Origin of the sequence: Saccharopolyspora endophytica, assembly GCF_018070075.1 — a bacterium.
In the GTDB taxonomy this organism is placed as follows: domain Bacteria; phylum Actinomycetota; class Actinomycetes; order Mycobacteriales; family Pseudonocardiaceae; genus Saccharopolyspora; species Saccharopolyspora endophytica.
Window position 1 is genome coordinate 1 of record NZ_JAGPXE010000021.1, and the last position, 54,266, is coordinate 54,266.

Annotated in this window: 62 protein-coding genes; 13 read left to right on the top strand and 49 right to left on the bottom strand. The window is 66.4% G+C overall.

The genetic code is table 11. The features are described from left to right. Positions 1-440 precede the first annotated feature (440 nt). Positions 441-629 carry a hypothetical protein gene (locus KBO27_RS31870; protein WP_210973571.1) on the bottom strand — a complete coding sequence of 63 codons (189 nt, stop codon included), beginning with the start codon at positions 627-629 and terminating at the stop codon, positions 441-443. A 262-nt stretch (positions 630-891) separates the two neighbouring features. On the opposite strand from KBO27_RS31870, the gene ku reads away from it, so the two are divergent. After that, positions 892-1,692, top strand: a complete 801-nt coding sequence (gene ku / locus KBO27_RS31875) for a non-homologous end joining protein Ku (RefSeq protein ID WP_210973572.1) — start codon at positions 892-894, stop codon at positions 1,690-1,692. Between the two features lie 143 nt (positions 1,693-1,835). Further along, complete coding sequence (locus KBO27_RS31880; protein ID WP_210973573.1) at positions 1,836-2,144, top strand: hypothetical protein; 309 nt, start codon at positions 1,836-1,838, stop codon at positions 2,142-2,144. 343 nt (positions 2,145-2,487) lie between these two features. Here KBO27_RS31880 and KBO27_RS31885 read toward each other — a convergent pair whose 3' ends face one another. The 6 genes from KBO27_RS31885 to KBO27_RS31910 form a co-directional block, all read right to left on the bottom strand. After that, positions 2,488-2,748 (bottom strand): hypothetical protein, encoded by a 261-nt coding sequence (locus tag KBO27_RS31885; protein WP_210973574.1) that lies wholly within the window; start codon positions 2,746-2,748, stop codon positions 2,488-2,490. 177 nt (positions 2,749-2,925) lie between these two features. Then, positions 2,926-3,108 carry a hypothetical protein gene (locus KBO27_RS31890; RefSeq protein WP_210973575.1) on the bottom strand — a complete coding sequence of 61 codons (183 nt, stop codon included), beginning with the start codon at positions 3,106-3,108 and terminating at the stop codon, positions 2,926-2,928. A 2-nt stretch (positions 3,109-3,110) separates the two neighbouring features. After that, positions 3,111-3,518 carry a hypothetical protein gene (locus KBO27_RS31895; RefSeq protein ID WP_210973576.1) on the bottom strand — a complete coding sequence of 136 codons (408 nt, stop codon included), beginning with the start codon at positions 3,516-3,518 and terminating at the stop codon, positions 3,111-3,113. Between the two features lie 94 nt (positions 3,519-3,612). Continuing rightward, positions 3,613-3,852, bottom strand: coding sequence for a hypothetical protein (locus KBO27_RS31900; RefSeq protein ID WP_210973577.1), 240 nt, complete (start codon positions 3,850-3,852; stop codon positions 3,613-3,615). Positions 3,853-4,053: 201 nt separating this feature from the next. Beyond that, complete coding sequence (locus KBO27_RS31905) at positions 4,054-4,359, bottom strand: hypothetical protein (RefSeq protein ID WP_210973578.1); 306 nt, start codon at positions 4,357-4,359, stop codon at positions 4,054-4,056. After that, the gene (locus KBO27_RS31910) at positions 4,356-4,562 is read right to left on the bottom strand and encodes a hypothetical protein (RefSeq protein WP_210973579.1); all 207 of its coding nucleotides are present in this window, start codon (positions 4,560-4,562) and stop codon (positions 4,356-4,358) included. Before KBO27_RS31910 ends, KBO27_RS31905 begins: the two co-directional genes overlap by 4 nt. 396 nt (positions 4,563-4,958) lie before the next feature. On the opposite strand from KBO27_RS31910, the gene KBO27_RS31915 reads away from it, so the two are divergent. Both KBO27_RS31915 and KBO27_RS31920 read left to right on the top strand, forming a co-directional pair. Continuing rightward, positions 4,959-5,780 carry a helix-turn-helix domain-containing protein gene (locus KBO27_RS31915; protein WP_210973580.1) on the top strand — a complete coding sequence of 274 codons (822 nt, stop codon included), beginning with the start codon at positions 4,959-4,961 and terminating at the stop codon, positions 5,778-5,780. Positions 5,781-5,800: 20 nt separating this feature from the next. After that, a complete protein-coding gene (locus tag KBO27_RS31920) occupies positions 5,801-5,998 on the top strand; it encodes a DUF397 domain-containing protein (protein ID WP_210973581.1) in 198 nt (65 codons plus the stop codon). A 136-nt stretch (positions 5,999-6,134) separates the two neighbouring features. Here the strand turns inward: KBO27_RS31920 and mobF are convergent, their stop codons facing one another. Further along, positions 6,135-11,183, bottom strand: coding sequence for a MobF family relaxase (gene mobF, locus KBO27_RS31925; protein ID WP_246538709.1), 5,049 nt, complete (start codon positions 11,181-11,183; stop codon positions 6,135-6,137). 384 nt (positions 11,184-11,567) lie between these two features. Further along, the gene (locus tag KBO27_RS31930) at positions 11,568-12,629 is read right to left on the bottom strand and encodes a hypothetical protein (protein ID WP_210973583.1); all 1,062 of its coding nucleotides are present in this window, start codon (positions 12,627-12,629) and stop codon (positions 11,568-11,570) included. Positions 12,630-13,510: 881 nt separating this feature from the next. On the opposite strand from KBO27_RS31930, the gene KBO27_RS31935 reads away from it, so the two are divergent. After that, positions 13,511-13,960 (top strand): hypothetical protein, encoded by a 450-nt coding sequence (locus KBO27_RS31935; protein ID WP_210973584.1) that lies wholly within the window; start codon positions 13,511-13,513, stop codon positions 13,958-13,960. A 731-nt stretch (positions 13,961-14,691) separates the two neighbouring features. On the opposite strand, the gene KBO27_RS31940 is transcribed toward KBO27_RS31935, so the two are convergent. The 29 genes from KBO27_RS31940 to KBO27_RS32080 form a co-directional block, all read right to left on the bottom strand. Beyond that, positions 14,692-15,126, bottom strand: a complete 435-nt coding sequence (locus tag KBO27_RS31940) for a hypothetical protein (protein WP_210973585.1) — start codon at positions 15,124-15,126, stop codon at positions 14,692-14,694. An 89-nt stretch (positions 15,127-15,215) separates the two neighbouring features. Next, positions 15,216-15,866 carry a hypothetical protein gene (locus KBO27_RS31945; protein WP_210973586.1) on the bottom strand — a complete coding sequence of 217 codons (651 nt, stop codon included), beginning with the start codon at positions 15,864-15,866 and terminating at the stop codon, positions 15,216-15,218. Positions 15,867-16,144: 278 nt separating this feature from the next. Continuing rightward, positions 16,145-16,690 carry a hypothetical protein gene (locus KBO27_RS31950; RefSeq protein ID WP_210973587.1) on the bottom strand — a complete coding sequence of 182 codons (546 nt, stop codon included), beginning with the start codon at positions 16,688-16,690 and terminating at the stop codon, positions 16,145-16,147. A gap of 93 nt (positions 16,691-16,783) precedes the next feature. Continuing rightward, positions 16,784-17,281 carry a hypothetical protein gene (locus KBO27_RS31955; RefSeq protein ID WP_210973588.1) on the bottom strand — a complete coding sequence of 166 codons (498 nt, stop codon included), beginning with the start codon at positions 17,279-17,281 and terminating at the stop codon, positions 16,784-16,786. Between the two features lie 109 nt (positions 17,282-17,390). Further along, on the bottom strand, positions 17,391-17,840 hold the full coding sequence (locus tag KBO27_RS31960; RefSeq protein ID WP_210973589.1) for a single-stranded DNA-binding protein: 450 nt from the start codon (positions 17,838-17,840) through the stop codon (positions 17,391-17,393). A gap of 291 nt (positions 17,841-18,131) precedes the next feature. After that, a complete protein-coding gene (locus KBO27_RS31965) occupies positions 18,132-18,377 on the bottom strand; it encodes a hypothetical protein (protein ID WP_210973590.1) in 246 nt (81 codons plus the stop codon). Continuing rightward, positions 18,374-18,748 (bottom strand): hypothetical protein, encoded by a 375-nt coding sequence (locus tag KBO27_RS31970; protein WP_210973591.1) that lies wholly within the window; start codon positions 18,746-18,748, stop codon positions 18,374-18,376. Before KBO27_RS31970 ends, KBO27_RS31965 begins: the two co-directional genes overlap by 4 nt. Positions 18,749-18,875: 127 nt before the next feature. Then, positions 18,876-19,928 (bottom strand): DUF4192 domain-containing protein, encoded by a 1,053-nt coding sequence (locus KBO27_RS31975; protein ID WP_210973592.1) that lies wholly within the window; start codon positions 19,926-19,928, stop codon positions 18,876-18,878. A gap of 132 nt (positions 19,929-20,060) precedes the next feature. Beyond that, positions 20,061-20,345, bottom strand: a complete 285-nt coding sequence (locus KBO27_RS31980) for a hypothetical protein (protein ID WP_210973593.1) — start codon at positions 20,343-20,345, stop codon at positions 20,061-20,063. Then, positions 20,342-20,803, bottom strand: coding sequence for a hypothetical protein (locus tag KBO27_RS31985; RefSeq protein ID WP_210973594.1), 462 nt, complete (start codon positions 20,801-20,803; stop codon positions 20,342-20,344). Before KBO27_RS31985 ends, KBO27_RS31980 begins: the two co-directional genes overlap by 4 nt. 313 nt (positions 20,804-21,116) lie before the next feature. Beyond that, positions 21,117-21,542: a hypothetical protein gene (locus tag KBO27_RS31990; RefSeq protein ID WP_210973595.1), complete on the bottom strand. Its 426-nt coding sequence runs from the start codon at positions 21,540-21,542 to the stop codon at positions 21,117-21,119. A 154-nt stretch (positions 21,543-21,696) separates the two neighbouring features. After that, entirely contained in the window at positions 21,697-21,915 is a 219-nt protein-coding gene (locus tag KBO27_RS31995; protein ID WP_210973596.1) for a hypothetical protein, read from the bottom strand. Positions 21,916-22,004: 89 nt separating this feature from the next. Next, a complete protein-coding gene (locus tag KBO27_RS32000) occupies positions 22,005-22,571 on the bottom strand; it encodes a hypothetical protein (RefSeq protein WP_210973597.1) in 567 nt (188 codons plus the stop codon). 180 nt (positions 22,572-22,751) lie between these two features. Further along, positions 22,752-23,768: a DUF4192 domain-containing protein gene (locus tag KBO27_RS32005; RefSeq protein WP_210973598.1), complete on the bottom strand. Its 1,017-nt coding sequence runs from the start codon at positions 23,766-23,768 to the stop codon at positions 22,752-22,754. A gap of 254 nt (positions 23,769-24,022) precedes the next feature. Then, positions 24,023-24,898 carry a bifunctional DNA primase/polymerase gene (locus KBO27_RS32010; protein WP_246538698.1) on the bottom strand — a complete coding sequence of 292 codons (876 nt, stop codon included), beginning with the start codon at positions 24,896-24,898 and terminating at the stop codon, positions 24,023-24,025. A gap of 124 nt (positions 24,899-25,022) precedes the next feature. Further along, positions 25,023-25,412: a hypothetical protein gene (locus tag KBO27_RS32015; RefSeq protein WP_210973599.1), complete on the bottom strand. Its 390-nt coding sequence runs from the start codon at positions 25,410-25,412 to the stop codon at positions 25,023-25,025. A 72-nt stretch (positions 25,413-25,484) separates the two neighbouring features. After that, on the bottom strand, positions 25,485-25,655 hold the full coding sequence (locus KBO27_RS32020; protein WP_210973600.1) for a hypothetical protein: 171 nt from the start codon (positions 25,653-25,655) through the stop codon (positions 25,485-25,487). A 96-nt stretch (positions 25,656-25,751) separates the two neighbouring features. Next, a complete protein-coding gene (locus KBO27_RS32025) occupies positions 25,752-25,943 on the bottom strand; it encodes a hypothetical protein (RefSeq protein ID WP_210973601.1) in 192 nt (63 codons plus the stop codon). Between the two features lie 103 nt (positions 25,944-26,046). Then, on the bottom strand, positions 26,047-27,327 hold the full coding sequence (locus tag KBO27_RS32030; RefSeq protein ID WP_210973602.1) for a ParB/RepB/Spo0J family partition protein: 1,281 nt from the start codon (positions 27,325-27,327) through the stop codon (positions 26,047-26,049). Positions 27,328-27,567: 240 nt separating this feature from the next. Further along, entirely contained in the window at positions 27,568-28,173 is a 606-nt protein-coding gene (locus KBO27_RS32035) for a hypothetical protein (protein ID WP_210973603.1), read from the bottom strand. Between the two features lie 156 nt (positions 28,174-28,329). Further along, positions 28,330-28,587, bottom strand: coding sequence for a DUF397 domain-containing protein (locus KBO27_RS32040; protein ID WP_307870734.1), 258 nt, complete (start codon positions 28,585-28,587; stop codon positions 28,330-28,332). Positions 28,588-28,897: 310 nt separating this feature from the next. Then, positions 28,898-29,218, bottom strand: coding sequence for an RNA polymerase-binding protein RbpA (locus KBO27_RS32045; RefSeq protein WP_210973605.1), 321 nt, complete (start codon positions 29,216-29,218; stop codon positions 28,898-28,900). A 78-nt stretch (positions 29,219-29,296) separates the two neighbouring features. Beyond that, positions 29,297-30,289 carry a tetratricopeptide repeat protein gene (locus tag KBO27_RS32050; protein WP_210973606.1) on the bottom strand — a complete coding sequence of 331 codons (993 nt, stop codon included), beginning with the start codon at positions 30,287-30,289 and terminating at the stop codon, positions 29,297-29,299. A gap of 138 nt (positions 30,290-30,427) precedes the next feature. Next, positions 30,428-31,648 (bottom strand): acyl-CoA dehydrogenase family protein, encoded by a 1,221-nt coding sequence (locus KBO27_RS32055; protein WP_210973607.1) that lies wholly within the window; start codon positions 31,646-31,648, stop codon positions 30,428-30,430. Between the two features lie 52 nt (positions 31,649-31,700). Next, on the bottom strand, positions 31,701-32,312 hold the full coding sequence (locus KBO27_RS32060) for a GAF domain-containing protein (protein WP_210973608.1): 612 nt from the start codon (positions 32,310-32,312) through the stop codon (positions 31,701-31,703). Beyond that, positions 32,309-32,920: a GTP-binding protein gene (locus KBO27_RS32065; RefSeq protein WP_210973609.1), complete on the bottom strand. Its 612-nt coding sequence runs from the start codon at positions 32,918-32,920 to the stop codon at positions 32,309-32,311. The genes KBO27_RS32060 and KBO27_RS32065 overlap by 4 nt, the downstream gene beginning before the upstream one ends. After that, positions 32,901-33,242 (bottom strand): DUF742 domain-containing protein, encoded by a 342-nt coding sequence (locus KBO27_RS32070; RefSeq protein WP_210973610.1) that lies wholly within the window; start codon positions 33,240-33,242, stop codon positions 32,901-32,903. Before KBO27_RS32070 ends, KBO27_RS32065 begins: the two co-directional genes overlap by 20 nt. 2 nt (positions 33,243-33,244) lie before the next feature. Beyond that, positions 33,245-33,679, bottom strand: coding sequence for a hypothetical protein (locus tag KBO27_RS32075; protein ID WP_210973611.1), 435 nt, complete (start codon positions 33,677-33,679; stop codon positions 33,245-33,247). Further along, positions 33,657-35,087 (bottom strand): ATP-binding protein, encoded by a 1,431-nt coding sequence (locus KBO27_RS32080; RefSeq protein ID WP_210973612.1) that lies wholly within the window; start codon positions 35,085-35,087, stop codon positions 33,657-33,659. The genes KBO27_RS32075 and KBO27_RS32080 overlap by 23 nt, the downstream gene beginning before the upstream one ends. A gap of 328 nt (positions 35,088-35,415) precedes the next feature. Here KBO27_RS32080 and KBO27_RS32085 point away from each other — a divergent pair, with 328 nt between their 5' ends. The 4 genes from KBO27_RS32085 to KBO27_RS32100 all read left to right on the top strand — a co-directional run bounded on the left by KBO27_RS32085 (position 35,416) and on the right by KBO27_RS32100 (position 40,659). Further along, positions 35,416-36,594: a helix-turn-helix domain-containing protein gene (locus KBO27_RS32085; RefSeq protein WP_210973613.1), complete on the top strand. Its 1,179-nt coding sequence runs from the start codon at positions 35,416-35,418 to the stop codon at positions 36,592-36,594. Between the two features lie 20 nt (positions 36,595-36,614). Next, on the top strand, positions 36,615-37,493 hold the full coding sequence (gene ribD / locus KBO27_RS32090) for a bifunctional diaminohydroxyphosphoribosylaminopyrimidine deaminase/5-amino-6-(5-phosphoribosylamino)uracil reductase RibD (protein WP_246538700.1): 879 nt from the start codon (positions 36,615-36,617) through the stop codon (positions 37,491-37,493). Between the two features lie 269 nt (positions 37,494-37,762). Beyond that, positions 37,763-38,410: a hypothetical protein gene (locus KBO27_RS32095; protein WP_210973615.1), complete on the top strand. Its 648-nt coding sequence runs from the start codon at positions 37,763-37,765 to the stop codon at positions 38,408-38,410. Between the two features lie 188 nt (positions 38,411-38,598). Continuing rightward, positions 38,599-40,659, top strand: coding sequence for an ABC transporter ATP-binding protein (locus tag KBO27_RS32100; RefSeq protein ID WP_307870735.1), 2,061 nt, complete (start codon positions 38,599-38,601; stop codon positions 40,657-40,659). Positions 40,660-40,746: 87 nt separating this feature from the next. Here KBO27_RS32100 and KBO27_RS32105 read toward each other — a convergent pair whose 3' ends face one another. After that, positions 40,747-41,643, bottom strand: coding sequence for a hypothetical protein (locus KBO27_RS32105; RefSeq protein ID WP_210973616.1), 897 nt, complete (start codon positions 41,641-41,643; stop codon positions 40,747-40,749). 642 nt (positions 41,644-42,285) lie between these two features. On the opposite strand from KBO27_RS32105, the gene KBO27_RS32110 reads away from it, so the two are divergent. Together KBO27_RS32110 and KBO27_RS32115 are read left to right on the top strand one after the other, a co-directional pair. Further along, positions 42,286-42,831 (top strand): hypothetical protein, encoded by a 546-nt coding sequence (locus KBO27_RS32110; RefSeq protein WP_210973617.1) that lies wholly within the window; start codon positions 42,286-42,288, stop codon positions 42,829-42,831. 156 nt (positions 42,832-42,987) lie between these two features. Next, positions 42,988-43,419, top strand: a complete 432-nt coding sequence (locus KBO27_RS32115) for a hypothetical protein (RefSeq protein ID WP_210973618.1) — start codon at positions 42,988-42,990, stop codon at positions 43,417-43,419. Positions 43,420-43,462: 43 nt separating this feature from the next. Here KBO27_RS32115 and KBO27_RS32120 read toward each other — a convergent pair whose 3' ends face one another. Beyond that, positions 43,463-43,975 carry an NUDIX domain-containing protein gene (locus tag KBO27_RS32120; RefSeq protein WP_210973619.1) on the bottom strand — a complete coding sequence of 171 codons (513 nt, stop codon included), beginning with the start codon at positions 43,973-43,975 and terminating at the stop codon, positions 43,463-43,465. Between the two features lie 102 nt (positions 43,976-44,077). On the opposite strand from KBO27_RS32120, the gene KBO27_RS32125 reads away from it, so the two are divergent. After that, on the top strand, positions 44,078-44,566 hold the full coding sequence (locus KBO27_RS32125) for an NUDIX hydrolase (RefSeq protein ID WP_307870736.1): 489 nt from the start codon (positions 44,078-44,080) through the stop codon (positions 44,564-44,566). Here the strand turns inward: KBO27_RS32125 and KBO27_RS32130 are convergent. From KBO27_RS32130 to KBO27_RS32170, 9 genes are all read right to left on the bottom strand, one after another. Further along, positions 44,563-45,333: a TylF/MycF/NovP-related O-methyltransferase gene (locus KBO27_RS32130; protein WP_210973620.1), complete on the bottom strand. Its 771-nt coding sequence runs from the start codon at positions 45,331-45,333 to the stop codon at positions 44,563-44,565. The genes KBO27_RS32125 and KBO27_RS32130 overlap by 4 nt on opposite strands. Further along, positions 45,330-45,935, bottom strand: coding sequence for a histidine phosphatase family protein (locus KBO27_RS32135; RefSeq protein WP_210973621.1), 606 nt, complete (start codon positions 45,933-45,935; stop codon positions 45,330-45,332). The genes KBO27_RS32130 and KBO27_RS32135 overlap by 4 nt, the downstream gene beginning before the upstream one ends. Next, positions 45,932-46,678, bottom strand: a complete 747-nt coding sequence (locus KBO27_RS32140) for an SDR family NAD(P)-dependent oxidoreductase (RefSeq protein ID WP_210973622.1) — start codon at positions 46,676-46,678, stop codon at positions 45,932-45,934. The genes KBO27_RS32135 and KBO27_RS32140 overlap by 4 nt, the downstream gene beginning before the upstream one ends. A 2-nt stretch (positions 46,679-46,680) precedes the next feature. After that, complete coding sequence (locus KBO27_RS32145) at positions 46,681-47,814, bottom strand: hypothetical protein (protein WP_210973623.1); 1,134 nt, start codon at positions 47,812-47,814, stop codon at positions 46,681-46,683. 5 nt (positions 47,815-47,819) lie between these two features. Further along, entirely contained in the window at positions 47,820-48,887 is a 1,068-nt protein-coding gene (locus tag KBO27_RS32150; protein ID WP_307870737.1) for a glycosyltransferase family 9 protein, read from the bottom strand. After that, a complete protein-coding gene (locus KBO27_RS32155; protein ID WP_210973624.1) occupies positions 48,884-49,441 on the bottom strand; it encodes a phosphoribosyltransferase in 558 nt (185 codons plus the stop codon). Before KBO27_RS32155 ends, KBO27_RS32150 begins: the two co-directional genes overlap by 4 nt. Continuing rightward, the gene (locus tag KBO27_RS32160; protein WP_246538702.1) at positions 49,438-51,321 is read right to left on the bottom strand and encodes a nucleoside/nucleotide kinase family protein; all 1,884 of its coding nucleotides are present in this window, start codon (positions 51,319-51,321) and stop codon (positions 49,438-49,440) included. The genes KBO27_RS32155 and KBO27_RS32160 overlap by 4 nt, the downstream gene beginning before the upstream one ends. Next, entirely contained in the window at positions 51,318-51,869 is a 552-nt protein-coding gene (locus KBO27_RS32165) for a DUF4254 domain-containing protein (protein ID WP_210973625.1), read from the bottom strand. Before KBO27_RS32165 ends, KBO27_RS32160 begins: the two co-directional genes overlap by 4 nt. 108 nt (positions 51,870-51,977) lie before the next feature. Beyond that, positions 51,978-52,637: a bifunctional DNA primase/polymerase gene (locus tag KBO27_RS32170; RefSeq protein ID WP_307870738.1), complete on the bottom strand. Its 660-nt coding sequence runs from the start codon at positions 52,635-52,637 to the stop codon at positions 51,978-51,980. A 129-nt stretch (positions 52,638-52,766) separates the two neighbouring features. Between KBO27_RS32170 and KBO27_RS32175 the strand changes: the two genes are divergently transcribed. Beyond that, positions 52,767-54,233 (top strand): helix-turn-helix transcriptional regulator, encoded by a 1,467-nt coding sequence (locus KBO27_RS32175; RefSeq protein WP_307870739.1) that lies wholly within the window; start codon positions 52,767-52,769, stop codon positions 54,231-54,233. The last annotated feature ends 33 nt before the right edge of the window (positions 54,234-54,266 follow it).

Below are 54,266 nucleotides of genomic sequence, written 5' to 3' on the forward strand. Positions count from 1 at the left end.
CCGATCCGACTTGCCGATCTTCTTCCGGTCTGCGCTCACAGCGTCAGAGCTCATCACTCACAGTGCCCATCCCGCCGGACCCACGCCCGGCGCGTCAGGCTGGAAACACCGTTACCCCGACAGTCCCTTCTGCTCTGCACATTCCTGGGGGTGTGGCACGACCTGCTCCGAAGGTGACGGTGATCCGGTTGGGCCACCGCAGTAGTGTCAGTATCGAATGAAATGAATGCGCCCGAGGCGGAATGGAAGGGCGACGGGCCCGTCGAAAGATCTGGTCGATGACCGCAGGATCGTTGACGGAGTCCGACTGGGAAACCGCATGTGCAGCCGTCGAAGACGGACGTTGGACTCGAAAAGCACGGCGGTCCGCCAGGAATGAATCCGTCGAATCCCCCGGCGCTGCTTCCGGTCGTTAGGAGGGGATTGGCGGCTAGCGTGATTCAGGTCGTAGAGTCGCCTGGTGGCTTCGGCCGGGCGTTGAGGGCTCGGCGGTAGCTGGCGAGAGCATCGGCCAGGTTGTGGCGGGCGGCCTCCGTCTGCGACTCGTCCGTTGCGTCGGACCGCAGGTGTGCATTCAATCCATCGGATGCTGCCGCTGCTCGCAGGCGGCGCTGTTCGACCTCGTTCATGCCGCCATCATCCGGTAACGGGCGTTCTCCCGAACGAGCTACCCGGCTGGGAGGGCAGCGCCACACGGGTTCGATGGCTGTGCCTTGATGGGCCCACCTGGCGGCGGGTCATCGTCGATGTCAGTGGACTGGCGGGCGACCAGCGGCCTGGTCGTCCTTCCGCCACGCAGGCAGGTGGCGCCAGGTTCGACGGAAGGGCGTGGAGGTGTGAAGGGTCGAAAGCCCTTGGGCGCGACCCGCCGGCCGGGCGCAGGCTGGCGCTGTGCAAACGCTGTGGAACGGTGTGATCAGTTTCGGGCTCGTCGCGATCCCGGTCGGGTTGGCCGCGGCGACGGAGTCGCGCTCGATCAGCTTCCGGCAGGTCCACCGAGCTGACGGGGCCCGGGTCCGCCACCAGCGGGTCTGCACCGCGGAAGACCGCCCGGTGTCGTGGGAGGAGATCGCCAAAGGCTACGAGCTGCCGGACGGCCGAATGGTGGTCATGTCCGACGACGAGCTCGCGGAGTTGCCGCTGCCCAGTGCACACACCATCGAGGTAGCCGAATTCGTCCCGGCAGGGACGGTGGATCCGATCTTGTTCGACCACTCGTACTTCCTGCAGCCGCGCCAGGTCGCACTCGGCGCCTACAGCCTGCTGCGTGACGCCATGATCGACACCGGCCACGTCGGGCTCGGGCGCGTAGCGATCCGGACCCGCGAGCGATTAGCGCTGCTGCGACCCTATGGGCCGGGTATCTGCCTGGTCACGCTGTTGTGGCCGGACGAGGTGCGGGAACCAGACTTCGGATGGCTCACCGACCAGACGCCGCAGCCCCGCGAGCAGGAACAACGGATGGCCGAACAGCTGGTGCTGTCGCTGGCGAGCACGACGTTCGACCTCACCGGCTACCGAGATCACTCGCGCGAGGCCCTGCAGGCGCTGATCGACGCCAAACTCGCCCACCGCGAGATCGCCGTTCCGGAACCGCGTACCCAGGAAGCCGCCGACCTCGAAGAGGCACTGCGGGCGAGCGTCGACCAAGCGCGCCAGACGCGCACCGCTGAGCAGCGTGGAACCGGATGACGGTGGCAAGCCCGAAGGCGACGAAGCGCCCCGCGTCGCCTTGTCCAGGTGATGCGGGGCGCTGTCGTGTTCGCCGGCGGCACTTCCCCTACCTCGGTGAACAGAGTGTGCTGTCGAGGCACACATCAGCCATACTAGACCACGTGTTCGAACACGTCGAGGCTCGGCCACCCGCACAACCGGGTGACGACCGGCAGCAGCGCCCACCGGTCCCGGTGCGGGTCGACCTCGCCGAGGCGTTCGTGACCCAGCCGCCGGCCTCGGGCGGCGTGCTGCCGGACGGGTGGGACATGACCGCGACCGTCGACGGTGAGCTCACCTGCTGGCTGCGTGACACTGCCGGGCGCTGGTGGGGCGAGGTCCGGATTCGCGTGCACCGCGGCGACGCGCCGGGAGCGGGCGGGATGCGGCACGTGTGGTGGCTACCGGCCCACGCGATCAGGCGCCGCTAACCCTTCGGGGCGCGTCGACATCGGCGACGCTCGCGCATCGCCTACTTCTCCGCAAGCCCATCTGGCAGGTTGTCCTGCTCCGCGTTGTCCGTTGCGGGCCTCGGGTGCCGTGGTGGTGGCGCTAAGCGGCGCTTGCGTGCCGCCCGGTTCAACTGCGTTGCTTCCTGAAGTTCGCTCAAATCAAGCACCATGCCGCACCCGACGATCGGCGGGGTGACCGGCAGGAGATAGCCGTACTGGTTCGCCACTCCGAGCTCGGGAGAGGTCAAAGCCAAGACGCCCTGTCACGCTCGGTCGCGCGAACCGGGTGACGGGCGTCTTGGCGTTTGCTACCCGTGCTGACTTACAGCTGGGAGTCGTAGTCGTTGAGGTCTGTGAGGGCTTTGTACAGCACCGGGTAGGCCTCGGTGGCCAGCTGGTGGGCTTGCTCGATAGCCGCAGTGGCGCCATTGAGCACATCGCTGCTGGAACCCTGCGCGGCTGAGGAGACCGTGCCCTGCAGCTCCTCGATGTTGTCGATCGCCTGCTGTAACCCCTGGGCCGCCAGGGCTCCGACCCGGTGCGAGTTCGCGAGTGCGATCCGAAGCTCTTCGATAGAGGACATTCGTTCCCTCTCGTCGTTGGAATGGACGTCGCGTCGCACCTGGCCGAGGGGTGGGGGGTGGCAGGTGCGACGCGACTTGGTGGCGGCCACGATTAGGGCCGCCTAGGCTGCGTGGTGGTGATGTTCCGCATTACCACCGCGTCGGTCGGGAGGTGCACTCTCCTGACCGGCGCATTTTCAGCATTTCGGGCAGACCGGATCGCCGCCGTCCTGTGGTGGGATCATGGGTCCGCTGCAGTTGGGGCAGGTGTTGCCGTAGACGCCGCTGCTGCCCAGTCCGAGTAGATACTTGGTGACGTCTGCGAGGAGTTCCTGCAGCTCGCACTCGGGGATCGTTGGGCGCTCTAGGGTTCGCGTCATGCTCACCTCTCATCGTGGTGCGCCTCCCGGCACTCGATGACCGCTTCCGTCCAGAGGCGCATCCGGTCGGTTTCTCGGCGGAAGTGGTAGTAGAGGCTCTCGCCCTTGCTGGCAACTTCGAGGTTGTCCGCGAAATCGTGGGCGACGTGGCCCTCGTCCCCGATGCAGCCCCAACTCTCCTTCCCGCTGTTGGTGCGGCCGATGAGATGCACCGTTTCGGGGTGCGCGTGCTTGCGGGTCATCGCCGCGACCCACTCGCACACGTCCTCTGGAGTCATCAGCACCGTCGTCGGCACCATCCGCAGCCGGTCATCACGGGTGGAGACGGTCGCGAACGAGTCGCCGTCGTCGATCTCGACATAGGCGTGCCAGTGCACACCGAGGCGCAGCCATCGATCGGGATCACGCATACAGGACAGGGCCTTTCACGGTTGGAACCCGCTCCGGTACCGGCAGGAGTGGTGGGAACGTCACGGCACCGGAGCGGGAGATGTGGGGGGTGGATCAACAGCGGCGCTGGGACTTGTTGGCCTGCTGCTGCAGTAGCCATTCGCGCGCGCGGGTCAGGAGGTCGTTGTCGTCGCGCCAGCCCTCGGGGTTGACGGGGATTCGGGCGACGATGCGGCGGTTATCCCACGTTGCCCCGAGGCCGACGCCGCGCAGTACGACCATGTGCTCGTCGCCGCGTTCCCACCGGAACGTCCACCCGCCCTCTTCCACCCACGAGGTGGGGTGCAGAACCATGCGCGCTCTCCTGATCACGAAAAGGCAGGGGGGTTGCCCCCTCGGGGGCCTGGTGTTCGGGGGATCACCAGGCCCCCGAGGGGCCCCGTCGACGTGGTGTGACTGCGCGTCGACGGGGCGCCGCGTGGCGGCAGACGAGCCACGCGGCCGAGCTCCGACACTCGGCGGCGTCCGATGGGGGAAGTGTCGGAGCACGACAGGTCAAGAGCCGATGTAGGGGCGGGCCGTCCCAGTTTCGTGCCCATCGATCGAGTCGCCGAATCGCATCGGGCCGAGGACCGCGGTCTGTTCGAGTTCTGCGAGTTCGCCGGCCAGGTCCCCGGCGATCGTTGCGAATCGAGGTTCGCGCTCCGTCTGGTCGACGAGCTGCGACACGCGTAGCGAACCCTCAACACCGCCACCGTGCTTGCCCGGTGTCCCGAAGTAGCCACGGCCCAGCCATGCGCAGAGCCCCACCAACAGCAAGGCGCCGAGTATGAGGGTCGAGAGCTGAGCGAACTGGGTCATTTCTCGATCACCACTGAGATCACGTCGCCGTCGATCGCGGCCGGCCGTTCCTCGGCGCGTAAGGCACCGGCGAGCCGGTCGCACACTCGCGCGAGTTCCTCCCGCTCGTCGGCGCGCAGGTGCCCGGCTTCGACGTTGTCGATCGCTGCGGCGATCGAGACGATGGCTGCTCGCATGAGGTTGGCGGTCTGGCCCGTTTTCATGCACTCACCGCCACCGGCGGGATGATTCCTGACAGCTCGTAGGTGTGTGCTCGGCACGGTGCGCACACGGGCCACAGCCACGATTCGTCGCCGCTGTGCGCGCGATGCGTGCCGCCGCAGAGCACACCAACCTCAGTGTTGTCGGGGTAGGCGAGCCCGCCGTTGGGGTGCGGGTCTGTGCTTGCGTGGCGCAGGCCTCCCGCGGGCACCCAATGGAACGGGTGGGGACTCCACATGGCAACAGTCCTTCACCGTGAGCGTGATGCGGGACCATACGATAAGTACATGTCCGCACGTTTATGTTCAGAACACATCTTCTTGTTCATGAACATTGAGGGCAATACTCCCACCGGGTGACGTGCCGTATTCGGGTGTTCACGCGCTAGCATCTTGTTCATGGCCAGCACAGCAGGTACTCCCCGCGCTCGGGAGCTCGGAGCCAAGCTGCGAAAGCACCGCAACGCCGCCGGACTCACAACCGCGCAGGTCGGGGCCGGAGTCGGGCGCGGTCACTCCTACGTATCGCGTTGGGAAAACGGCAAGCTCGTACCTTCCCCGGAAGACACGGCAAGCGTGCTCACTGTGTGCGGTGTGAACGGTGCCGAGCGTGATCGACTGCTAAAACTTGCTCGCGAGGCTGCCGATCCGGACTGGCTCGCGCCTGGCGTTGACCAACAACTCGCGGCGCTCGGCGAATACGAGCGATCCGCGAGTCAGATCCTTGCCGCCGAGCCGATGCTCATCCCTGGCCTGTGCCAAACGTTTGACTACGCCACGGCAACCGTGGCAGCGTTCGGCGCTGCCCGTGCTGAGGCTGAACAGCAAGCCATGACTCGGCTCGGACGACAGCACATTTTGACCGATCCCACGTCGAAGCGATTTGAGGCGTTCATCGGGGAGTACGCGCTGCGCTACTCGACATGTCCCCGTGAGGCCATGAGTGGGCAACTCCACCGGCTCATTGAGCTCGGACAACGTGACAACGTCACGATTCGAGTCGTCCGTCTGGATACCCCGCTGGTTGAAATGACGCACGGGTCATGGACTCTGATGTCGTTTGAGGACACGACACCGGTCGTGTATCTCGAACATCTCGGGTCAACGGCGGCGATCACCGATCGGCGAACGGTGACCCGCTGTGAAGTCGCGGCGGAATCGCTGCGCGAAAAAGCGATGAGCCCGGCGGAGTCGGCTGAGCTCATCGCTGATCTGGTGTGACGGAAATGGAGAAAATTCCCATGACGACGGTACCCCGTCCTGGCAAGTGGCGGAAATCCAGCAAGAGCGGCGAAAAGAACTGCGTCGAGGTCGCCGAGTACGGCGATGGTGCCGCGGTGCGCGACACCAAGAACCGTAGCCAGGGCTACTTCACCGCTACCCCCACTCAGTGGCAGGCGTTCTTGGACGCGATCAAATCGGACCGCTTCGAGGCCTGACCAACCTCACAAGGTGCCCGCCTGACGAGCTCGCCAGGCGGGCACCTTGTTTACAGCAGGTGCCTTAGACCCGTATGAAGCAGTTGGGTCATGTGACCACATCCGACCGGGTCGATTACGGGCCGGTGGGATGTGGTCAGAGCCCCTGGTGGGAACCGCTTCCGTGATCGAGGCCGTGCTCGTCGTCGTAGCCGTAGCGGTCGTCGTGGTCGTGTTCGCTGGCGCGGCGGATCGCGTCGTCGCGGTAGTCAAGGTGTTGTTCCGTGTGTTCGTCGTGGTGGTCCTGGTGGGTTTCCAGGATTTGGTCGCGTAGGGCTTCGAGGCGTTCGAGGGCGTCGTCGCGTTGGAAGTGCTGGTTCGGGTTGGTCATGATGGTGCTCCATTTGTCGGTGATGTCCCGCCAAGCGGTGGCTTTGGCGGTAGGGCCGCTGGGCTCTGGGCCCAGTGGCACGTCTGGGTTGGTGGTGTGGATGCGGTAGGTCTCGCGGTAGGCCGCGGCGAGTCCGACGACGTTGTCCCAGGATTCAGCGGCAGCTGGCTCCTGCGGCCGAGGACCAAGGCTGGAGGCCCACGCGGGTGGGTCGGTGGCGACGTCGTCGCGGATTTCGGTGAGTCGGGTGTGGATGGTGGTGGTGAGTTCGTCGAGCCGGTCCCCGAGAGCGGGATTAGTGGTGTGCAAGGTGCGATGCGGACAATCCAGCCACGGCAGCCCAGAATTGTCGGCGCGGTGCTGGGATTGGTGGGCGAGGTGGTTGACGAGGGTTTGGGCGGTGTGGCGGTGGGCGTCCATGGGGTCGTTGGCCGGCCGGTTGGCGAGCTTGCGGGCTGCGTTGGCGACTGCGGTGTCGACGTTGAGGCCTGTGGCAGCGCCGGCGGCGGCGTGGCGCCAAACCAGCTTCCAGTCGTCAGTAATTTCGGTGTTCGGCGTGTAGCGGGTGACGATGTCGCGCCACCGGTCGAGTTGGTCAGGGGTGGGTTCGGTGGTGCGCGCGGGTGGCTGGTGGTCGGCGATGTGGGATTCGATGCGCCACCGCAGCACGGCGGCGAGGTCGTCGGTGTGGTCGCGGCCGCGGGTAGTGGCGGCTCGGGCGATGAGGCGGTCGGGCTGCCAGCCTTGTGCTTCGGCGCGCCGCAGGGTGGCCAGCAGCGCGGGCTCGGCGGGTTGACCGAGTGCGTTGGGGGCGTGTTCGGACAGGGCTTGGCGCGAGACGTGGTCGATGAGTTGACGGCTGAGGTCGCGATGCTGTGCGACGAGTACGGAGAGCGGTTCGGTCGCGGTCTGGTGCAGGGGCTCGGCGAAGGTGCGCAGGAGTTCGTCGGTGTCGATGTCGGTGCGGAGCTGTTCGACCGCGTCGGCTTGTTCGTGGGTGTGGTCGGCGGGGCGCCATTGTTCGAGGAGGTCTGCGTAGGCGCGTGCGCGTAGTCCGTTGCCTTGGGGTCGTGGTCCGAGGGGGTGGGCGGGGTCGTTGCTGGTGATGTTGTAGGTGTCGCGGTAGGCGGCGGCGAGTCCGGCGATGCTGTCCCAGCGTTCGGCCGCTTCCGGGCTTTCGGGTCGTGGGCCGAGGGAGGCGGTCCAGGCGGGTGGGTCGGCGGAGACCTGGGCGCGAAGCTCGGTGTGGCGGGCGTGGATCGCGGCGTCGAGCCGTTCGAGGTAGTCGTTCATGTCCTCGGACAGAACCCGGGTTTCGGGTCGCGCCAGCCAGGGCAGCACGGGGTTCCAGCCGTGGCCGTGGGCGCGCTGCTCGGCCAGCGCTGCGGTGACGGTGTCGGCGCTGTAGCGGTGGGCCTCCATCGGGTCGTGGCCGGGGCGTTGGGCGAGTTGGCGGGCCGCGGTGGCCACGGCGGCGTCGCCGTCCAGGCCCTCGTCGACGCCGGCGGCGGCGAGCTTCCACACGCGGTCCCACGCGGGTTCGTTCACGTCGGCGGTGGGTTTGTGGTGTTGGACGAGGGCACGCCAGTGGGTGAGTTGGTGCTGTGTGGGTGCGCCGAGGCGGGGCGGGGGTGTGTCGTGCATCAGGCGTTGGGCGATGCGCCATTGCAGGACACCGGCGGGGTCGTCGGTGTCGGTGAGGGGGCCTTGGTTGAGGGCGGCGAGGATGAGGTGTTCGGGTTGCCAGCCGAGGTCTTCGGCGGTGCGCACGGTTTGCCGCAGGGCGGGTGCGGCGGGATGGTCGAGCAGGTGCGGGGCGTGGTCGGTGAGCACGGATTCGATGCGGGTGTCGGTGTGCAGGTGCGCGACGAAGTCGTGGTGCCCGATGAGGGTGCGCAGCGATTCGGCTTTCTCCAGCGAGCCCCGCAGTTCCTCGGTGGCCGAGGTTTCGGCCGACGAGCGCTCGAGGGCGGCCTTCATGACACCGAGCGCGGTGCTCTCGGGTGGGGTTTCCTGGTGGGAGTCGATGGTGTGCTGGAGGGTTTCGACGTAGCTGTAGTTGTGGTGGATGGCGCGGGTCATCTGGGTGTAGAGCTGTTCGCGGGACAGTCCGCGGGTGACGAGGCTGTGGGCGTTGCCGTTGATGGACATGCCTTGGGCGCGGTTGACGGTGGTGGCGTAGGCGAGTTCGACGTGTTCGGCGACGTAGTGGGCGGGCAGCGTCACCGTGGCCTTGTGGGTGTGGTGGCGGAGTGTGAGTCCTCCGCTGCGGGTGACGGCCTTGACGGTCCAGGTGTCGCCGTTTTTGACGAAGTCCTTGCCCCGGAACAGGGTGGTGAGGCGGTCGTTGCTGCGGGTGACGACCAGGTCTCCGGTGCTGGCGTGGGTGCCGTCGTGCAACGCGACGCTGCGACCGGCGTGGTCGACGTCGCCGCGGCGCAGGCGTAGTTGGCGGGCTTGGTGGTTGAGGGCGGTGACGTCGTCATTGGCGGGCACGATCAGCAGCGACGGACACCCGGCGTCCAGGTCGTTGCGCCAGGCGTGGTGGGCGGCATCACGCATGGTCTCCCGGCTGCCTGCCTGCACCCAGTTCTGCTCGAAGTAGTAGTCGAGCCCCGCAGGGTTGGCGTCGTGCAGCAGGAGGGAGGCCTTGGATTGGTCGGGGTCGGCGAAGCGCACGACTTCGTTGAGGCGCAGGGCACCGTTGCGGTGGGCGAACCAGCGCACCGCGCCACCGGCCTCCACGGCGGTGAGTTGGCGGTCGTCGCCGACCAGGCGCACGTCGGCGCCGCGGTCGAGTGCGTAGCGGACGACGGCGTGGAGGGTGTGGGTGCCGGCCATCGCGGCCTCGTCCACGATGAGCACATCACCCCGGGCAAAAGGGAACGCGAACTGCGCGAATCCGAACTTCTGCGCGGTGGTGACTTGATGCAGCGTGTGCGGCTCGGCGCCGATGGAGTTGCCGAGCTCTTGAGCGGCACGGGCGCTGGGGCCGAACGCATACACCGTGCCCGCCTCGGCACGCCAGGCTTCGGCGAAGGCGCGCATGGTGGTGGTCTTGCCGGTCCCGGCCGGTGCGTAGAGCAGCTGCACGCGGCGTCCTGAGGTGGCGAACGCGCGGACCGCTTTGGCCTGGCCGTCGTTGAGCTTCGTACCCCGCAGGGCCTTCTCGACCGCGGAGGTGCTGATGCGGGTGCCGTCTCGGCGGCGTCCCCAGGCCGCGAGGGCGGCTTCTTCGCGCAGGGTCCGGTGGGTGGTGAAGCGCTGCGCGTTGTGCTCGGTGAACACGCTTTCGCCGTTGGCGCGGCGAAGCTCGGCTGGTTCGTCCACGAGCGAGGGCGCCTGCAAGCCGACGGTGTCGGAGTCGAGCAGAACCGCTTCCACGATCTGGGCGATGAGGGTGTCTCGGGTGTTGTCCGGTACGCGCAGGTGGGCGGATTGACGGTGCGCTTCGGCTTCGATGTTCCAGATGTTGAAGTGGCTGTGGTGGTCGGAGACCGTGGCCAGAGTGCGGGCGGCGAGGTCGGCGACATCGACTTCGGCGAGGGCTTCGGGCTCGCCACCGAAGCCCCGTTGCCCCAGGCCGGCGAGCGTGTCCGGGTCGAGGATCTCGCGGGCTTGAGCCCGCCAGCGCCGTACGTGCTCGGCGAGCGTGCGGGGTGCTTGCTTGGCGTCTCGGGTGCCGTACTGGGCGCGGCGCCCGATTTCCAGGATGTCCTTCGGTGACGGTTCACGACCGTGGGTGTCGCGGAATTCCACGATGGCACGGGCGCGTTCTTGCTCCACGGCAGAGGCACGTCGGGAGAACCCGGCCAAGAGTTCGTTGGGGATCCCGTCGAGTTCCCAGACAGGGCGTTTGAGGTCGATCCCGCCGGTGGGTTTCAACCGCCACGACGCCCCGTGCTCGCGAAACAGGTCACGCAGACGACTGTTGTAGTACTCCGACGTGGTCACCGCGGCGGCGAGCACGGTGCGCCCGTCGAGGCTGGTCCAGGTTCCGTCGGGGCCCTGGACTTTGGTGCTGATGGGCACGTGGGTGTGCAGGTGCGGGTCTCCGGCGCGACTATCCCAGTGCTCGAAGCAGGCGGCAGTGATGCCGCGGGCGTCGTATTGGGCGTAGCCGCCGGCGCCTTTGCGGGTGTGGGCGACGTTGTCCTCGAAGTACTGCAACGTGTCGCGCACGGCTTGGCGGTGCAACTCCACGATCTGTTCGCGGGTGGCCTCATCGGACAGTGCCCAGGCGACGCTGACGGATTTGGGCGGGGCGAAGACGAGTTCGTAGCCACTGGTGGCGTTTTTCATCCGCTTCTTCTGCTGCGCCAGCCACTCTTTGAGCTCAGTGTCAGTGGGCCGGGTTCCGTCGTGGGCGTCGGCGTAGGCCCGGGCCTGCACGTCGTGCCGGATGCGGGCGCGCGTGGCCTCGTCGATGGGCGCCCCGATGGGGCGGTCGTGTTCGAGGTTGTGGGCCTTGTAGGCGTCGCTGACACGGGTGCGTAGGTCGTCGATCTCACTGTGCCGCGGGAACCGTCGCCCGAGCTTGGTGGCCTCCAGCGCCTCCTTCGGTGAGGCCCCGGCGGCGATGAGGTCGGCTTCGAGCCGGTCAGAATTCGGGTGTCGTCCCTCACCGAACAACGCCTGCATCTGCGCCGCGGTCACCTCACCATCCACACCCAGCTCGGCGGCTCCGCGGCCGAACCACTGCCCGGGCGGGTAGCCGTGCGCGGTGTAGTAGTCCGCCAGGGACTCACCCGCATCGAGGTCGCGGTCGCCGCAGGCGACGCTGCCAGTCAGGTACTCGTGACCGCTGGGCGACATCTTGCGCACACCGATCACATCGCCCCCAACCCTGAAATCACATGCGCGAACGTGCTTTCACGCTAGGCCGCATGGATGGGGCTTCTGTCGCAGACGAAATCGATACAGTTCCGGGGAGCACTTCAAGTGCAAGAGGTGCTGTGTGCCAGGTGAGGGGGCCGGCGAACAGACGCCGGCGCGATCGCGAGGTGAGGCGCCGGCCGCAACGTGACCAGCCGCGACAACTAGGCCACGGCACCAACTGGACACGCGGGCACGACAGCCGACCCGCGACAACCAAGCCACGACACGAACCGGCCGGAGCAAGGCGAGAACAACGGACGCGCACACGAAAAGAGACCCCCGGTCTCATGACCGGGGGTCTCGCGCGGTGCGGTAGCAGGGCTAGGCGGCGGCAAGCACCCGTTCGGCCGCGCTGGCGGTCGCCGCGTTCTCCGGCGCGGGCGGGTTGTCGAGGGTGCGGCAGCTGGCGCACTGCCCGTCGTCGGCGGGCTGCTGGCGAAGATCACGCGGGCCGCGCTCGGCGGCGCACGTCGCGCACGCGGCCAGCTGCACCACCTTCGCTGTTTCCTTGTCGGTGTGGGGTACGTGGGTTGTGACCCACGCGGCGATGGTGTCGCGGTCGGCCCCAGTGTGACGCGCCCATTCCTGCCGGAGATGGTTCAGGGCAGCGGGGTAGTGCTCCCAGATGTAGGCGCAGAGGGCTTCGAGCATCTGCGCACGGTTGGCGTCGTCGGGCACCTGGATGCCGGGGCGTTCGGCGTCGCGGCACTCACCGCACAACCCGTCGTGTTGCTGGCGGTCGGCGCGGCTGGGCTCCACGTGGCAACCCAGCGCCACGCACGGGCGGCCGTTGCCGCGCACGGCGGTGCGGCGCGGGTCGCGGCTGTCGCGGTCCTGGGCGGCGGGATCGACTGCCAGGCGTTCGTAGTCGATGGCGTGGCCCGGGTGTCCGCCACTGGGCCGCTGCGTCGTGGTGTCGGGGGCGGGGCCGTCTTCGGTGTCGGTGTAGGAGAGGTGGAGGGCCAGGGACTGGGCGGCTTGGCGACGCTGACGACGGTCCCGCCGCGCTTGCGGGTTACGGCTGCGGGTGACCGTGCCGCCGCGTCGTCGGGAGGCGCGGGCGCGCTGGATGCTGTGGCGGTCCCAGCGCGGGCCGTCCTCCGGCGCGGGCTCGGGTTCGCGGGTGGACTGGTCCTCGGGGCGGGGTGCGCAGGCTTCGATGACGGCACGCACGCGCGGGTCGGTAGCGCGCTGCCAGTAGCCACGCAAAAGGGTGGTTCCGGTGCGCGGGTAGGACGCCAGGATCCGGCCGCACTCCAGCAGCGCGGCGAGCTCGGTGTCATCGGCGGCGGTCAGCGTCACGGACCACTGCTCCCGCGCGGCGCGCAAGTTACCGGTGCGCAGCAGTGCGGCCACCGAGGCGACAGAATCGGAAATCGTCACAGAATGCGACATAAAAACCCCAAATACTGTGGTTGATGTGTAGCAAATCCGGGATTGGCGGTTCCCGGTTGATGCACTACCATTCTATCCAAATTGGGGCAATAAATGCAGGGCGAAAGCGATTTCGCCAATGGTGCTTTCGAGTGATTTCGATGAGTCAATCGAATTCAATTCAACAGCGCTGCGACATGCGAAAACACGTCTTGGGCGATGCACGCAAGGGTGGTTGGTTTTCGCCGTCGTTTCGATAGAGGCCATCACTCCGTTTGGGGTCGCCGGGTCAAGGGTGGGGCCCCGGAATGGGTGCACAATTCTTCGGAGTTTACGGAGAAGAATTGTGTGCGTATTCCGGGGTGCCCTTGACGCGGTGGGCCCAAACGCCGAGACAATCCGGCCGTCGAAACGCCGGGAAAACCAACCACCCGCCCACCGGAACCCGGCTGTCTCAAGGTGCCGGGCACTCAACCCGCCCGCCGATCCCTGCACCGGATGGGACGTGACGACGTTTCGGTCAGCTGGCCCGGCGCCGGTGCTCGGCTGGCTACACTGATCACGCGTCCGGCGCGACGGGCTAACTGTGGGCCTTTGTGCGTGTCGGGCGGTTGCCGGGTGTGGTCTTGGCGGAGCCGCCGCGCTGTGGCGGTTAGCCCTGCGGGGCTAACGCACTCGGCGCGCGGGGGTGCCTGCCTCAGGGCCGGGCACCCCCGCCTCTTTCTTCTCCAGCCCGAGTGCCCGTCACGGGCATGGATGTGGGCGAGGTGCGACGGATCCCCGCTGCGGCTGCTTACCGTCGAGTCACGCTAGAACCATTCCGGTGGAGGGAGAGCGTGATGACCGCATCAGCATCCCGTGGGGGTCGCAGGCCGCGTCGTTCCACTCGGGTGAGCCAGAGCTTGCAGAAGGCGAGGGAACGTAACGCCGAGCAGCTCGCCGCACAAAAAGAGCGTGAGCAGTTGGTGGAGGACAACCTGGTCGAGTTCGTCGACGCCGGGGAGATCATCGCAGCCGAACACGCCGCGCTGGAGGACAAACTCGACGCCCTGCGCCGCAAGATCGACTACGTGCGCGCCGAATCCGAGCAGCGCGTCGCAGGGCAGCACAGTCGGCAGGCCGCGGCGGCGTGGGCGATCCACGAACACGGCGGCCGCAGCGCAGCCCAAGTAGCCGAGCTGTTGGAGCTGCGCAGCGAGAAGGAAGCACGACGGCTGATCAACACCGGACGCTCCGGGAACGCGAATCGGGACTCATCTCCGGTGCGTGTAACCGGCGAGCACGAACCTGCACCTCATGGTGAGGACGCAGAACCGCCGGATACCGTCCCGCAAAGGTGATCGGGAGCCGGGTCGCCGGACGCGGCGATGCTGGACAGGGATGCGTCACAGGATGGTGGGCAGCGCGACGCTGGGTAAGACCGGGGACGCCCGACCGGCAACGGGTTAGGTTCCGCGGGTCAGGTTGCGAGGGTGATGCGGCGGTGACGCACGTCGACCCGGATGATCAGCAGATCACCGTGGCGTGCGCGGCGGATAGTCGAGGCGGTTCCACCGCCGTGGCGGCGCGGGTCGTGGACGGCGACGAGGGCATCGCCGTCGGAGACCAGACGTGCGTTACCCCGGTGCAACAGCGCGACGTCATGTGCTGGCCGAGCGTGAGAACGTCCTCGGCGCGCTCGCGGGCGACGGCCAGCCGGTCGCCCCACTGCTGGGGCCAGCGGGCCTCGTGGCCGGGAAACGGCAGATGCAGCCGGGTGATGAGTCCGGCGGCGTGGGCGGCTTCGACCCCAGCAGGTCAGCTCCGACCGCGCCACCACTGAGCGCGACGCGGCTGCCTCATTCCTCCCGCAACCGCACCACGATGCGGAGGAATTCGCTGGTGAGCCACTGCAGGCTGGCGGGCGGCAGGTGCTGCGGGCGGTGTCCGGTGCACGCTACGAGCGTCCACCGCGTCCGGTGGTGCATGAGGCAGGTCCCTTCCTCGCCGGTGTCGACGTGTTCGAGCAGAGTCGGTGAGACAGGTGGCCGGGATCTGACCTCCGGGTCGGATGCCGGAACCGGTGTGGCGGTCACGAGTCGTTGCCGTCGTCGTGCTGGACGAGCCAGGCTTCGATGTCGTCGTAGGACGAGGAACTGTGGACGATCGCGCCCGTGACGGTGTGCCGGACGACGAACTCGGCGGCGTCGTCCGGGTCGCGGTAGGCGCGGTGGCGGTCGAGGAGATACACCCCGCGCAGCGACGGTAGAACACGCAACCCTGCCGACCGCATCAGAAGACGCAGCACGGCGTCGACGGTCCAGACCGCGATCAGAAGCCCGCAGACGTACAGCAGCGTCCACACGGCGGGGGCGGTGTCCATGCTCCGTTCGCCCGGGATCAGCATCGACTCAAACCGGCCCGTGATCCCGGTGCCCTTCACCAGCACGGCGGAGAGCAACAACAGCGCCTTCCGCAGTGCCAGATGCTGAAACGGTGTCACCGGACGGTAGGTAGGTGCAGGCAACATCGAGAGCCCTTCCTGATCGAGGAGACAACGGAGCCCGGCTGCCCTGGCCCGACGGACCAGAGCACCCGGGCTCCAGGGGAGGGAGTTCAGTTCATGCCGGCGGTGCCGGGCCCGTCGGTGTCGGCACCGTCCGGGCGGGGGACGTCGAGGGGCCCGAACAGGTGCAGCAGCGCGTCGACGACGACTGCGGCCTGGGCGTGGGCGGTGCGGGCGACCTGGTCGAGGATGGCGTCGAACCACTGGCGGAAGGCGTCGCTGAGCGGGGCGGGCTCGCCGTGCTCGGTGGCGCCGGTGAGCACGACCGGGCCGTAGAGGTGCGGGATGAAGTCCGGTGTGGCGGCCAGCTGCTGGGCGTGGGTGCGCCCGTGCTTGGTGGAGGGGTAGGTGCCGTTGGCGACATCGCAGATGAGCTCACAGATGATGCCGGTGGCACCGTCGTTGAGCTGGCCGGTGTAGCGGCTGTTGTCGCCGACCCAGATCAGGACGTCCGGGGTGTAGTGGACCCGTTCGGGCAGTGGGTCACCGACCTGCTCGGCGATGGCCGGAAACGGCTGGCTGCGGGGGATGTCGATGAGTTCGAGCCCGACGTGGCCGAGTAGGACGGCACGCATCCTGTCGGGACCCGAGACATCCCAGATTCCAGCGGCGGTCGAGGGCGGCTCCGGCGGGGTGAGGCCGGTGATGCTGGTGAGTAGCTGCTCGATCTCGTCGAAGACGTCACGGGGCGGCTGGTGCATGGCAGGGTCTCCCTTCACACAGGGCGGGTTTCCACCGGTTGGTGGGGCGCTTGTGCGAAGGCCTTGGTGGGGTGGGGAGGTCCAGCGTCTTTGTGCTGGACCTCCCCACCCCACCAAGGCACGATCCCCTCGCCCCACCCGCCGGGCCACCCGCCCCAGAGCCCCGGGTGCGCCGCGATTCGACGAGGTTGGGCGGGTTGGTCGCCGCGGTGCGTGGCGAGGTCGGGAAGGCCCGGCCCGGGATCCCGGTTGCGGGACGGAATCCCGGGCCGGGGATCTCAGTCGGAGTCGCGGTTGTCTGGGACGTCGACGACCGTGGCGGGGTACAGCCCGAGTTCCTGCAGGAGGGATGCGACGGCGTTGAGCTCGGCTTCGAAGGCGAGGCTCGCTTCGAACCAGCGGGTGAAGGCCTCGCCCAGCGGGCCGGGCGTGCCGTCGTCGGTGGTGCCGGTGATGATCGCGTGCCCGTAGAGCGCTGGAACGTAGCCGGGCGTGTTCAGCACGGCTTGTGCTGCGGCCGGGTCGCTGGCGGCGTAGTCGCCCGAGGCGATGGTGCTGAGCAGTCCGTAGAGGAACCGGGTGGCGCCCTCGTTGAGCTCGGCGGTGTGCTGGACGGTTTCACCGACCCAGAACACGGTGTCCTGGGTGAAATCGACACGCGTGGCGCGCGGGTCCCCGACCCGCTCGGCGATGTCCGCCTCGGGCTGCTGGCAGGGCAGCTCGATGATGCGGGCGCCCTGCTCGTCGAGCAAAACCGCGGTCATCAGCCCTGGCGTGGAGGGCTCCCACAGGGACTTGGTGGCCGGGTTCGAGTGCTGCTGCATGACTGACTCCGTTCTTCGATGGTGAATCCCACCGGTCGGCGAGACTGGGGGCAGGCGTGGAACAGGGGCGTGCCGTCGGGCGGTGGTGCGGTCTTAGCAGCGCCAGCACCGTGACGGGTCGGCGCTGATCAGCTCCTCGTGGCGCTCGAGGGCTTCCCGGAAGCCGGTGTGGGAGCGGTTGACGCTGTCGATGAGCCACTCGTCGAGGTGGCGGCCGAGGGTTCTGCGGGTCCAGCAGGCGGCGCGGCGCCAGTAGGACCAGGGCGGAGGTGCGAGGGTGACGCCGTCGTCCCACGGCCAGAGAAAGTCGTGCACCTGGGAGCTCACCCACTCAGCGAAGCGTGATCGCTGCGTGTGATCGAGATGAGCATGGTTGTGCGCGATGCGCGCCAGCTCTCGGTCGTCGATGGGCTTGTCGGTGTCCTCATCGGTCACGGTGGTGACCGTGTCCTCGGCGAGGAAACCGGAGCAGTGGTAGCGGAGGATCTCCAGCGCCTGCAGCGCGCTGAGATGATGCCAGGTATCGGCCCACTGGATCCGCTCTGTCCACGTGTGCAGGCCCTCGTAACGGGTGATTTCAACACGAAACACCTTGACTCCTCGCAAGAATGTGCGGCAGGCAGTGATTGCGAGCACCAGGGATTGCTGGTACACGAAGGAGAGGTGGGGGCACTGTCGGCACCCCCACCTCGGGTGGCGATTAGAACGGCGGCGTGTCACCGGCATCGGTGTTGGCGGGTGCGGCGCCCCAGGGGTCGTCGCCGAGATCCTCGCCAGTGGTGGCGCGGGTGACCTTGTTGACCGTGGCGGTGGCGTAGCGCAGCGAGGGTCCGATCTCGGTAACGTCGATCTCGACCACGGTGCGCTTCTCGCCCTCACGGGTTTCGAAGCTGCGCTGCTTCAACCGGCCCTGCACGATCACCCGGCTGCCCTTGGTGAGGGTCTCGGCGACGTTTTCCGCCAGCTGCCGCCAGACGTTGCAACGCAGGAACAGCGACTCGCCGTCCTTCCACTCCCCAGACTGCCGGTCGAAGTAGCGGGGGTTGTTGGCGACGGTGACGTTCGCGACGGCCGCCCCGGACGGGGTGAACTTCAGCTCGGGGTTGGCGGTCAGGTTACCGACCAGGGTGATTTCGGTTTCTCCAGCCACAACGGACCGCCTCACTCACGGGAATCTGCTACCTCCTGCGCCGACACCCGACGACCAGCCAGTAGTGACTGGGTGGTTGTGGGGTGTCGATCTGCGACCGCGCGATCGGGGCGGGGCGGGTGGTGCAGGGGTGTGCGCAGCACATCGCGTAGCGACGCCGCAGGCGCCCTTGCGCCACCCGGTTCCTCCTGATCTCATTCGCACAGATCGACACACCCACAGCCACGCATCCGTCCCGAAACACGCCACCTCACAGCGCCACCCACCGCGAACCCCCGCCGAATCGGGAAATCACGCGCAGTTCGAATCCATAGTGGACATCGAGAGTTGGTGGGTGGTGAGCTGGTGGCGGAGGAAGGTGCGGTAGCTGTCGGGGGTGACGTTGCGGCGGCCGACGGCCAGCGAATGCGCGGTGAGTTCACGCCGGCGGGCTTCGTCGAGCAGACCGCGGGCGTAGCGGCGCATGCCTGGTTCACCCGCGCGAGCACGCACGAGCGCCTTGCTTGCCAGAACGCGGAGGTCGTGTGGAGTCTTCACACATCCTCCTCGTCGGCTTCGGTGAATTCCTCGGCGTAGCGGTCGACGTGGTCGATGCGAACGTCGTCATCCTGGGAGGACAACTCGAGGGCGTCTTTGGCCCACTGGCGGGCGGTGTCGTCGCAGTTGGTTCCGGTGACGCAGACTTCGACGGTGAGCGTGACGGTGCCCTTCCAGCCCGCGACGTACTCCGGGAGGCCGAGGTCGCGCAGACCGTCGTTCATGCCGTCGAGGCAGATGTCACCGTTGCGGTGGGCCTGGATGATCCGGTCGCGCACCGTGTCGCGAAACGCGTCGTGGTCGCGCCGGGCTTGCTCAAGGGCGTCTTCCACGGCCTTGATGCGTGCGGCGGGGTGTTCGGGGAACGTCATGAGCGTCCTCTCCATCGTGATCGAATGTGCCCTGTCTGGTCGGTATGACGTCGCGACCTGCGGGGGACGGCCGGTCCAGGCGGGTATCGGCCCTCGACCGGCTGTTCGGGCAGAGCACGCGGGGGTGCTACGGCTGGCTACCGAGCGGGCTGTGATCCGGGCCGGGTTCGGTGGCCGCATGGGCGATGAGGGCGATCTCGTTCGGGCCGATGCCACAGGCCATGGCCTGGGCGAGAAGGCGGGCCAGGGTGTGGTCGGGATCGGCGTGCAGCGCGCGCTCGGCTGCGATGGCCGCGAGCGTGCCGTGTCCGCGTACGTATGCCGAAAACGTCAGCAATACCGCTGCTTCCACCACTTCAGGGCCGGTGGGAGCGGAGCGGATGAGGGTGATCCACAACCGTTCGGCCGCCCGGGAGTGGGGTCCCAAGGCGGTGGTGAACACGGCGTCACGGATCCGGATATCGCCGATGGCGTGCAGGACGCGGATGAGGATGTCCTCGTCAACCTCGCCGCCCTCGGCCAGCGCCTGGATCGTGTCGAGCACGAGCCGGTGTTGGGCAGCGCACTGCTCGCTGTCGGTGCCGGTCGTGGGGTGCTCGGTGAGGGCGTCGAGCGCAGCGCTCCATCGTGCCGCGGTGTCCTCGTCGTGCTGGGGTGACAGCAGGTTCGTCATCTCGGCCCGGCTGCCGTAGGTAACTTCACCGGCCAGCGCCGAGGCCACCGCCAGCGCGGAGGTGGCGGGATCGGCGATGGTTCCGGACAGGCGCGGGTCGGCGTAGGAGCCCCACGGGGCATCGGCGCGGAACTCCGGGGTCCAGAACGCCTGCAGCAACGGCACTGCGAGCTCGCCGCAACGACGAGCCAGCCTGGTCACGAGCTCGGCGTGCGGCAGGCAGTGGCCAGCGTGCTTATCGACGGTGGTGGTCACGATGGCGACAACGCCTTCGATGTCCGAGTCGGCCAGCAACGCAGGCATCACCCTGGCGATGATGCAGTCGTACTCGCCCTGGTTCGGCAGGTCCATCCGGATCGCCGTGTTCACATGCGGCTCGGTGTGCACGTCGTGGAAGGTCAGCACGATCAGGGACTCGGCCGGATAGAACCCGATCAGGTGGGGGACGGCTGCGAGCAGATCACTCGGCCCGTCCATGCCCTCACGTGCGTGGAGACGGTCGTTCATTATCTCTCCCAACAAAAAACGAATGCGGTCAGCTCATCCCGCTTCTGGCGCAGGATGGGAAGGCGCGGTGCGCGCGAAGAAGCCCGGATTTCCCTCATGGCAAAGGAAATCCGGGCTGAGGGCGCGGGTGAGCTACTTGGTGCGTCGCAGGAACGCGCGGATTCGGTCGAGCAAGCTCGGGGTGGGTGTGGGTGTGAAAGCAAGCTGGATGACGACCCCGGCGATCACTGCCGGATCAGCGTCGATCGTGCCGCCTCGTTGCGGGTAGCCGCGCCGGATGGAGCTGATGAAGAGCGGGCAGGGGCTGCCATCGAGGGCTTCGAAGAACGACCGCGGCTGGCCGCAGTGCCGGACTCGGTCGGCGAAGTCCTGGACGAGCGGGTCCTCCCGCAACTGTGCCCTGAGGTCGTCGTTCACGAGGTCCTCGATTCGTTGCTGGGCACGGCGTTGTCGGGAGCCACATCCGGGGGCAGTGCTTGCGGCCTGTCGACGAGCACCGCCGGATGCCCGGCGAGGCTGGCGTGGTCGGTCTTGGCGCGGTCGAGCGCGGCCTGCTTCGTGCCGTATTTGAGGTTGTGCGGGAGGCCGATGCCGTGGCAGGTGGGACACCGCAGCACGAAGCGCTCGTCCGCCTTGCAGATGGTGATCTGGTGGGGCTGGTAGTGGTAGCTCAGCGCCGCGACGATCAGCGACGCGGTGCCGCTGGAGAGGGTGTCGCAGTCGGGCAGCCGGAATCGCCGCCCGGTTGGGGTCGAAAACAGCACCCGCACGCGGTTGTGGTCGGGGTGCTCGGTGAGCATGCCGATCACGTGATCGCCGTAGAGAATGCGGGTGTGGTACGGATCGTGGCGCTGGGCAACGACATTGGGCAACATCGCGGCTCCTTTTCCTTCCAGAAGGGACAGAAAAAGGGCAGACCAACCCCCACTGCGTGAACGGCACCGACCCTGACGGTGGCGGGTGTGTGGGTGGTTCTGCCTGCGGCCGCGGGGGCTGGATCGCGGGTCCGGAACGCAACACGGCGGGGTCCCCTCTGGGGTGCCGTGTTGCGTGGAGCGGCCCGCGATCCAGCAGGCTCACGGCAGGCAGAACACGCACCGCGATCGGCCACCCGATCCTGTCCCTTGGTCAGGACGAGCCCGGCACGATGGTGTCGAGCAGGGCTCCCCGGGCCGGAGGGTGGCGGGGTTAGCGGGTGCGGCGGTGGTAGCCGAACATCATCGCCCGTGCTTGCGCGGTCTCTCTGCGGAACCCACGTATCCACAGGGTGATCGTGACCGTGGCCGCGGCAAGGATGAGGAGGAAAGCGAGCCCGGTGGAGCCGGTGTGGACGGCGGTGGCCAGTGGTATCGCGATAGCACCGCCCATGGTGAACAGCAGTCGGCGGCGTGGGGCGGCGGGTGCGAACCACCGGCGGGTCGTCCACCCTGCCAGTAGCCCTGCGAGGGCGCCGAGGACTGCGAGGACCGGTACTCCGGCCAGCCAGTAGGGCTGGTGGGTGAACACGGTGCCGGTGAGGAGGTTCAGGAGGCCGGTGGCGGCGGCGCCCAGCAGCACACCCAGCCCGGCCGCGCCGCAGAGCCGGGCATAGACGATGACGGGCTGGAACCGCATGGCCAGTGATGCTACGTCACGACGCCCACGGCGCCGGCGCGTTCGCAGGGCGTGCCGCCCGTGGACGGGTGATCGGGCAGGTGAGTGCATGAGCCACTCCAGTCGGTGTTGAGCACTACCCGGCCGCGTCTGGCCAGGGGCCGGGTAGGGGTGGTTAGTGCCGGTGGGGTGCGTCGCAGCCGGCCTGGTGGGATCGGAGCCAGTAGTCGCCTCCGTCGTGGCGGCCGGTGGCGTGCAGGAATCCGGCCAGCACGTTGACTTCGATGCAGGTCAGGAACACGGCGAGGTCGTCGGCGAGTATCCCGTCCTCGAAGACCTCGGCCAGGATCTCGCCAGGGTCGTAGTACGAGGGCACCGCAATCGGGATGGTCACGGGTTCTCCCAGCGGGAACACCCACGCGGGTGTGTGAAGGACGCGCGGGTGGGTTGGAGCAGGATCCTGGGCACTGCCTGTTTCTGGGGCTATGCGGTGTTGGGTCCCAGAGGTAGTTGGGTCGGTGCGTAGCTGCACGCGACGGGTTCGCCGTGGTGCCATCCGCAGCACTTGATGGTCCCGAGAACACGGCCGGAGATAGCGAGCTTGGTGCGGGCCTCGGCTTCGGCGTCATCGATGCTGCTGCCGTACAGCTTCTCCCGGTGTTCTTGATCGTCGTCGATATCCATCGGTGTGTCAGGAAAGGCCTTCTGCCACATGCGAAACATCAGCCCAGTCGCGGTGGTGTTGAGCGGCGCGGTCTGGCTGGCGTGGCTGAACGCGAGGACGATCTCGGCGGCGGTGCCGGGCCGGGTGTCGTCGCCTTGGGCGACGCGGTCGAGGAGTTCGCGGGCATGGCCGCGGTAGACGAACTCCGTGCGCATCCGGTCGCTGGTGGGGGTCAGGAGCGCGAAGCTGTGGTGCAGCGTGTCGGCGTGGGCGGGATGGCGCCGTCGTGCGGCGCGAATCTCGTTTTCGGCCCAGTCCATCATGTCCCGCACCGGAGCGAACTGTCGGACCACATCGTCGATGAGGTCGGTGAGTTCTGTAAACATAGGATTCTCCGTCACGCAAATACAGTGGGTTGCAGTCGGAATCGGGTGTCCGGTCGGCACGTCCGGCGGCGCGCAGTCGCGGGAATCGGATGCCGGAGACATAAAAGGGCCCGGCTTTCGGGCGGTGTGGTGACCGAACGAAAGCCGGGCCGTGACAGCCAGGTGCGCGATGCTCTGCTGCTAGTTCGTGGTGTCGGTGTAGTGCTGGAGGAACTGTGCGAACTCGGACGGCGGGATGCCGCTGTCGAGGGCGTGGCGGATCAGGTCGGCGAGAGTGTGTTCGGGGTCGGCCTCTAGAGCGCGATTGATCGCGATGTGAGCGAGGGCTCCTTCGCCGCGCACGTAGGTCGACACGGCCAGCAGCGTGGCGACGTCGGCGATCTCGGGTGCCGGTGCCTTGCGGACGAGGGTGATCCAGAGGTTTTCCGCGGCATCGGCGTGTTCGCCCAGCGCGGTGGGCAGCAGCGCGTCGCGGACGCGCCTGTCGGAGATCCAGTGCAGGATCCGCACGAGCGAGTCCTCATCGGGATACGCGTCACCGGCGATGCCCGCGATGGCTTCGGTGATCGCTTCCACACGCTCGTCGACCGCGTCGGTGTGGGTGTCGTCGAGGCCGAGCCCGTCGAGCTTGACGGCCCACTCGGCCGCGGTCGCTCCGTCTCGCTCGGGGGAGATGAGCGCGCAGATGTCCTCGCGGCTGGAAAACAGCACGCTGCCCCGTGCGGTCAGCTCGGCACCCAGCACGGAGGCCTGCGGATCACCAACCGTGCCGCGCAGGGTGGGATCGAGATAGGAGAACCACTCGGCACCGTGACGGAGAGCCGGAGTCCACAGCGCGGTGCGTACCGGGAATCCGACTGCGGGAAGCGCGTCGTTGAGCTGGTCGACGAGCCGGTGATGCGGCAACCGCTGCCCCTCATCAGGAGCGGAGTCGGTGATGACGAACAGCATCAGCCCATCGGGCCGCAGCCTCTGGAACGGTCCGTGGACGTTGGCCAGGAAGGACACGAACTCCGTGTACTCCTGGGTGGTGGGCAGGTCGAGTCGCACAGTGGCGCCGAGCCGTGTCTGGCCGCTGGGGTGATCGTGCATGGTCACGATGACCAGCGAGTCGGTCGGGTAGAACCCGAGCATGTGAGGCAGTGCAGGCAGCACGTCGTCGATCGTGTTCAGCGGCACCGAGATCGGATGGTTCATGGTGTTCTCCCTGATGAAGTAGGACAGGATGAATGACCCCTTCACCCGCGCCACCAGGAGGTGACGGGTGCGAAGGGGTGGTCGATCTGCGATAGGCGGGATCAGGACGCCGGTCGGGGTGGCGGGGGTGTGCGCAGCACATCGCGCAGCGACGCCGCAGGCGCCCTTGCCACCCCGACCGGGGGTCTGATGTGCTGCGCAGCCGATCGACAGGCCCTTCGAGGCCTACCCACGGCTTGCCGAGGACCCCCTGGTTAGGCCTGGGCTGGAGGGTCGCGGGTATCGGTGATGCGACGGGGGCGCTGGATGCCCCAGGCCAGACCAGACCGGAGGGTGCTCTCGGCCTCGCCGGTGGTGAAGCCGTCCCGGCCAAGGTGCCCTTCGACGGCGTGGCGGAGGGTGTTCTCGGCAACGGCGTAGTCGAGCTCCTGGCCGCCGACCAACCGACCGAGCGAACCGGCGGCCTTCAGCAACGTGTGATGGCGCTGCCCGGTGACCGCCCGGGCCACCATGTCGGTCTCACCGCGGATCACGGCGTCGATATAAGCCGCGGCACGCTCGGGCGGAAGCCGCAGGTCCGACGACTCGGGATTCGGGTGGGGTGTGAGGAGGTCGGTGATCCATTGCGGCAGCGGTGCGATCGGCAGATCGCGGTGCACCCGGTAGCGGCCCTCGGCGCGCACGGATCCGGCCGCGACCACATAGCCGCCGGCTCCTCGTGTATCAATCCACCGGCCGAGACGCCCCACGGTGCACCGCAGCTCTGGGTCGAGTGGGGCGGTGAAGTACAGGTGCTGCCCGCCGGTCGGGGTGGTCACCGTGTAGGTGTGGTCGGGAAATGTCTCGCCTGCCGCTTCCGCGAGCGCCGCGAGCACGCCGCGTCCGCTGCCGACCATGCCGCCCTCGGGTGATGGGTCGGTGGGGTGTGGGATGTCGAGATCGACGACGAGCAGTCGACTGGGGCCGCAGGCGATGCCCACATTGCGGGGCGCTCGGTGCCACCAGGATCGGATCTGTTCGGGGTCGGTGGTCGCGGCGGTTTCCCACTCGCTGATGGCCGGTCTTTTGCTGCGGGGCTGTAGCGGGAACACGTGGTGCCCTGCCGCTGCGGCGTCCAGGGCGAGGCGCATCAGGCGCGGTGTCGGTGATCCGCGGTTGGGTGTGGGTGACATGGTGCACGGTCCTTCCTAGACTCCAATGTAGGCACCACGGAGCGAAATTCGTCGCAGCTCGGGCAGGACGCCCCGCATCGCCTCAGGCGTGCGGTGTGGGTTCCCGGACGCTCTGTGGGCTTTCGCGGGGTGGGTCGATCTCGTTCCAGCCGAAGGGCTCGCAGGCCAGAAAGCGCCCGTCCACGCACACCACGTCGCCCACCGACAGCGACCGATTGCCCTGCTCCCGGTAGGCCGCGGCGCGGGGGTCGGGTGTGCCGTAGGCGGGCGTGTGTCCCACGGTGAAGATGTTGTAAGCGCGCTCCGCGACCTCGATCTCCCTCGTTTCGGGGTGTAGGTCCGGGTCGTCGTAGGCGTAGACACACGTGAGGGTGTCGAGCAACGTGTAGCCGTAGAGCTGGGCTTGCGGGCTGTTGTTGTGCAGGACCCGCACCGTCGCTGTACCCCGCAGCGGCTGAATAGGTGTGTTCACTGTGGAATCCCCCTTCGGGGAATGGGAAACGCCGGTCCCGTTGTGCGGGACCGGCGTTGTCACAGGGGACTGTTATTGGGGTTCGGTCGAGTCCTCCGGGGACTCGTCGGGCGTGGAGTCGATCGCGGTCGCAGCGGTGGTGTGACGGATGAGGTCGATGACGGCGGTGAAGAAGGCGTCGACGTGCCGCAGCGCGGCAACGACGAGTCCACCGACGAAAACGAGTATGAGGAGCTGAAACATGACCAGGAAGAACCACATTGGACAGACATCCACTTCTCAGATAGGAGTTGGTTTGTCAGGGGAATACAGAGCTGTGTGCTGAGTCCAGCCGTAGCGTTACCGGCGGGGTTTGCGGCTGTGGTCGCGGGAGAGTTCGCCGAGTTGGCGGCTGCGCTCGGCACGGCGGAACCATTCGGCCTGCAACTCATCGAGCCGCCCGGTATCGCGATCGATGATCGCGTCGAACGTCAGCACTTCAAGATGCTCGTTGCTCACCTTCGTCAGGTCCGATTCTTCGTCAGCAGACACCGCAAAACCTCCCTCCAAGAACAACTGCGGCGGGCCCCGGGTCACCAAGGGCGTGGACCGTGGGCATCCGGACCCGCCGCGAGATGGGCGAAGCGACTGAGATTCAGGCGGCCTGATCGCCCGGAGTGTTGGCGTTGTTCTCGGGGTTGAGAACGAGGTGTTCCACTGGGGACAGCGGATAGCCCCAGTGTGCGAGCGCGGTGAGGTAGCGGTGATCAGCCGGAGTGGGGGAGCGCCAGGTACTCACCGTGTGGGCAGCGTCGTAGGCTTCCTCGTAGGCGCAGAGGACGATCCCGAGTTCAAGCATGGTGACCTGGTCCTCGGTCATCCGACGCCCACCGTTTGCGAGCCGGTCGACGCGTTTGTCGCCCAGCACGCTGCGCGCGTAGCGGTTGCTGCGACTGATCGCCTTGGTCACCCGCTCGTCGCCGGCGGCGAGAACAGAGGCGAGGAACTGCCGGGCCTGTTTCGGGGGCGTCTTGCGCTGGAGGAACTCGCTCAACCACTCCCGGCGCACCTCCAGCGCGGCACGCCACTGCGGGTTGTGCTCCCGCGCCCGTGCCCGTTCGGCCTTCTGCTCCTCGGACAAACCCTGCTCCCCACCGGGGGCATCGGAGCGTAGGTGGTGGCCGTGCTTCTTCCAAGCCAGGCAATGCCAGGACACGCGTGCCTCACCGGTGTAGGTCGACCGCACGCTCGCCGCATGCCCGGGGCACGACTGGTGCTGCTCAACCTCGTCCGACAGGGCCTGGCCGTGGCCGTCCTTCAACGTCGACAACGGACGTGAGGTCTCCGGCAACTGCGCCGCGTCGACGACCGTGACACCTGCGCTGGTGAGTCGCTGGATCTCGGCCTCGCGGGCCTGGCGGGCTTCGAGTTCGTGGCGGCAGCGGGTCATCACGTGGTTGAGCTGCGCAGGTCGATGGTGCAGCGTGTCGACGATCTCGGCGTAGGCGTCATCGTCGTCTTCGAACTCGCTGATCGCGGCGAGCTGCAGCATGTCCAGCTGATCATTCTGCTGGGCCAGTGAGGTCGACTTCTCGCTGCTGCGGACCTTCAGCGCGGCTTTCACGACCGTGACGTCGGTAGTGAGCTGGTCGGCAATATCGTCCGGACTGAGCCCGAACAGGGACATCTGCTCGATCATCGCGGCCTTGTCGGCCTCACCGAGTCCGCGGCGATGCTCGTTGGCGATCCACTGATCCACCAACCGCCGCCACTGCTCGGCTTCGTCCTCGGCAACAAGCAGCACCGGCACCTGGTCCTGCCGGTGGTGCAGCGCGCACAAGACGCGAGTGAAGCCATCGATGACCGCCGGGCCCTCGCCTGTGGGGGTGGCGAGGATCGGGAGCCGCACCCCGTGGGTGCCGACGCTGGCCAGCATGTCGGGTTCCTCGGCCTGCAGGTCGGAGATCGTGCGCGGATTGTTCCGGAGCACGAGGTCCTGTGGGTCGAGCTTGTCGAAGTACGGAAGCTGCTGTTCGGTCGTCGTCATGAGAGATCTCCATTCATCGGATTCCGGACACAAAGCAGCGGCGGGGCCGGACAGATGTCCGACCCCGCCGCGAAAAGGCAGGAATCCTTCTTGTGTCAGGGGAGTGGGTGAGCCAGGACTTGCGACTGTTCAGGGCCGGTCGTGGTCGGTGGTTGGCCAGGCGTTCGGCGGAGCCACATCTGGTTGGAGTCTGAACGGCTTGGGCACCAGCACGGCTGGCTGACCGGAGAGGTCCTCGTGGTCGCCCACCGCCCGCTCCCCAGCCTCGGCACGGTCGTCGTAGTAGCGCGGCAGCTCGGTGCCAGCGCCGTGGCAGGTGGGACACCAGATCCCGTAGCCGCACGGGGTGAAGTAGCCGATGGCGATCTCGTGCGGGCGGTAGTCGTAGTGCAGGCTGGCAATGATGATCGAACTGACCCCACCTGTGATGTCCTCGGCCGCGGGCAGATCAAACCACTTGCCCGAGGGAGTGCAGAAGGTCACTTGTACCTGAGGGTCGTCGGTGGGATGTTCCAGGATTCCGATGAGGTGGGCGTCGTCGAGGTAGACCCGTGATTCATCGGGTCCGTACTGAAAGCGGCTTATTTTTGGCAAATTCATTGGTTGCGTGATCCTTTTCCGCAGGAACCGGAAAACGCAGAACTCATAGCCGCCGCTTACCCGATCACGAGTGCTGCGGCGCTTTTCGTTCTGCCTGCGGTCCCGCGGCTGGGCGACGAGCCCGGAGCGCAACACGGGCGGGGTCCCCTCCGGGGTGCCCGTGTTGCGTGGAGCGGTTCGGCGTCCAGCACGCTGTCGGCAGGCAGAGCGGAGACAGCGCCGTTGATACCGAGTCTCGAACTCGCCCAGCTGAGTGCGGTCGAAGGGGCTCGAACCCCCTGCTTGCCGTTGCTACGGGTTGTATCTACCGTGCTTGGCTGCGTTGAGGAATTCGGCCCATTGGTAGCGGTTGAGAATGAGCATGCCGGTATCTGGGTTTTTGCTATCGCGGATACCGTATTTCCCTCGTGCGGTCGCGACTTCGACGCACTGTTCAGGGTTGTGGAGGCTTTTGCTGGACTTTCGCCAGTGGGTAAACATGGGTCTAGTCCTGGTGGGGGAGTTGGGCGATCTCGGTGGAGATGCGGACGAGGAGGCGCCGGGCGTCATCACCTTGGTCAAGTGCGCGGTAAGCGAGAGAGATTACCTCTCCGAGGGACATCGTGCTCTAACAGTGTTGCGTACTACCTGACGAAAGGTGGGATAGCCTGGTTATCCTGGATCTGACGGGAGTGTGGATTCCGGGACTTGGCGTTGTCCCTCTGGTAGGCGGACTGATCCGTGCGGGGACCGTAGGGTGTTGTCGAGATCATTTGGTGCCATAGCGGCATCGTCCGTCTGCAGCTGGACGGTGAAAAGTATGGCCGGAACGCGGGAGTGTCCTTCGAAATCGATGGTAGCGCCGAGTTGATGTGGTCGATCACCGGTGGCGCTTACGGAGTTGCTCGTCGAGGAGTGCCGCCAGATCCTCAAATGTTCGCCGTTGCAACACGTGGTCTAGGTGTGTTTTGTCGCGGCGCGCCGAACTCGACGGTTCCGCAGCGTTGCCGCCAGAATTGCCGGTGAGATCGGCGGGCTGGCTGTGGTGCGGGCAAGTCCATGTCAGTGGTGGCTGCGCGGTATCGGCGAAGTGAAGTTCGAGAACGTGGCCCATAGGGCAGCTGTAGCGCACGATCTGGTGGGCAACCGGTTCTGACCAGTGTTTGCTGTTGTCGGCGGTGGTAACAGTCGAATCATCCATGGCTTTTGTCTCTGTCGAACGTGGCGTTGCATTCATTTGGGGGCTCTTAGTGGCCCCTCTCGGGTTATGGAGATGCGTTTAGTCATGAATCGATTTAATGGCAGCGCTCGCCTCGGCGAAGTTGTCCCACGATTCGGCCCGGGAATATTGGATGCTGGCTTGTTGATAGTAGGAGCGGGCACCATCGCGGTCGCCGAGGGCAGCTGAGGCGTGGCCGGCGCGTATGAGCACATCGCCGCGGTTGACCTCGGCCCCTGGTCGCACGAGGTCCTCGAGGGTCTGTAGGAGGAGCTTGAGTGCCTCATCCGGCTGGTTGTCGGCCAGTAGCGTGTCGGCGAGGATGCAGCGCGCCCGGCCGGTGCCTTCGGCATCTCCAAGTGCGGTCAGGATCTGGAGTGCGGTGTTGAGCCGCTGCTCGGCGCGGTCGAGTTGCCCGAGCGCGGTGTGGCACTCCGCGAGGTGCTGGAGGCGCAGCGCGCTGGAACGGTTTTCTCCGAGCTGCTTGGCCAGTTCCAGGGAATGCTCGAGGGCGGTGATTGCTGCCTGCGGGTTGTTGGCGGCGAGGTAGGCACGTCCTTCAGCGCTGGCGGCCAGCGATTCCGAATGCCGGTCACCGGTGCGCATAGCGATCGCACGACCCTGTTGCGCTACGAGCTTGGCTTGCTCGATCGAACCGATGACGCGCAAGCTCCATGACGTGCGCGCGTAGATGAGCGCTTCAGCTGGATTCTGTGCTCGACTTGCGGCGGTGACGGCCAGTTGGTGGGCTGGGAGGAAAAGCCGGTGCGCGCGGCATTTCAGCAGGCCACCCCACAAGGCTTCGACCATACGGCACACAGTGATGTCGCTGCCTTGGGCGGCGGCGAGGTCGACCAACTGGCGAAGCTTGAGGCGGTTCTCGGAGAACCAGGCCTGGGCTGCGCCGGCATCAACGAAGACGGCGGAGTCCCGCTCGGCCGGGCGCCAGTCTACGTCGTTGAACCGTCGAGCGTGGGGATTGAGGAGTCGGTCCGCGGTGATGAGCCTGGGGAGTGCACGGTCGAGCGAATCGAGAGACGTGTCGGTGGGCATGGGTTCCTCCGGTTCTGTGGTGGTTTGGGCTGGCTAGTTCGTGCTCGTCAGGGCGGGTTTGACAGCGAGCCCGCCGATTCGGTCACGACGGTGGCTTTCTCGAGGGGGATGGTGTGAGGTCAGGCTGCGGGGCGGGGTTCACGTGGTGGAGCGCAGGGACCAGGACGACTTCGTGATGCCGAGCGCGGTCTGGTAGAGGCGGAACCGTTGAACATCGCCGGTTCCCGCCGGTGCCCAGAGGTACTGGAGGTCGCGGATGCATCGCTCGACCGGTTCGGCAGCACGCAGGGCGCGGGCCCCGAAGACCTCGGCGGCGAGGCGGGCGGAGTGGATGCCAAGGTCAATGCCGACGTGCTTGGCGTTGAACAGCTCGGCGTCGCAGTCGCCGCCGGAATCAAGCAGCCAGGCCGCGTGGTAGACGGCTTGACGTGCGGTGAGCAGGTTCGACTGCATCTGCCCTAGCCGTTGCTGGACAGTTTCGTGAGTGCGCAGGCGTGGGTGCCCTTGGACGTAGGAGACGGTGGCCGCCAGCAGCTCGTGGTGGAGGCCGACCGCGACGGCGGCGATGTCGAGACGCCCGTGCACGACAGAGGCCAGGTAGGCGGCGTCGAGGCCGTCGCCCTGGGCCCCGAGGCGGGCGGTCGAGGGAATGCGGGCGGCTTGGAAGCGGAGGTCGCCGAAGCTGAAACCCCGCATCCCGGACGCCGGCTGGTGCGGCATGAGCGTGAGTCCGTCGGCGTTGGCGTCGACGACGAACACGCTGAGCTGGCGCTCGGCGGTGCGGGCGACGACGGCGTGGACATCGGCGACGTGGGAGTTGCCGACGTAGCACTTTTGGCCGGTGAGGGCGTAGGCGTCGCCGTTGCGGGTGGCCGTGGTTTCCATGCCGAGGACGTGGCCACCTGAGCGGGGTTCGGTGACGGCGATGCTGGCCAGCGTCTGCCCGCTGGCCAGCATCGGAAGCCACTCCTGCTTCTGTGCCGGGCTCGCGATGTGCAGGAACATCGCCACTGGGATGTCGCTGGCTTGTGCGGCCGCGGCGATGGCACCGGAGACGCGGGCGAGCTGGTCGATGATGACCACTCGGCTGCGGTGATCCAGCCCGGCGCCGCCGTAGCGGGTCGGGATGGTCGCGCCGATCCAGCCGCGACGAGCTAGCACGCGCACGAGGTCCTCGTTGACCTCCCCGGAGGCCTCCAGCTCAGCGACTCGAGGGCGGACATGTTCCTGGGCGAACTCGGCGACCTCGCTGATGAGGGCGCGGTGGCGGGACACCAGGAAGTCGCGGTCGATGTGCTCGGCACGGTCAGTGTGCCTGCTGCGGCTGGTGAACATCAGCACTCCCGTTCCAGTGGGCAACGACGAAGATCCTGAGGCGATACACCGGCGGTGCTGGCTGTCGGCATGGGCATCATGGGGCGCGGCCAGTGATCAGCTGGATCGCTTCGTGTGCCTTGTCCTTGATGAACGTGGTGGCGTCCCGGTCGTAAGGTCGGGTGTCGCGCGCGATGACGCATACGGTTCCCAGTGCGACGCCGCTGTCGGGATCCAGCAGCGGGGCACCGAGGTAGGAGCGGATGTCGAGTTTCGTGGCCGCCTCGTTGGTGGAGAAGCGGACCATCGCGAAGACATCCGGCAGCGTCAGTGCCTTTCGACGCGAGACCACGTGGGGACACCAGCCGGTGTCCAGGCTCATCACGCGTGACGGCGCGGTGTGCTGTTGCCGAAGTCCGGCCGTGGCGTCGACGCTGGCGCCGGCGGGCAGGTGCATTCCGGCGAAGTATTGGTGATCACCGGCGAAGACGTTGACCATGGCGTCGGGGAGGGAGCCGTTGATGAGCTCGGCGGCGCCGCGGGCGAGCTCGGCCGCGAAGGCGTCCAGGCGGGCCTGGGGCCGGTCGTGCGCGAGACCGAGTTCGGCCAGTCGCCGCCTCCGGAGCGGCGCGTCGGGGTCGTTGCGCAACGGGTTGACCTGCTGTGACAGTCGGAGATCGAGGATCTGTTGGTCCTCGGGGTGGGTCATCGTGGCTCTCCCAACGGCAGGGTGGACAGGGTGTGTCGAGTACGGGCGTGGACGTGTTCGACGAGTCCGATCAGCACGTCGACGACCGAACGTTGGTGACGTGCGTCGCAGAACAGCAGAGGTACCTGCGGTGGCAATGCCAGGGCCGCGCGCAGTTCCTGGTTGTCGTAGGTGTGGGCGTCGTTGAAGACGTTGATTGCGACGATGAACGGGATGTCCCGTGTCTCGAAAAAGGTGAGTGCGTCGAAGCAGTCGTCGAGTTTGCGGACATCGGCGAGCACAACCGCGCCGATCGCGCCGCGGGTGAGCTCAGTCCACAACGGCCAGAAGCGGCGTTGACCCGGGGTACCGAACAGGTACACCACCAGGCCGTGGTTGCTGTAGGGGAATGTGATCCGCCCGAAGTCCGCGGCGACCGTGGTGGTGGTCTTGGCGCGCACTCCGGTGAGGTCGTCGGTTCCGACGCTGGCGGTGGTCAGTAGTTCCTCGGTGCGCACCGGGCGGATTTCCGAGCACGAGCCGATGAAGGTGGTCTTGCCGACGCCGAAACCGCCGGCGATAACGAGTTTCACCGGGATTGGAATCGTCTCAGAGTCGTCTGAGCCCATGCAGGACCTCCTCGAGAATGTGAAGATCAGGTGCTTCATCCGGCGTGGCGCGCAGGCACACGGCGGAGTGCACCAGCAAGTCGGTAACGAGGACCTTCGCCAACGGCACGGGAAGGTCGAGTTGTGCCGCGAGTTCAGCGATGGAAGCGGGACGCTGGCATAGCCCCAAGGCGTGACCGTGTTCGGCGCGGATCTCCGTGGGCGCGATCTGTCCGGTGGCCAGCACGGTGGAATCGACCCGGAGACGTGGATCCACGGCGGTGCGACCGCGGGTTACTAGGTACGGACGGATTCGCAGCTCGATGTCGTCCTCGTCGCGCATCCTCACCTGGCCAGTGAAGTGGTTCCGTTGAGAGGATCGGTTTTCCACCAGGAGGCGACCCGGTTGCCCAGCTGCTTGAGGGTTTTCGCCAGAACCAGCGGTGGGCATCGGTCATCGGCCACGGCCAGCAGCAGGCCGCGGTCGGCCGGTTGGGTGAGCATCGCGTGCAGACCTGCCTTCGAGCCAACCACCTCGAAGTTCAGGTAGGTCAGGTCGGTGACGGGCTCGTCGATGATCGACTCAGTGGGCACCTGCATTGCCGAGGCCCGCATAGAACTGGCCAGCGCGGCCTCACGCTCCGCGGCCTCGCGCGTCAAGCCGCTGAAGTGCCTGCAGATGCCATCGGTGGAGGCGTGCACGATCGAGCAGACCCCGAGGGTCGTGGCACGCAGGTCGTCGAGGAGGTAGGTCAGATCACGGTCGTTCGCTGAAGTCATCGACGGTTCCTTGTGGTCGGGACGGGAAGAACGGGTACGGAGCCTCATCCGGGGATGGCAAGGCGGGTGAGCGGCCGGTGAGCGTGTTGCTGACCTGCCCAATGGCGTCGGGATCGAAGGTGTTGCGTGGCGCGGATGCGGGCTCCGGGCGCGGTAGGGGGTCTATGTGATGCCCCGGAACACGCTGTGGCAATGGCGGTTTCGAATCGCTGCTCTGGTTCGATACCGCCCACCTCGTCTCGGGAGGCTGGTTGGGCAGTTGCGGCAGGGTCGATTCCGCGGCTGCTGGCGTGGGTGGGTTCGGCGGCAGTGAGACCTGCTCGGGGAGGAGCTCTCCGGCGAGGTGACGTGGTGTGTTTCGCTGTCGCTGGGGGTGCGGTTCGGCGGCAAGTGAAGGCTGCGCCGGGGGCGCGTGGCTCGGCTGTGTGGGCTTGACCAGCCACTGTTGGGGAACGACGATCACCGCGTCGGTGCCGCCGTACTGGTTGGGCTCCAGCGAGGCGTGGATTTCGCGTCGCTGCGCGACTAGCCCTACGACCGCGAGCCCGTATTGGCCGTCGGCGAGTACCTGCGCCACCTGTATTGAGCCCCGCAGCACGGCATTGCACCGGGCGAATTCATCCTCGGTCCTCGGGGCGATTCCGTGATCGCTGATGGTGATCTTCAACCCCGCTGGGATGAGCCGAGCCCTGACCAGTGCCGGTTCACCATCGGGGTCCGAGGCCCATGTGGCGTTATCGATCAGCTCGGCCAGCACGTGACGGAGATCGCCATGCGCTGCCGGGACGATTGCGACGTCGTCGATGCGAGTGGTTTCCACCTGGGTGTAGCGGGTGATCTCCGAGATCGCTGCCCGTACCAAGGCCCGCAGCGGCACCGGCTCGCGGGCCCTGCGGTGTACCGGACGACCGCCCAGTACCTCCAGAGTTTCAGCGAGTCGCAAGGCCTGGATCACCAGGTGATCAGCGCGGAAAAGCGCGTGGAGCAACTCGGGGTCCTCGACATCGTGCTCCAGGCTGTCGATCTCGTTGACCAGCCGCAGCAGCAGTGACTGCAACCGGGCTGCCAGCGGCAACCACATCTCAGCGCTGGGCTCACCTGGCACAGGCCGCTCGTGCTGTTCGTCGGTTGCCGGCGGTACCGCCTCCGACGTGGTCGCGCGGTGCTCGCCTGACTCGGCGTCGAGGTCAGGCGAGTCAGGCCTGGCCTGGTTCGGCAGCATGACGAGGGTGCCGATGCCTGCCCCGACGATGAGCGCCGCGATCAGGACTGCGAAGAGGACAGGCAGTCGAAACCCGGTGGCACTGCAGATAACGGCGCCTAACCCCAGCAGAGCTGAAACGAGCACCAGCACGATGACCGGCCCGCGTGTCGCCGAATCGTGAGCGCGCAGCGGTGCGTGCGCCATAACACCCCCTAGAACAGGTCGAACCGCAACGTTGCGGGGTCCGCCGTATTCAGGCGCGGGCTCGACCGGGTGAGATCAGATTCGGCGGTGAGTACAGACCGACTCACAGCAGTCCGCAACGCACTAGGGGGAGGAAACAGGGAGGGAATACGCCCGCTGGATTTCGTGACCGGCTATGACAGCAACCCAAGGATCACCCGGGCAGCCCAGTGCGTGTTCGAAGCTGGTGAGCGTCCTGCACTGTGGATGCCCTGCCGCCAACTCAGTTTAGGGACAACACGCAAGGTGTCGTTCCCCGAAAGTGTTCTGCGGTTGGTATTACTGACCTATGGTTCGTCGTCGACACGATCTCGCCGAACGTCGTAGAAGCCGCGGCTACAGCCGCGAGTCTCTGGCTGCCGAGCTTGGGGTCAGCCCGGACGCTGTGCGTGACTGGGAGCGTGCGAAGTGGGATCCGGCACCGCGTCGGCGTCCCGCGCTCGCCCAGGCGCTGGGTTGGACCCTGGACCAGCTCGACGAAGCTCTCGACGTCAGCGACATCGAGCTGGTCCAGGGGCCAGCGTCCGCGGATGATCGAGTATGGGCACGCAACGTCGACCCCGACCACGTGCTCAGTTACTTCGCCGAGCAATGGCACGCCTTGGTCAAAGCCGACAACGTCGTTGGTCCCTCCCACGCCTTGCACGGGGTTCAGCAGAACATCCCGTTGTTGACCACGTTGATCGACCACGGTCCCCAGGACGCTCGCCAGCGGGCACTGCGGTTGGCGGCTCAGTACGCCGAGTCGGCGTCGTGGCTGCATGAAGACCTGGGAGATCTCTTCACCGCACGGCACTGGGCCGAACAAGCCCTGCATCTGGCACGAACCGGCGGCGATCGCGACCTCGTGACGTGGACGCACTACCGCCGGGCGCAACAGACCCTGCCCACGACCAGCAGCCGAGCTGCTCCGCAGACCGCGCACCGGGTCCTCGAACGCCTCGCTCGAGCGCACGATGAGGGCGAACCGCAGGCATCCATGCGGGCCGCGTTGGACGCCCAGCACGCCCTGGCATTGGGTACGCTCGGTCACGAAACCTCTGCACACCGGATGCTCGACCGTGCTCACGACTACGCCGAAGACCACGATGCCGGCGACGCCCGCTCGGGCCACGGCGCCTTCGCCACGGCCAACTGGGTCGCTCTTCAGCGGGCGTGGTGTTGGACGGTCACGGGACGGCCCCGGAAAGCCGCGGCACTGTTCGACGCCAGCCTAGAACAGTTGTCCAGCGTGTATCAGCGAGACCGAGCAGCCCACCTCGTCCGCTACGCGATCACCCTGCGTGAGGCGGGACGGATCGACGCCGCCGCCGACCAGGCGCGCACGGCATGGGGCCTGGCCCGCGCGGTCAGTTCCGGACGCTGCGCCGCCGAGGTCCGGGCCGTGGCCGAGTCCCTGCGCCCGCACCGGCGAGTCCCCGAGGTCGCCGAACTCATCGCCGCCGTCACCGTGACAGGAGAAAAATGAGGCTCACCGAACTTGGTGCGATGCGTCAAGCTCTCACCTTGGCCGCCCTGCGTATCGGGGCAACCAGCCCCAACCCGCCGGTGGGGTGTGTCATTCTCGACCCGGCCGGTGGAGTGCTCGGCGCCGGGTTCCACGGACGGAAGGGCGAACCTCACGCAGAGGTCAACGCACTGCGAGCAGCAGGTGACCGAGCAGGCGGCGCAACAGCGGTCGTCACGCTCGAACCCTGCTGCCACGTCGGGGTGACACCAGCGTGCCACCAAGCCTTGATCGACGCGGGAGTCGCCCGCGTCGTGGTTGGGCTGGAAGATCCCACCTCACGTGGCCAAGGCGGTATCGCACTTCTGCGGCAAGCCGGAATCGACGTCATCGTCGGTACCGCCGAGCGGGAAGTCAGGCTGCTCCTGCACCCGTGGCTGCACAGCCTCGCCCAAGGCCGCCCGTACCTGATCTGGGGCACCTCCACCGATACCGACGGCAGGGAGCGACTACGGAAGTTCGCGGCCCCAGAGGTTGACCTCATCATCGACGAATGCGGCGAGGTCGCCGAAGCCATCGCAGGCCGCCACCACCCCGACGTCCTCCGGACGCCAGCGGGACCGCTCCCGAGGGAACCTGAAGAGGCCGTCTCGGCACTCGGCGCGACCGGTGCCCGCCGAGCCCTCATTCTCGGCGGCCAGACCGACATCGCGACCGCCCCGCTGTTCACCGGGGGATGGATCGACCGAGTCCTGTCGCACACCCGCGACCCCGCAATCCCCTCGCTCGACGGGCTCGCCCCGGAGATCATCGACCTCCCGCCCGGATGGAACTTGGCGGCACTGCACCCGGTGCTAGACGGGATCATCACCGATTACCGTCCCGAGGATCCCACACCGGGCGCTGATCCAGAACCGTGAACCATTGCCACGCCCTCGCACTCGCGCCGAATCGTGGTGGGGCGCCACGGAACAGGTGATCACCCCCGTTGGGTCGTTCGAGTGATCATGAAGGCGGCGCGGGTGCAGGCGAACGCCAGTATCCGGCCTTGGGCCCTCCCCGTTTCCTCCCTCTCGACGTTGCGTTTGACGCGAAATGGATCTGTACTCGCCCAGCGCTCGCCTGCGCGGCGACTGGACTGGGGAAGACAGACATGAGTACTCGGATGTCAATTGGGAAAGGGACGGCTGTGCAGAACTTCTTCACACGGCACCAAACGGCGACCTGGCCGGAACCGGAGCGGCTCCACATCTACCTTCGGAGCAACGCCGAGCTCCAAGCAGTGGTGGAGCGCTATCAGGAGGAACTGCGACGTAGCAGGGTGGCGGCCGAGCATCACCTGGGATTGCAGGATCCGCAGTTCGTGCACTTCACCGTGCAGATGCTGTCGCTGTACCGGCGGCAGCTCTCGCAGTCGGCACTCGACGGGCTCGTCGATCGGTTGGAGTCTGATCTGGCGAAGGTGAAGCCGTTCGCGCTCAGCGTGGGGCCACCGCAAGCGTCGGTGCATGCGGTCGAGCTCTGGGTGGATCCAGGCGCGGACCAGGCCTGGGCCGGACTCGTCGGCATGGTGCGTGGTGCTGTCGCAGCTGTGCTCGGGGCGGATGCTATGCCGCCGGTTGCCTCCAATGGCCGGCCTCACGCGAGTCTGGGCTACGGGTATGGCGACGGGGACAGCGGCGTGATCATGTCGACGCTCAATGCAGTCTCGCCCCGGCCGGGTTTCGTCGAAGTCCCCGTGCGCGAGCTGGAGCTCGTCTCGGTGACCCAACACCCGCATCGAGGCGCGTTCACCTGGGAAACGGTGGCTGTGTTGCCGGTGAGCACATTCTCCTGAATAACGGCCTCTGCGACGCCGGTCGACCCGCTGATGTGGAAGGTCGCACAGCGACAAGAAGTTAGTCCGGTATGTCGTGGCGATGCCGCCAGAGATCGTGCCATGGAACCAGTTGATTGTCGGTGTCCTCCGGCACTCTCCGTGCAAGCCCAGCGACACCTGCAGCTGTGTGGGCGGGGTGGGGACGAGTGCCGGTGGCGAGGTGTGGTCGGCGATGCGGCGGGCCGGCGAGGCTCCGTGTGGAGATGGGGAGTTGGATGCTGGGGAGTAGGAACGGGCATCGACGCGCATCCGGGTCGGCGGATGGGGCGCTGATCGGAGTCGAGGATTTGGAGCCGCCGCGGTGGGCGGAGGTGGATCAGAAGGTCGCCGGTGCAGGCTTGTGGCAGACGGTCCGCGAGCTGCCGATGGCGGCGAGGCTGGTGGTCGGGCTGTCGTTTCGGGCTTCGCCGGGTAGGACGGTGCTGGCGGGTGTGGTCCAGTTGGCTTCGGGCTGCGCGTCGGCGTTCGGCCTGTTCGCCACGGCCGGGGTGTTGACGCAATTGCTGACGGCCGGGCCCACGCCGGAACGGGTAGTCGCCTCGATACCGGCGATCGCCGCCGTGGTCGCCGCGTTCGCTTTACGCGGCCTGTTGGACAGCGCGGTCTCCGCAGTGCAAGGTGTTTTGATGCCGCTCGTGCGGCGCGCGGCCCAGGACCGGCTCAACTCGGCGGTCGCCGAGGTCGAGTTGCTGGCCTGGGAGGACTCCGACTTCCAGGAGCTAGCCCGGCAGGGCGGCTATCAAGGTGTCCAGGCCGTGGAGTCGAGCGTGCGCAGCATCGCATCGATCTCCTCGGCGCTGGTGTCGCTCGCTGCTGCGCTGATCACGGCGGCGCTGCTCAACCCGTGGTTGTTACCGGCGCTGCTACTGCCCACGGTGGCCGAGGCGTGGGCCTCGATGCGTGCGGCGAAGCAGGGCTACGTGAACTTCCTAAGCCTGGTAACCCGTCGTCTGCGGCTGCACGTCGTGGAGAACCTGCTGGTCGCACGCGATGTGGGTACCGAGCGCACCGCGCTAAACCTGCAGGATGCGCTGCTGAGCGAACACCGGCGCATCGCTGATCAGGTCACCGAGGAAGCGATCCGGGCCGAGCACCGGCAGACCTGGACGCGGTTGATCGGACGCACCCTGGCCGGCGCGGGCACTGGTCTGGCTTACTGCGTGCTCGGCGTGCTCCTCTACACCGGCGCGATGCCACTGGCCATCGCCGGCGCCGCCGTCATCGCTATGCGCGCCGCGGCGAGTTCGCTGTCGATCACGATGGTGTCGGTGAACCGCCTCTACGAGCACTCGTTCTACCTGCGGTTCTACACCCAACTCCTCGCCGAGTCGACGCGACGCCACAGGCCCGCGACCGGTGTGCGCGTTCCCCGAAACCCGGAGACGATTCGGCTGGAGAACGTGTCGTTCACCTATCCCGACGCCGACGCACCCGCGCTGGTCGAGGTTGACCTGACCTTGCACCGCGGTGAGGTCGTGGCGCTGGTCGGGGAGAACGGATCCGGCAAGACCACGCTGGGAAAACTCATCACCGGGCTGTACCCACCGACCGAAGGCCGGGTGTTGTGGGACGAGGTGGATCTGGCCACCGCGGATGCCCGAAGCGTGTACGAGCAGGTCGCCCTGATCGATCAGGATCCTGCGCGGTGGCCCATGACCGCCGACACCAACATCCGCATCGGAAACCTCGCGGCGCCGGATCCCCGCGGCGCCACCTGGGAGACCGCGTTGCGCGAGTCCGGTGCCGACGAGGTCCTCGCCAAGCTCCCCCAAGGGCCGGGCACGGTCCTGTCGCGGCAGTTCCGAGGAGGCCATGAGCTCTCCGGCGGCTCGTGGCAGCGGCTCAGCGTGGGGCGCGGGATCTTCCGCGATCACGCGGCGGTGTTGATCGCCGACGAGCCGACCGCCGCGCTCGATGCGAAGGCCGAAGCCCGCGTGTTCGCCGGCTTGCAGCGCGCGACCCGGGGATCCCTGGACGACGCCCATCGCACCACGGTTCTCGTCACGCACAGGCTGGCCAACATCCGGCGCGCCCACCGCATCGTCGTCATGGACTCAGGACGCGTCGCCGAAACCGGCACCCACGAAGAACTGATGCAAGCCAACGGGCTGTACCGAGAACTGTTCACCATCCAAGCCCGCGCCTACACAACCGAGCGCCCTTGCCGCGACTGCAGCGCGGCACCAGGCCAACCAATAACGGGGTGAAGGGACATGTCGTCGGCGAGGCGTCAGCGTGGCGACCTGCCCACGACACACCCGTACCGAAAATCCGTTACGGGGGAGGCGGGTAGCCTATTTCAGGCCTGCCGTCATTTCGGCCTCAAGGTCCCAGACCCCTCGTGTGTGCCCGTCACCGAACCGGCGTAGATGCACACGATGCGGAGCCCGACGTTGCGGGTGCTGACGAATCCACGCGAAAACCAGCGCCGGAACCAGCGCGGTTGGGGCATGAAGGGAACGACCGGTGTTGAGGCGCGCGGTAATGCGCCAACTGGCTTGTCGGCTCGTCAGCTGCATACGGACCGTGCCATCACGCCACAACAGCGCTGCAAACTCGGTACCCACCCGCTCGGTGGTGGCGGTGGCCAGCCATTCGTCCGCCTCGGCGGTAGTGGTGGTCGTCGTAGCCCTGCGCAGAACGATATCGGCGTTGGAACGCCAGTTTCGCTCCGCGCGGGTCCGCAAATCGTGGTCGGCATGAGCAACCACAACTGCGGGCTCACTCCACCACGGCCCCCGGCCCCCGACAGGAAGCTCAACGACCGTGGCGTCAGCGGTATCCAGGTCGTAGCTGGGGGAGTAGTGCCACAGCACGCAATGCTCGGCAACTCCGTCTTCGGACAACGGCGAGGGCCACACCGTCTCCTTACGTTCGGCGACAGGACGAGGGCGCTGGCCCGAATCCGGTTCGACCGCGTGTAGCACAACCAGGACATCTCCGACCGTTAGGTGTGCAACTGTCGAATTGTCGCCTAGGTGCGTGGAGACGAGGACCGGAAGTTCCGGCCCCGCGGTCTCGGTCAATGTGGAGGCGATACTGGCCGCTGTTGGCCCCGAGCGCCAGGACACGCTCACGCACCCGTTGGCGTCGATATCGAAGGCAATGCGGGTCGCTGCACTCAGCGGCCCGCCGTTATGTCCCACGCTCGCGGCGATCCACCCAAGCACACGCTCCTGGTCCGCTGACATGCGCTGCAGTCTAGAACAGCAGCGAATCCAGTGACCGAACGTTGAGCGCACCAGGGCGTCCATGAGAGTGAGAAGCGCAGGCCGGGCGAAGGTGGAGGACGGGTGCCGGCGCTTCAGTCAGGATGCTGCGGGTCCGGAAACCGCCGAGGTCCGGGTCGTTGCCAACTTGGTGTCCGGCTCGGAGGCGCGCGTGCGCCGGTGTCGTTACGACGTTCTCGGGCGGGAGATCATCGACGCAGCGGCGCGCTGCGCGTCGGCTGGTGGGTAGGCTGGCCGCTCAAGCCGCATGCTCGGCGAGCAGTTGACGCACCTTGGGCGTGTAGTCTTGCGGTACCGGAGGATGTAGCTGATGAATCCTCAGTTCAGATTCCCGCGGAGGTGGCGGCACAGTTCGTCGGAACTGTGGCGTTGCTGCTGCCGGCAGACGATGCCCCACAGTAGGCAGAAGTCAGTCGGCTTGCCAGCCCCAGGCCGGAATGAGCCCGTATTTGGAAGATCGGCCAAGTGCTTCCCTGATGTTCACCTCCGGCGAGTGGTGTGTGAGCACGAGGCCTGCAGTCCGACGAGTGAACGGGATGGGGAACCACTCGAAAGTCTCTGATGTAGACCTTCTGGCGACTCCTTATCACGTATCTTCATGGTATGAGCGCAGAACGACTGTGGCCGGCGTCCGTGCCCGTAGCTGAGCATCTGCGGCGAGTTCGGGCCTGGGGTGGAACCCAGGAATGGTTGGACGCGCTTGATCGAGCAGAACAGATCCTTGCCCCCAAATGGGAAGGTAAAGTCGCCAGGTGGGATATTCAGGATGGTGCACCCGGAATTGCTCTGATGGTCTATTTGATCGTTCGAGGAAATCCTTCTTGTCGAGCTTCTGATGTCACGGAGAAGGGGATTGTCGAGGCTTTTCCAACTGTAGCTCTCGAAGCCTGGTCGGGGATTCACTTGGAAGAGCTGTTCGCGGAGGCGCTACGTTATTGGGGTCATGACATCGACGTTTCGTTCAGTGCTGACCCGATTGTGCGGGTGTGGCATGACATTCTGCTTCGTGTGGACCGGCCATCGAGTGTAGGTGACACAGAAGCCGGGGATGTTCGAGTCGGAACTGTTCTGGATACAGGGGTGAGGGCGATTGTTTGTGAGCTCAGTCGTCCAGGGTCGTGGTTGGTAGCCTGCTGTGCGAAGGGGTAATTAAAGCTGACTTGGAAATCGCTTCGCCTCGGAGTGAGAAATCAGGGGATTTGGCACGTGTGCAATCGGGTGGACATTACCGAGGTTCAATCATGCTGCGCCACGTCGAAAAGGTGGGCGTCAGTAGCAGGCGTGGCACTCGTTGAATATCGATGGGTGCCAACCGAACTGGAACGTCGCATCGCGGCACAAATCTCCTGCTTGAAGGTGCCGTCGAACACGCTCCCGCCCCATGACGACGAGCCGCGATGGTGGCGCATGACCCGCATCGCGATGTGGCCGGCCGCGATCCGGCTTGCCATGCTCGCGGGACAGTGGCAATTGCCTGACCATATCGATGGTCCGGTACCAGAGACCGACGTTCAGCTGGACAGCTTTCTTGCGGGACTGTATCCACCTGGCGAAATCATCGAACGATGGCTGCAGATCGTCAACAGGCAACCATGGGATCTAACCGAACGCGAGGCCGACCAGTGGCTGGAAGAGCGGATACCGAACTGTGACGAAGGGCTCGCGGTCGTTGAGAGAACCTACTTCTCGATCAGCCCCACCTTTAGTGCGATTGCTACGGGCGACGTTTCGGATTAGCGGGCGTGTGCCCGCAATAGCAAGGCAGGCGCTAGGACACTGATCAGCTGGGTCCCGTGGGTGCATCTCGTGTTGGGAACCCGTTGAGAATTACCTCCACATTCGCGCGCAGGTACGAGATCAAGGCCTGCCGTGTCGCCGGCACGAACACATTGGGGATCTGGTCTGTGCGACACCACGTGACCTGGGAGTGTTTGTGGGGCTCGGCATTGACCGGTTCACGCTTCCATGTCTGGGTGGCGAAGACAAGTGTTAGAAATCCTTCTGGGGCTGCCGCGCCCCATGCTCCGTGGATGGCGCCAGTCAGCGAGAGCGATTCCGGTTCTACGATCAGCCCGGTTTCCTCTCGGAGCTCCCGCACGGCTGTAGAGACGATCGGTTCGCCCGTGTGGGCTTTGCCGATGGGCAGGTCAAAGTGTGATGGGGCGAAGGGCGCTCCGGGTCCGCGTTGTATCAGCAGCACCCGTTTGTCGCTGACGTCATGGACGATCACAGCGGCGACGAGCAAGGGGCTGGCTTCAGTCTCTGCCATTGACGATGCAACCTCTTTGGCCACGATGGCTTCCTTTCATCGGATTACCGTATAGGCGGTCTGGCCTTGTCCTGCGTGCGACAATCTGTCATAACCCACTGACAGGGAGTCCTGTAAGCTTGTGGTGTGACAACCCAGAATCAGCCAATGGTGGCAGTGGGCAGGCGTGTGGCTCGGGCAATTTTGCTCGATGAATATGGACGCTTGCTGTTGATCAAGCGAACCAAGCCGGGTCAAGATCCGTACTGGACAGCGCCTGGTGGAGGTGTTGAGGAATCGGATTCCTCTGTCGAGGCCGCGCTGCACCGCGAACTGGACGAAGAACTGGGCGCTACGGCCACGGGCTTGACTCAGGTGTTTCTGTTCAGCTCCGCGTCGGACTCTGGTGTTGCTGTGCAGCACTTCTTTGTGGCTCGGTTGTCCACTCTGGACGAGTCGTCGCGGTCGGGTGCGGAGTTCGCCGATCCGGCACGCGGTGGGTATGAGCTGGACCGTGTCGACTTGCGTGGCGATGCCTTGGTCTCGGTTGACTTGAAGCCGGCGGCCTTGAAGGACTTCGTCTTGGCAAACAGGGTCGCCTTGCTGGCAGAGGCGAGCGCAGTTGGGCGACGCTAGCCGTTCCACCGCATGTAGACGGGCGAAGCGCGGCCCGGAAGGGTGCGCAGCTCGTGGCAGGTGCCAAGGGCATCGCGGAGCGCTGATGTTTCTCCTGGCCACTTGGCATGGGCGAGTTGGTCGAAGGCGAGCACCGATCCGCTGGTGAGGTAGGGCGCGATGTTGTTGATGGCACTGCGGGTGGGCTCGTAGAGGTCGAGGTCAAAGTAGGCGAGGGCGATGATGGTGTGCGGGTTCTGCTCAAGGTAAAGCGGTAGCGACTCGCGCACATCGCCTTCGACAACCAGGGTGCGCTGGATATGATCGAGGTAGTCGCCTTGGCTGTGGGCGTCGAGCACCTCACGCAGGTGCTGTGGGTAGCTGCTGGGGAGCGCGAAGCGGCTGGGGGTGGCGCTGGGTGGCCCCATGAGATGTATGTCGTGGTCGGTCACATCGGGAAAGCCGGTGAATGTGTCAAAGCCGACGACCCGGCGTTGCGGGTGGTAGGGCTCGTAGACGCCGCGGAGGGCGGTGAAGGCGGCAAGGTGGCGGCCACGGTGCACTCCGAATTCCATGATCACTCCAGGTACATCCAGGATCATCCGGTAGAGCGCGTCCATGGACAACAAATCGGTCAGCGGCTGCCTTCGAAGATAGAGCGGGAGGTTGTCAACCAGTTCCTCGGGTGGGATCGGGCTGGTGGCCAGTAGGTCGGCGAGACGGTGGCGAACGGTGCGTTCGTGGTCGGATTCGTGCGGCAGGAGCTGGGACGTTTGATCGAGAATCACGTTGTCTTCCTTGACGGTGCCCAGGTGTGGGCGGGGGCGAGCTGGAAAGCGCTGGCGGAGGTGAAGATTCCTGCTGGGTCGCGGTGTCCGTGGTGCAGGGCGGCTACCGCGCCGATCAGGAGCCGGTGGGACACGATGAGCACCTGGCCGTGCTTGGCTTCGAGGTCTTCTGCGATGGTTGTGGCGTCGGCGGCGCGCTGGGCGAATGCTCGGAGGCTCTCGCCACCGGGTAGCGAACTTTCCGGGTGCGACGTTCGCTGTTGCCGCCAGGCGATGTAGTCCGGCGGGTACTGCGCAGGGGCGAGACCCACGACGCAGTCTGGGGCTCGCCATTCGGCGAACATGCTTGACAAATCGGCAATTTCGAGGTCCATAGAGGACATGCTGCGTGTGAGAATGGTGGCGGTCTGGCGTGCGCGGGGTAGTGGGCTGGAGAGGATGAGCGCCGGTCGCCAGTCCTGCTCGCACAGTTTGTGGGCAGCAAGCTCGGCTTCGCGCGCGCCTTGACTTGTCAGTGGGCTGCTGGGGCGGGCGTGGGCGCTGGGGCGGTAGAGTCCGTCTTCGCAGGTGCCGTGACGTATCCACAGCGTGGTCGTGTTCATGTCATGCACCAGCCGCCGTCGATGGTGAGGCACTGGCCGGTGATGAAGCCCGCCTCGCCAGAAGTCAGGAAGTCCACGGCTGCGGCGATGTCGTCGGGGCGCCCGCGGCGTTTGACGCATTGGCGATCGAGCTGCCGTGCCAGCATCGCGGTGTGGTCAGGGACGACGGCGTACTCAGCGGGGACTTCGATGGAACCTGCGCGGACGCAGTTGACTGTGACGCCGTGTGGCCCGAGTTCTCGGGCCAAGGCACGTACAAGCCCTTCCACACCGCTCTTGGCCGTGATATAGGGCACGAGGTCGACGCGGCCGAGCTGGGTGAGCACGGAGGACACCGTGATGATGCGCCCATGGCCCCGGGCGGTGAGCAACGGTGTGACGAGGTGGGCACACGTGGCATGCGTCATCAAGTTGAGTTCGATCTGTTCGCGGAAGGTGTCCACGCTGAGGGTGTCCCAGGGGATGCGCGGGTAGGCGCCGGCGTTGGAAACGAGAACTTCGAGCCGGTCTGCGGCGCGCTCGATTTCGTCGGCGAGCGCGTGCATGGTGTCGCTGCGGGTGAGATCACCGGTGACGGCGACGGTGTCGGCACTGTCGAGATGAGCCGAGGCGAGTACATGCTGCAGGTCCGCGTCGTCATCGAGGTGGGTGAGGATAAGGTCGTAGCGGTCGGCGAGCCGTGCGGCGATCGCGGCGCCGATCCCGGATCCGGCTCCGGTGACGATGGCAACGGGGCGAGCCATGCTTAGTTGACCTCCGCATCTGCTGGTGTGATGGCAAGGAAAGCCCGTAGTTCGGTGTCGGGGTCGAGTGCTTGTGCCAGCAGCGCCAGCGAAAGCGCTGCGTCGCGGGGTTCGAGGTGGGTTAGGTGGTAGACGGCCAGGAGCCGCATCACCAGGTAGGGACGTAGCCACGTCATGAGATCGTCGACGCCGAGGTGGTGAGCGAGTGGCCGCACCATTTCCTCGAGATAACGGTGCAGGACGTGCCGGCGGGCTCTGCTGGGTGTGTGCTGATAGTCGATGACCAGTGACGATCGGGTGAACTCGGCACTGATGCTGGGCTCGGTGAAACTCGGTGTTGTGAGCGCGGAGGGGTGATCACGAAACGCCCTCGGGTTGTAGTGCGGCGTCAAGCGCGGGCCGTGGAGGCGCTGGTACATCAGAAAACAGGCGAACTCGCCCGGGAGCGCGTTGAGACCTGCGGTGTCGTAGTCGATCCAGACCGGGCCGCGGGAGGGTGACCAGCCGATGTTGACGTCGGTGGGATCGCCCTGGGTGAGGGCAGCCCAGACCGGGTTGTTCTGGGCGAAGTGCACCCGCAGCCTGGCCACGAGGTCAACGAAATCGATGGTGTGCGCGCGGTCGTTGACGATCAGATTCAAGCGGGCCAGGTCCTGTGGGCGCACTCCCCGCATCCCGTCGGTGATGGGCCAGGGTTCGTTGTGCCGGTAGTACTGGTCGAGGCGGCCGTCGGAGGCGGCGCGTGCCCCGAACAACTTCTGTATCGTGGCCCCGTGAGTCGTCTGTTGTACGGTTCGGCCGATGACTCCCTGGTAGTGGTGGATCACAGCGTTCAGGCACTTATCGAGACGGGCCATCTCGCCGGTGCGGTCGGCTCGGGTGATCTCGTCGAGCATCAGTCCCTGGTCGAGCCCGAAGTGCCGCCACCGGTCGTAGACAAGCACGGTCCAATGGGCCAGCCGGTGCGCACGGTACAGCTCCGGGACGGGATAGAAATCCTTGATTCGGGCGTGGCCTGCGTATTCGGCGAGGGCGTCGGCTCGGTGTGGGTTGGCTTTGACGAACAGCTCGCGTCCTGCCCAGTCGACGTGCCAGGTGTGGTTGGCGGTGTACCGGCGGTGGTGGGCGATTCGCATCGGGATCACCACCAGCCGGCGAGGTCGTTGGCGAACCCGGCGATGCTTTCCGCGGGAATCTCATTCAGGCGTGCGGAGCGTGACCACAGTTCGTCGTCGAGGCCGTCGCGTACCGGGCAGCGGTCCGCGAGGTCGAGCATCTTCGAAAAGGCGGTGGCCACGGCATGGTGACGTGTGTTCCCGGTGGTCCACTTGGCGGGGGAATGGCGGTTGTAGAGCCCGATCACCTGTGGTCCGGTCCCGTCAGGCCGCTCGGTGAGCGCTGCCAGATGCGTCAGGCCTGTGTCGTTGCCGATCACGACGTCAGCTGAGGCGAAGACATCCAGGCAATCCACCGCGTCTGGACCGGCGAGCACCTCGAAGTCGGCGAGCGGGCTCGGCTCGGGTTGGTTGCTGGTGATCAGGGTGAACGTGAACGGTGCTGCACACCCGTTGGTGAGGGCGGTCGCGATGCGCGCGAACCCGGCTGTGCCGTAGTCCTTGCGGTCGGGCCAGCTGGTCGCCGAGACGAACACGACGTGGAACGGACGTGCGTGCTGGACGGATCGGAAGGCGGGAAGCGGAGCGCGGTCGGCTGGTAGCCGGGTGCCGAGAGTTTGTTCGGCGGCGAGGTAGTAGCGCATCGGCAGAGCGGCGTGGACCTCGACGTGGTGGTCGTCGAGGACGTCAAGCCATGTTGGTGGTCGTTCGGGTACTGCGTGGAACTCGAATCCCGTGTTGCGTCCGGTACGCACGATGTGGGGGCCGTCGGTGAGGCTTGTGCTCAGCGGTAGCGTGCAGCGGCGCATCAAGCGCGGGCGTGGGCCTTCGTAGCGAAGCTCGGCGTCGTGCCCGGTTGCGTCGGACAGGGCCTGGAGCAGGCCGAGCGCGAGGAGCACATCACCTAGACCACGGTCACCGAGAACCACCGACCAGCCGCGAGCACTGACCACATCCGCGCCCAGCGTGTAGGAGGGGAGCTCACCGGCGGCGCGCCGGAAGGGCAGTACCCGGCCCAGCGGCGCATGTTGTCGCGGTACGACTACAGACCCGCCTCGTTGCAGCGTGACCGGTTCGATCGTCCACGGGCTCACAAGTTGGTGAGGACGCACAGCGGTACTCCCAACGACTCCATAAGCTGGCGGGGGTTGCCGCTCGTGTCCTCGATCAAGCACGCGATCCCTGTGACTTCCACGTCCGCATGGCGCAGAACCGAGACCAGGTTCGCCAGTGTTTTGCCGGTGGTGATCTCGTCGTCGACGACGAGCACGCGACTTCCCGCCAGATCGCCGTAGGTGAAGACCTCGGTGCGGCGGGCATGGGGTTCGGTGAAGGTTTTCTTGTGCGGTAGGTCGAGGTCGAGCTTCCATGCCAGGCGGTAGGGCACACCGCTGGCCAGCGCGACGGCGACGGTGGGCAGGATGCCGCCGGCGTCCAGGCCGAGCAACACATCTGGGGCGGTGAACTCTGGGTGCTGGGACCATGCCTGCCACAACGTGGTCCCGGCCCCGAGCAGGGTGGCGGGGTGGACCTGGTCGAGGATGCCGTCCAGCTCGTGCACGATGCGCACAGCCCTGGCTTCGGGGGGAACCCCGAGACGCTGGACGCGCTGAGCTCGGTAGCTGAGGTTTTCGGGAACCGTCGTCATCTACTTGTCCTCTCGGTGTGGTCGAGTTGATCGAGGTAGGTCAGTAGTCGGTCCGTGGTTTCCACGAGCTGGTCGCGCAGGACCGGATCGGTGGGGTGACGGATGAGGTCGGAGAGGTCCGGAGGCGTGCATTCGGCGGCCGGGTGATGCGAGTGCCACGCGGTGAGTACCTCATCGGCGGTGTGCAGGTCATGTCCGTCGGCTCGCAGCACGAGCTTGGCCAGCAGCACCAGATGCTTGTGCACGGCGCGGACATCCGGCTGCGGTTGGGCGAGCAGCCTGCGGGTGGTCATCACCACGAGCCCCAATTCGCCGCGGCTCGTCCGATCACCGTGCGCGACATTGGGCACCGGAAGCAGATACCCCGCTCGCCGATACAGCAAGCCTTCTCCCTGTGCCGCCCTGCGCAGTGCCTGCACGACGCGTGGCGGCACCCGCAGCGCGTCGATGTCGGTCGTCGTGAAGACGCTGAGGCCGACCTTGATGCCCTCCGGCTCGGGGAGACAGCCGGCGACATCGCGCAGCCACGCGGCCGGGGCGGTGTCCCGAACGAGGAGCAAATCCAGATCACTCCACCCCTCCCGCCAGCTCGTGGTGCCGGTGCTGCCGGTGGCGAGCATGCACGCGACCTCCTCGTCGAGGAGGTGCTCGGTGGCTTGCTCCAACCAGCTGCTGTGTGTCGCAGGCTTACTTGCGTGCAGCCCGACCCGCGGCAGATCGACCGTGAGTGCCATGCGGTTGACGGCGAGTTTGAGCGCGCCCAACGTTCCCGAGTTGTCGATCGTGTGGTCGGCGATGTCTGCGATACGGGCTGCACCACGTTCGCGCTTGATTGCGTCGCGGTTACGCAACTGGGATTTGGTTTCTGTTGCTCGTTGTGCCCGGACACTCGGGTCGGAATCGATGAACACGACCTGGCAGCGTTGACCCCAGACCCGTTTGAGGTGTGAAGTGGACTGGAAACGGTGCGCGCTTTCCACACTGATCGCGCGGGCCTTGTTCGCTTGTGCGAATCGCAGGACCTCCTCGCTGAGACGCTGCGCCTGCTCGTACTCCGACCACTCCTCGTAGGGATCGGAGACTCCGGCTCGCATGGCGGCGACGTCCAGCAGATAGCCGATCTTCAACCGGGTCACGCCGTGCTCGTGGCGCAACAGGTCGCCGACAGTGCTCTTGCCGCTCTCGGACAAACCTCCCAATACCCACAATCGGTTCAGAACATCCCCAGGCAGTGGCTCCACGGTGATACCGGCCGCTGCCAGGCGGGCGCGGAGCATGCACTGGACGTCCAGGATCGGGGCGAAGCCCAGGTCGAGCACCGCGTGGTACTCGCCTCGGTTCACCTGGATGGACAACACCTCGGCCAGCGTGTGCTGATAGGCGGTGTAGCGACCGTCGACCGGTTGAGGCTCACGTCGTAGTGCCTCGGCAGCTTCCTGCGTCGTGTCGGCCGACCGACGTAAAAGCACATGCGTTTCGTGCCGTGGCGCGGCGACTGGGAGGTCGGCCTCAATGCGCTCGACCAACCTGAGCGCTTTTACCGGAGACAGCCCCTCTTTGAGAACGGCGGTGGCAGCACAGGTCGCGCGGAGCATGGGTGCTCCACGGTCTTCCAGCGCCAACGGCCCGCTCCCATCGCGACGCGCGACATGGCTTCCCAGGACGAGGGCGACGTGCTCGGCTGTGGTCGAGTTGATGAACCACCAGCTGGCGAAGTCGCCCTTGGCGACCTCGCGCCACCGGGAATCCCAGGCGCTCACCGTGCCCACCAGGTGTGCGTTGGGAGTACCACTGTGAAGCCACGCCAACTGCGTTGACTTGCCGATGTTGTCGACTCCGTTGAGCGAGACCGAAAGCCGTGGCTGCGCGTCTGCGGTCATGACGTCGTCCGGTAGGTCTTCAGCGGTCGCCACAGCGGGAGACGCCGCTGGCCGGCGCCGACATCACGCACCAGGTCGTCGTAGGCGTCGGCGAGCTCCGCGAGCTGGCGCAGCGCCAAACGAGCTCGATCGCGATCCCCATCGTTGTTGACCAGGTTCTCCTTGCGGACCCACGCGATCGCCAACCGGTCGATCACCGAGCCGAGCGTCTCGGTGTGTAGCGACGCCTCTTCACAGCGGGAAACCAGGGGCGAGGCCCATTCATCAATTCGTTCCACCAGGGCGACACGCCGGGCGTTGAGGGCATCGATGAGCCGCTTGCTTTCGGCGACGGCTTCAGCAGAAGCTCCGGGAGCGCGGCTGACATCCTCGGCCTGCCACTGCTGTGCGTGGTGATCGGCCAAGTCGTTCGCCGCCCGCAATACCAGTTCACTGACGTTGTCGGAGTCGGGGGCGTGGTGGAACGCCTCGATGATCGTGGCCGATCGCGGCAGGGTCCTCCTCAATTGGATCCCATGCTGTGTAGCGTCTTCTCTGCAGTTCGGCACGAGCGCGCAACCTCTCCTTCGAACGAAATGGAGTGTGGGTGCGCCTGCGCCGAGGAAGGTCGGGGGATCCTCGGCGCAGGCGCGGCTTATTCAGATGAGGCCGTGCACTCAGCTGGGAGCTCGACCATCCAGCGACGTGCGGAACGCGCTTTGAAGCTGCGATGAGGTGGGCAAAACCCAGCCGGTAGCCTCGGGAGATACCTTCCATCGGTACGGCAGGCCATCCCGTCTCGTGGGAGGAAGCGGTATCCACGATCCGCTCGCGTACCACCGACCAGGAGCATCCGCGACCAGTTCAGGGTTCAGAGGAACATCGTCTTCACGCACGAAGAACACCCAGGAGCCGACGGGTGTGACGGCGACCGGGCCGCCTGCGGAACCTGCGAGCTCTTTCAAGACTCGGTTGCCGTGCGTAGCGGTGACCTCTACGGCGTTGATTCCGGCACCGCACGCCAACAGCACGGAATACGGACGCCGCGTCCACCACTCCATGGCCATGGCCATGGTTGTCGGTTCCGACGCTCGCCCAAAGCCGGGGATCGGCTCCAACGTGACCGCACCCGGACTTCCCAACCAGGCCCCGTGCTCAGCCAGTTGGTAGGTCCCTGGCAGCACGGCCCAACCGTGCTGCGCCAACTCGCACGCGGCGGAACGAATTTCGGCCCATCCCAGACCGGGAATTCCCGGCAACAGCGGTGCAATCCACGAGTGAGAGGCGGTGCCAGCTCGATCGTCCATCGGTGTTGACTCCCTGGTGGCCTGGTTCATCGGCACTTATGAGTCCACCAGGTAAGCGGGGCGAACACGACTACAGTGAGTGCCCACAGTTGGCCCAGATCGGGGACATTGATGGGACAATCCCGACCTACGGCGGCAATCCGTCCTACCGTGAAGCCTGTGCCACCCGAGGAACCCCGCATCGCCAACGACGTGCTGATCGATCTACGTGAACGGAATGGACTGTCTCAGCAAGACCTCGCAGACGAGCTGACCAGCCTCGCCACGCAGAACGGCAGAGCCGTCCAGATCACCCGTAAAACGATCAGTCGGTGGGAACGTGGCGAGGTCGTGTGGCCACAGCCCCTCTACCGGCGTCTACTCGCCGAATTCTTCAACTGCGCGGGCGACGAACTCGGATTCCGCAGACCACGTTCCGGAGGCCGCGAACAGGAACCGGCCGGCCTTCCACAGTTCACGTTTGCGCCGACGACCCCGACCATCGAGTCGCACGTCGAGCGCGACCAGGACGCGTGGCGGCAAGTCCGCTCCGCACTCGGAAGGAACCGCCACGACCTCGCCGTGCTCGCGGAATCGCTCTATCCCGACTATCGGGTGCCGGGACTGAAAAACACAGGGGCCATCAGCGCACCGAACTGGATTCCCGATGAGCCCATCACGCTCGACGAGATAACGCTGACCCTCGACGGGGCCGTACCCGAGCCCACGATCATGGGCGGCGGACCGGACAGTTCCGCGGTGCGTCCGCTTGCCACCGCCGAAACCCGATACCGCCTCTACCACGACGCCGTCCGCGACCTTGCAGCACCACGCCTGTTCGAAAACCGCCTGTGTTTCCGCCTTCTCGGACTCGACTGGCAGTCACCCGGCATGCGGTTCGGACAGATGGGGTTCTTCGACGCCATCGACACCAACGAGGTCCTCGCCCACGAATTCGCCGCCCACCACCTGGTCCTCGACGGGGACAAGGAAACCCTGCTGCCGCGTGCCACCATACGAGGTCTCAAATTCCGGAAAGCGGTCGCAGACCCCTTCGACCTCGACCGCCGGCCCCTCATGGGCGCGATCGGCACCCTGACCATCCGAGGCGGCGACAGTCCGAGCGTCATACTCCATCAACGAGACTCCGGCAGCGTCGCTGGCGGTGGCGGCATGGCCCACCTGCTCCCTGCAGGCATCTTCCAACCCTCATCGGTCATCCCGACTGCCCTCGACGCCGACTTCAGCCTGTGGCGCAACATCCAGCGCGAGTACGCCGAAGAACTACTGGGCCATGACGAGTACGACGGCTCCGGCAAGCCGATCCGATACGACAAGTTGGAACCGTTCATGTCGATGGACAAGGCGCTCCATGCTGGTCACATCCGAGTGTTCTGTCTCGGAGTCACGCTCGACGCACTCACCCTTGCTGGGGACATCCTGACCGTCGCCGTCATCGCCCCGGAGACCTACGACGCGATGTTCGCCAACGCCGTGACAGCAAACCCTGAAGGAGCCATGCCCGCACGGGCCTTCCCCTTCGAAGAGAACACCCTGACCTGGCTCCGAGAATCAAGGCAGTTGTCCCCCGGCGCAGCCGCGGCACTGCACTTCGCCTGGGCCAATCGAAAGCTCCTGGTCGGCTGAGCCGCACGAGCGGGGGGGGGGGGGGGGGGGGGG

Excerpts from the sequence above, each read along its gene's own strand:
- KBO27_RS31990 (WP_210973595.1), bottom strand. The coding sequence starts at position 21,542 with ATGCGGTTCCAGCCCGTCATCGTCTATGCCCGGCTCTGCGGCGCGGCC.
- KBO27_RS31975 (WP_210973592.1), bottom strand. The coding sequence starts at position 19,928 with ATGAACGACCGTCTCCACGCACGTGAGGGCATGGACGGGCCGAGTGAT.
- KBO27_RS32140 (WP_210973622.1), bottom strand. The coding sequence starts at position 46,678 with ATGGCTCGCCCCGTTGCCATCGTCACCGGAGCCGGATCCGGGATCGGC.
- KBO27_RS32160 (WP_246538702.1), bottom strand. The coding sequence starts at position 51,321 with ATGACCGCAGACGCGCAGCCACGGCTTTCGGTCTCGCTCAACGGAGTC.
- KBO27_RS32045 (WP_210973605.1), bottom strand. The coding sequence starts at position 29,218 with ATGGATGATTCGACTGTTACCACCGCCGACAACAGCAAACACTGGTCA.
- KBO27_RS32065 (WP_210973609.1), bottom strand. The coding sequence starts at position 32,920 with ATGGGCTCAGACGACTCTGAGACGATTCCAATCCCGGTGAAACTCGTT.
- KBO27_RS32000 (WP_210973597.1), bottom strand. The coding sequence starts at position 22,571 with ATGTTTACAGAACTCACCGACCTCATCGACGATGTGGTCCGACAGTTC.
- KBO27_RS32110 (WP_210973617.1), top strand. The coding sequence starts at position 42,286 with ATGAGCGCAGAACGACTGTGGCCGGCGTCCGTGCCCGTAGCTGAGCAT.
- KBO27_RS31950 (WP_210973587.1), bottom strand. The coding sequence starts at position 16,690 with ATGCAGCAGCACTCGAACCCGGCCACCAAGTCCCTGTGGGAGCCCTCC.
- KBO27_RS31920 (WP_210973581.1), top strand. The coding sequence starts at position 5,801 with ATGACGACGGTACCCCGTCCTGGCAAGTGGCGGAAATCCAGCAAGAGC.
- KBO27_RS31900 (WP_210973577.1), bottom strand. The coding sequence starts at position 3,852 with ATGGTTCTGCACCCCACCTCGTGGGTGGAAGAGGGCGGGTGGACGTTC.
- KBO27_RS32050 (WP_210973606.1), bottom strand. The coding sequence starts at position 30,289 with ATGCCCACCGACACGTCTCTCGATTCGCTCGACCGTGCACTCCCCAGG.
- KBO27_RS32005 (WP_210973598.1), bottom strand. The coding sequence starts at position 23,768 with ATGAACCATCCGATCTCGGTGCCGCTGAACACGATCGACGACGTGCTG.
- KBO27_RS32075 (WP_210973611.1), bottom strand. The coding sequence starts at position 33,679 with ATGACTTCAGCGAACGACCGTGATCTGACCTACCTCCTCGACGACCTG.
- KBO27_RS32060 (WP_210973608.1), bottom strand. The coding sequence starts at position 32,312 with ATGACCCACCCCGAGGACCAACAGATCCTCGATCTCCGACTGTCACAG.
- ribD (WP_246538700.1), top strand. The coding sequence starts at position 36,615 with ATGCGTCAAGCTCTCACCTTGGCCGCCCTGCGTATCGGGGCAACCAGC.
- KBO27_RS32135 (WP_210973621.1), bottom strand. The coding sequence starts at position 45,935 with ATGAACACGACCACGCTGTGGATACGTCACGGCACCTGCGAAGACGGA.
- KBO27_RS32040 (WP_307870734.1), bottom strand. The coding sequence starts at position 28,587 with ATGACGCCCGGCGCCTCCTCGTCCGCATCTCCACCGAGATCGCCCAAC.
- KBO27_RS31910 (WP_210973579.1), bottom strand. The coding sequence starts at position 4,562 with ATGAAAACGGGCCAGACCGCCAACCTCATGCGAGCAGCCATCGTCTCG.
- KBO27_RS32105 (WP_210973616.1), bottom strand. The coding sequence starts at position 41,643 with ATGTCAGCGGACCAGGAGCGTGTGCTTGGGTGGATCGCCGCGAGCGTG.
- KBO27_RS32085 (WP_210973613.1), top strand. The coding sequence starts at position 35,416 with ATGGTTCGTCGTCGACACGATCTCGCCGAACGTCGTAGAAGCCGCGGC.
- KBO27_RS32145 (WP_210973623.1), bottom strand. The coding sequence starts at position 47,814 with ATGCGAATCGCCCACCACCGCCGGTACACCGCCAACCACACCTGGCAC.
- KBO27_RS31890 (WP_210973575.1), bottom strand. The coding sequence starts at position 3,108 with ATGACGCGAACCCTAGAGCGCCCAACGATCCCCGAGTGCGAGCTGCAG.
- KBO27_RS31945 (WP_210973586.1), bottom strand. The coding sequence starts at position 15,866 with ATGCACCAGCCGCCCCGTGACGTCTTCGACGAGATCGAGCAGCTACTC.
- KBO27_RS32010 (WP_246538698.1), bottom strand. The coding sequence starts at position 24,898 with ATGCGCCTCGCCCTGGACGCCGCAGCGGCAGGGCACCACGTGTTCCCG.
- KBO27_RS32020 (WP_210973600.1), bottom strand. The coding sequence starts at position 25,655 with ATGTTTCAGCTCCTCATACTCGTTTTCGTCGGTGGACTCGTCGTTGCC.
- KBO27_RS31915 (WP_210973580.1), top strand. The coding sequence starts at position 4,959 with ATGGCCAGCACAGCAGGTACTCCCCGCGCTCGGGAGCTCGGAGCCAAG.
- KBO27_RS31885 (WP_210973574.1), bottom strand. The coding sequence starts at position 2,748 with ATGTCCTCTATCGAAGAGCTTCGGATCGCACTCGCGAACTCGCACCGG.
- KBO27_RS32030 (WP_210973602.1), bottom strand. The coding sequence starts at position 27,327 with ATGCTGGCCAGCGTCGGCACCCACGGGGTGCGGCTCCCGATCCTCGCC.
- KBO27_RS31905 (WP_210973578.1), bottom strand. The coding sequence starts at position 4,359 with ATGACCCAGTTCGCTCAGCTCTCGACCCTCATACTCGGCGCCTTGCTG.
- KBO27_RS32070 (WP_210973610.1), bottom strand. The coding sequence starts at position 33,242 with ATGCGCGACGAGGACGACATCGAGCTGCGAATCCGTCCGTACCTAGTA.
- mobF (WP_246538709.1), bottom strand. The coding sequence starts at position 11,183 with ATGTCGCCCAGCGGTCACGAGTACCTGACTGGCAGCGTCGCCTGCGGC.
- KBO27_RS32155 (WP_210973624.1), bottom strand. The coding sequence starts at position 49,441 with ATGACGACGGTTCCCGAAAACCTCAGCTACCGAGCTCAGCGCGTCCAG.
- KBO27_RS31985 (WP_210973594.1), bottom strand. The coding sequence starts at position 20,803 with ATGTTGCCCAATGTCGTTGCCCAGCGCCACGATCCGTACCACACCCGC.
- KBO27_RS31895 (WP_210973576.1), bottom strand. The coding sequence starts at position 3,518 with ATGCGTGATCCCGATCGATGGCTGCGCCTCGGTGTGCACTGGCACGCC.
- KBO27_RS32080 (WP_210973612.1), bottom strand. The coding sequence starts at position 35,087 with ATGGCGCACGCACCGCTGCGCGCTCACGATTCGGCGACACGCGGGCCG.
- KBO27_RS32170 (WP_307870738.1), bottom strand. The coding sequence starts at position 52,637 with ATGAACCAGGCCACCAGGGAGTCAACACCGATGGACGATCGAGCTGGC.
- KBO27_RS31970 (WP_210973591.1), bottom strand. The coding sequence starts at position 18,748 with ATGACGTTCCCCGAACACCCCGCCGCACGCATCAAGGCCGTGGAAGAC.
- KBO27_RS31870 (WP_210973571.1), bottom strand. The coding sequence starts at position 629 with ATGAACGAGGTCGAACAGCGCCGCCTGCGAGCAGCGGCAGCATCCGAT.